Here is a 52,808-nt window from a genome sequence, read left to right as displayed (position 1 = left end):
TGATTTGAATGGACGAAGATTTACTCACACTCACTCATAAAAACTCACGACGGACAGATCCCAGAAAGAAGGGGCGATTTTGGGAGATAGATTTTGCTAGGGGGATTGCGCTGACGATGATGCTAATCTCTAATTTCGTTACTGATCTACAATTTTTCCTAGGATATTCCGAATACAAGACATTCTGGAAAGTATTTGCATATGCAACGGCTTCACTGTTTGTCTCCATCTCTGGGCTTTCCCTATGGATAAGCCACTCAAGAGGAAGAGAAATAAAAAGGGACATTATGAGGTTTGTAAAGCTCTTTGGTCTGGGAGTGCTGATAACGCTAACAACCCACATTGTACTTGACAAAGGGACAATCTACTTTGGAATCCTTCATTTCCTGGGAGTAGCATCAATCCTTGCAATCCCTTTCTATTCTCTGGGATGGAAGAATGTTTTTCCAGCTTTCTTCTTTCTTGCAGGAGCTAAGGTTGTGAAAAATTTCCATGCAGACACTCTCATCCTGCTTCCCCTGGGAATTACGCCAAGAAGTTTTTTCACTTTAGATTACTTTCCAATCTTTCCCTGGTTTGGAGTTTTCCTCTTGGGGACCACTATAGGATCTCTAATTTATCCAAGTGGGGAGAGAAAACTCAAACTAAAAAACCCTAACAATCCCATTGTTAACTTCATCTGCTTCCTGGGAAGAAACACGCTAAAAATATACCTCCTTCACCAGCCAATATTCGTGGGCCTGCTAATGCTTATTTATGGGGAGCTACCTAATATGAATCTGTGATAAGGAATGTCCTAAAACTGTTGGCTCTGCTCGCAGATGAGATTGTGATAGTAGCTCTAGTGATCATCTTCTTAAGAAGAGTCTCTGCAAGGTTAGCCGTAATAGTAGGTGGCGCGCTCATTTTATTCAACCTTTTCCTGGTTAAGTTACTCTGGGGAACTCTCAAAAAGAAAGCTGAAGTTGGCGCTGAGGCTCTAATTGGAGAAAAGGCCGTAGTTGTTGAGGATTTAAATCCAGTTGGACTTGTAAAGGTGAAAAATGAATTATGGACGGCCGAATGTATAAGTGGAACCGCCAGAAGGGGAGAAAAAGTTAGGATAGTTCAGGTTAAAGGAGCTAAGCTACTCGTGGAAAAGGACGACAATGCGGGAAAATTTTTATAAACCATTTTTAGAGCTCATGGTTGAGGGGAGTAAAGATGGTCAAGCTCAAGGCCATCATCGTAAAGGATAGGGACGGCGAGGAATTCCTAAGGTGCCCCAGGTGTGGAATGGTATTCAAGAGGAGGAAGGACTACACAAAGCACGTTAACAAGGCTCATGGCTGGCTCTTTGGAAGGGGTAAGCCAAAGGGCAAGAGACTCCAGAAGAAGTACCTCAAGGCCTCCCAATGAATTTTAATTTTTGATGATGAAACAGCCAGGACCCTGATGAGATGATGAATGGTGGGCTTAGCTGACGTAGCTGTTCTCTATTCTGGAGGAAAAGATTCCAATTATGCCCTTTATTGGGCCATAAAGAATAGATTTAGTGTTAAGTTTCTTGTAACGATGGTTAGTGAGAACGAGGAGAGCTACATGTACCACACGATCAATGCAAACCTAACTGACTTACAGGCAAGAGCCCTGGGAATTCCACTCGTGAAAGGGTTTACCCAGGGTGAGAAGGAGAAGGAGGTTGAAGACCTCAAGAGGGTTTTGAGTGGGCTTAAAATTCAAGGTATAGTAGCTGGAGCTTTGGCTAGCAAATACCAAAGAAAAAGGATAGAAAAAGTTGCCAAGGAACTTGGCTTAGAGGTTTACACTCCCGCGTGGGGAAGGGATGCTAAAGAATACATGAGAGAGCTCTTAAACCTGGGATTTAAAATTATGGTTGTTGGAGTTTCCGCCTATGGCCTGGATGAAAGCTGGCTTGGAAGAATACTCGACGAGAGTGCCCTCGAAGAGCTAATAACTTTAAACGAGAAATACAAGGTACACGTGGCTGGTGAGGGTGGAGAATTCGAGACCTTTGTTCTGGACATGCCCTTGTTTAAGTATAAGATCGTTGTTGACAAAGCAAAAAAAGTGTGGGAGCCCTGCACTTCTTCCGGAAAGCTAATAATTGAAGAGGCCCATCTTGAATCAAAATGAGGGGAATAATTGAAGATTTATCCCAGGATGGCCTTGGAGTTATTAATGGCATTGAAGTTCCCTTCTGCTACCCAGGGGATGAGGTAAGAATAACGAGAACTAGGGATAGATTTGGAAGAAAGATGGCCTCAGAATTTTCACTCATAACCCCTTCTCCCCTTAGACAAAGGCCGAGGTGCAGGCATTACGGAAAATGTGGTGGTTGCTTATGGCAGGGAATGAAATATGAGGAGCAACTAAAATTCAAGAAAGAGCTCTTTAGGAGAATTACTGGAATTGAAGCGGAAATACTTGGTTCGCCCAGGATTTGGGAGTTTAGGAATATAAGCAACTTCATAGTTTCGGTAAACGGGATAGGACTTAAAGAATTTGCGAGGCCAAAGACGGTTGTCGATTTAAAAGAGTGTCCAGTCTTCTCCAACAGGACTCCACTATATATAAGGGCAATGAAGGAATTTCTTAGGGAAAGCGGGCTAAAACCATGGAACTGGAAGGAGGGAGACGTTCACTATCTACAAGTTAGAGAGGGAAAGTTTACAGGTGAAGTTATGGTAAACATAATAGCCCATAGGCCCCCTGAAGAAACCATTCTAGAGTACTTCCCGTTTGCAGACTCAGTATACTGGAGCATAAAGAGGGATAAAAGAGATGACCCTTCAGGAGAGCCAATTCATCTTGGAGAGAAAGAATTTATATCCGAGAAAATTTTTGGAATTAAATATCTCCTTCGCCCTGGGATCTTCTTCCAGACAAACAGCTATGCCCTCCCTCTACTCTTAAAAGCAGTTGAAGGGTTCTTGGACGGATCTAAGGTGCTTGACCTCTACTCTGGAATCGGGACGTTCTCATTATACTTGACCAAGAAGGGATTCAACGTGGTGGGGGTAGAAATAAACAAGACTGCAGTTGAGGTTGCGAAGTTATCAGCTGAGCTAAACTCCCTCAACGTTGAATTCAAGGCCAAAAGGGCCGAAGAGGAAAATATTGAAGGGTACGACGCCTTGATTTTAGACCCTCCCAGGAAGGGGTTAGGAGAATTTGCGGGAGTTGTGGAGAAAAAAGGGCCTGAGAATGTAGTTTATGTATCATGCAATCCAAAGAGATTCATATTGGATTTCAAAAACTATCTATCAAGGTCTTACAAAGTGGAGGATGCAATTCTCATAGACATGTTTCCCCACACTCCCCATGTGGAAGCTGTGATTAAGCTAAGGAAATATTCATAAGTAGACCAACCCTCCTGTAAACCATGAAGGAGATCCTCCTTTTAGCTCTCATAAGCCTCGGCTGGATATTTAACTACTCTCACAGGATGGCCGTTCCAGCTTTGGCCCCCTTGATTAGGGAAGACCTAGGAATTGGAAATGCTGAGATAGGATTGTTAATGACTTCTCTTTTACTTCCCTACGCTCTAATTCAAGTTCCTGCTGGATATCTAGGGGACAGATTTGGAAGGAAGAAGATGGTCGTGCTCAGCATAATTGGGTATTCTTTATCCTCAGCTCTTATTTTCGTAGCTAGGGATTACTGGGAACTTGTTGGCATTAGAGCCCTCTATGGATTCTTTGCTGGCCTTTACTATGCTCCGGCCACAGCTTTGATTAGTGAGATATTCAAGAATAGAAAGGGTTCGGCCCTGGGGATATTCATGATAGGCCCCCCAATAGGTTCAGGAATAACTCCTCTAATAGTTGTTCCAATAGCTCTAACCTTTAGCTGGAGAACTAGCTTCCTCGTTCTTTCTTTGATGAGTACTATGGTAGGAATTCTTTTGCTCCTAACTATCAAAGAAGATTGGAAGAGCGTGGGAAGAGTAAGCTTTTCAATTCCCAGGGGAGTCATACTCCTCAGCATAGCTAATTTCCTGGGAATGTCAGCCTTCTTTGCAGTTCTAACTTTCCTAGTTTCATTCTTGGTTGACAAAGGAATGAGTGTAGAAAAAGCTGGATTGGCATTTTCTCTCCTCTCCACATTTGGAATTTTAGGCTCAATTCTTGGTGGATTTGTCTACGATAGAATTGGAAAAAGGAGCGTTTTACTCGCCTACCTTCTAAATTCCCTCTTTACATTTTTGATTTTAGTGAATCAGAACATCCTAATCCTAGTTCTCTTAGGTTTAGCAATTTACTCCGTCGGAGGAATAGTAACGGCCTATACAGCCGAAAAATCTAGAAAAGATAATTTAGGTGTAGTTATGGGTTTCGTGAATATGATGGGATTCTTTGGGGCTACAGTTGGGCCCTATGTTGTTGGGGTAATGATAGACAGCTTAGGCTATTCTAACGCCCTACTCTTCGTTCCGATCTCATATCTTTTAGCCGCAACTCTAATTTTCCTGGACGAAAAACTTCATTAACCCTACCTTTCAACGCTAAGATGGTGATCTCTATGGAAGATCCCTACATATGGATGGAAAACCTCGAGGATGAAAGGGTTCTGAAAATAATTGAAGAAGAAAACAAGAGGTTTAGGGAGTTTATTGGTGAGCTAAGCGACAAGCTGTTCCCCGAGGTATGGGAACAATTTTCCCAACCCACAATTGGAATGGCAAGGATAACCAAGAAAGGAATAATAGCTTCATACAGCGAGAAAGATAGAGTTGTGATAAAGTGGTTCAATGGTGATGTTATAGTTGATTCCAAGGAATTGGAAAGAGAAGTTGGAGATGAAGTTCTTCTCCAGGGATTCACAACGGATGAAGAGGGAGAAAAGCTCGCCTATAGCTTTTCCATTGGAGGGGCGGATGAGGGAATAACGAGGATAATAGACCTCAAAACTGGGGAAGTCATAGAGGAGATAAAGCCCTCCATATGGAACATAACCTTCCTAAAGGACGGCTACTACTTCACAAGGTTTTACAGAAAGGAGAAGACTCCCGATGGGGTTAATCCTCCAGCCGCAAGAATGTTCTGGAAGGACAGAGAAGGGGAGAGGATGGTCTTTGGAGAAGGGCTAACATCGGGATACTTCATGAGCATTAGAAAAAGTTCCGACGGAAAGTTTGCGATTGTGACCCTAACTTATGGATGGAATCAAGGCGAGGTATACATCGGACCAATTGACAACCCCCAGGAATGGAAGAAGGTGTACTCTGCAAGTGTTCCAGTGGAGGCGATAGATGTTGTCAATGGAAAGCTGTACATCCTCACCAAGGAAGGGAAAGGGCTAGGAAAAATAATTGCCATAAAAAATGGGAAAATAGATGAGGTTATACCAGAGGGGGAGTTTCCGCTAGAGTGGGCTGTGATAGTGAGGGATAAGATATTGGCTGGAAGGCTCGTCCACGCGAGCTATAAGCTTGAGGTATACACTTTAAACGGCGAAAAGATTAAAGAAATCACCTTCGACGTTCCAGGAAGCTTGTATCCCTTGGACAAGGATGAAGAGAGAGTTCTTCTTAGATACACAAGCTTTACCATCCCATATAGGCTCTACGAGTTCAAGGACGATTTAAGGCTGATTGAGGAGAGAAAAGTTGAGGGGGAGTTCAGAGTTGAGGAAGACTTTGCCACAAGCAAGGACGGGACAAAGGTTCACTACTTCATAGTGAAGGGAGAGAGGGATGAAAAGAGGGCCTGGGTATTTGGCTACGGTGGATTCAACATCGCTCTAACTCCAATGTTCTTCCCTCAAGTGATACCATTCCTCAAGAGAGGAGGAACATTCATCATGGCCAACTTAAGGGGAGGAAGCGAGTATGGTGAGGAGTGGCATAGGGCTGGAATGAGAGAGAACAAGCAGAATGTCTTCGATGACTTCATAGCAGTCCTTGAAAAGCTAAAGAAAGAAGGCTATAAGGTAGCTGCATGGGGAAGGAGCAACGGTGGCCTCTTGGTTTCAGCAACATTAACTCAAAGACCCGACGTTATGGATTCCGCATTGATAGGGTACCCAGTGATTGACATGTTGAGGTTCCACAAGCTCTATATTGGTAGCGTTTGGATTCCAGAATACGGAAATCCAGAAGATCCAAAAGATAGGGAGTTCCTCCTGAAGTACTCTCCCTATCACAACGTTGATCCTAAAAAGAAGTACCCACCAACGCTAATCTACACTGGCCTCCACGATGACAGGGTTCACCCGGCACATGCCCTCAAGTTCTTCATGAAGCTGAAGGAAATAGGTGCCCCGGTTTATCTAAGAGTTGAGACGAAGAGTGGTCATATGGGCGCTTCTCCAGAGACAAGAGCCAGGGAGCTCACAGATCTCCTGGCCTTTGTTCTCAAGACCCTTTCCTGATATCCTCTTCTATTATTCTTTTCATCCACGTACCCTTCATGAACCACATGAGCGCTATTGTTGCCGCTAAAAAGTTGCTCATGCCCATGCCAAAGAACACGCCCTTTGGAGTCATTCCAAAAAGCTCTGCAAGCGGTATCCAAACTCCTAATAGATTAATTCCCGGAACGTACCCGAAAATGTAGCTTAGAGGTATCCTAAAGCCCCAAAGACGGAGCATATCTAAAATCATTCTCTTCTTTGTGTGGCCCGCAGAGCTGAAAGTCATCGTTACAACGACAAATATTCCGTTGAAGAATGGAACTGAAGTCAGGAAGTATTTGAGCACGTATTCACTCTGGGCAATAACCTCTGGATCATCCAAGAATACCCTGAAAATCGGAACCCTAAAGATCCCAATTATGAGCACAGCTAGAGAGGCTATCATGAAGTTAGTTATCATTGCCCTCTCAGCTATCTTCTTTGCCCTCCCATATTTCTCTGCCCCTATATTCTGAGCCACCATGGTTCCCATTGCCATGCTTATTCCTCGAGCTATGCTCGTTAGAAAGTTCACAAGACGAGTGGTTATTGTGTAAGCAGCGTAAGCCACATCCCCATAACCATAAATAATTCTAGTGAGAAAAACAAAGCCAAAGCTATTCGCTGATTGCCCAACTGCTGCTGGTAGGCCAACGCGAAATATCCTCGAGTAGAAGTGGAAATCTGGCTTGAGGGTCTCTCTCGTTAGGTGAAGGCCAAGTTTTCCACGTGTCAAGAGCCAAGCTCCTATAAGAGCTCCAGTAGCATTTGAGAGAACTGTAGCTATCGCGGCCCCAGCAACCCCCCACTTTGGGAAGGGTCCAATGCCAAATATAAGGAGTGGATCAAGGATTATGTTCATGAAGACTGTAAGCATGCTTATCTTCACTGGGGTTTTTGTATCGCCAGCAGCTCTCATTAGAGCTGAAAAGGCTATGAAAGTGAAGGAAAACGGAACCCCAGCAAAAACAACTGTAGCGTAGGCCTTTGCATAGGGATAAACGTTTGGAGTGACTTTCATGAAGTGAAGAGCATATGGAAGAATAGCAAGACTTATAGCGGCAGTTAGGGTTGAAAAAAGAAGCATGAGAGAGTAAAGGGCTCCAGCGGAGCGGTTGGCCCTCTCGTACTCTCCAGCCCCTATATACTGCCCAATGAAGGCGAAGCCAGCTGTTGCAAACCCCATACCAAGAGCCATTAGTGTCCCGATTATTGGCCAACTTGTCCCAGGAGCAGCTAGAGCTTCTCTCCCAAGCTTTCCAAGCCAAAATGTGTCTGTTATGTTGTATAGAACCTGAACAAGGTTGCTAATGATTAAAGGATACGCTAACTTGATGAGAGTCTTTTCTATTGGACCATTAAGGATTTGCTCTCGCATCGCTTGAATCTTTCCGCGCTCCATTTTTACCACGTCAGTGGTGCTCCTCAATAACACCCCTTAACCAGCTTCCCTTGAGGAACCAAGCCAAGCCTATAAGAGCTCCTATAACGTTACTTAATCCCATTCCAAGCCACATTCCTGCAGTGTCTTTCATGGCAACTCCCAGCCAATAGCTCAACGGAATTCTGAGGATCCACAGCCTTATTATTCCAAGTACCATGCTCTTCTTCGTGTGTCCCGCACTATTAAAAACCTGATTTACAGCAGAGAATATACCGAAGAAGGGTAAGGAAGCTGAGAAGTACATGACAACTTTTTTGCTCTCAGCTATTACCATGGGATCATTGACGAAGAACTTGAAAATTGGAACCCTAAATATTGCAAACAAAAGCGTTCCAATGCTCAATATCGTGAAGTTTATGAGCATGGCTTTTTCAGCTATTTCCTTAGCCCTCTCGTACTTTCTGGCCCCAATATTTTGCCCAACCATAGTACCCATTGCCATGCTAATTCCATCTGAAAAGGCAAACATGAAGTTCGTTAACCTGTTAGTTATGCTATAGGTGGGAAAGGCAACGTCCTCATACCCCTTAATCCCATGGGCTTCACCATAAATTCTTCCAACCGTAAATATTACTCTAGTGAGTACTACGAATCCAAGGGCGGAGGTTGAGTCTCCAATGCTTGAAGGCAAGCCAACCCTAAATATTCTAGAGTAGAATTTTAGATCAGGCTTTAAGTTCTCCAGGGTTAAGTGTATCCCAACTTTTCCAGTAAAGAGGAGGTAACCCCCAATCAAGGAGCCAACGCTGTTCGAGAGCATCGTTGCAATGGCCGCTCCAGCAACTCCCAACCTGGGAAATGGTCCCCAGCCAAAGATAAAGAATGGATCTAAGATAATGTTTAGGATGATTGTACCTATGTTGATCTTAACGGGAGTTTTCGTATCTCCAATAGCTCTCAGGAGAAAGTTAAACGCGAAGAGCGTAAATGAGAAAGGTATTCCTGCAAAGATTATTCTTGTGTATGTTAGGGCATAGGGAAATATAGTTTCGCTAACCTTCATGAATCTCAAAAAGTAGGGAGCTAATACTATTCCAAATATACTCATCCCAGTGGCAAAAATTAAGAGGAGCGAATACAGAGCTCCAGCATAGCGGTTGGCCTTCTCATAATCTCCTGCCCCAATGTATTGACTCACAAAGGCGAAGCCGGCAACCACGAATCCACTACCTATGCTCATGAGAAACCAAACTAGGGGCCAGGCCGTCCCAGGGGCTGAAAGCTCAATTCTCCCCAATTTACCAAGCCAAAAAGTGTCGGTTAAATTGTAGAGAACGTGAACGAGTTGATTAATTATTATAGGATAAGCTAACACTAAGAGAGTAGGGACAATGGGACCGTTGAGTATCTTCTCCCTGTTGGCCTCTATTTTTTCTCTGCTCATCTCGATTAGATAGGAATCTAAGCGTTTTAAAAAATTTATTATGGATAAAAAAGCCCACTACTTCCTCTTCCTTAGCTCAGACAATAGATCTTTAACGGCGTTGACGAGTTCTTCAAGAGTAGCATTATCGTGATTTATTCCTATTGTAATCTTCATGTCAGTTGTCGCAAATGAGATATAAACGGTATTCCCCTTGCTATGTGCAAAAAACTGTTCCACAGTTTCCTCTCCTGCATCAACTTCCTCTTCTGCCCCAGCAGGTATCTCTGGACTATCCTCAAGTATCATGGGTCTTGGCTCCATCTCAGCATCACCTCCATCTCTTGACCGTTGGTTAAATTTAAAAATGCTTAGCTTTAGCCTAATCCGAGGTGGGAAGTAATGAAGCCAATGTACAGGTCAAGGTCATGGAGAAGGAAGTACGTTAGGACACCTGGGGGAAGAGTTGTAATCCACTTCGAGAGGAAGAAGCCAAAGATTGCTCACTGTGCAATGTGTGGCAGGCCACTGAACGGAATTCCCAGGGGTAGGCCTGTTGAAATGAGAAAGCTACCAAAGACAAAGAAGAGACCCGAGAGGCCAATGCCACACCTCTGCCCTAGGTGCATGCGTAAGGTAATGAAGGAGCAAATTAGAGCTCAACTCAGCTGAAGGGGTGCCCCATGCCCAAGGGGTGCCTCGTAATAACTGTTAGTGGTTTAGCTGGTTCGGGTACAACTACCCTATGTAGAAAGTTGGCCGAGCACTACGGCTTTAAGCACGTCTACGCAGGTTTAATATTCAGGCAGATGGCAAAGGAAAGAGGGATGACCTTAGAGGAGTTCCAGAAGTATGCAGAGCTTCATCCAGAGATAGATAGAGAGGTTGATAGGAGACAAATAGAGGCCGCTAAGGAATGCAATGTTGTAATTGAAGGGAGATTAGCTGGGTGGATGGTAAAGAATGCAGATTTGAAGATTTGGCTTGACGCCCCCATAAGGGTTAGGGCTGAAAGGGTTGCAAAGAGAGAGGGAATAAGTGTTGAAGAGGCCTTTATGAAGATAGCTGAAAGGGAAATGCAGAACAGGAAAAGGTATTTAAACCTATATGGTATCGACATAAACGACCTTTCCATATATGATTTGATAATTGACACATCTAAATGGTCGCCCGATGGGGTCTTCGCAATTGTGAAGGCTGCCATCGACCACCTGGACCCCGTCGGCGACGCGGGGTCGAAAAAAGAGAAGGAGGTGGGATGAATGCCTGCAATCGATGTTGGTAGAATAGCTGTAGTAATCGCTGGAAGAAGAGCTGGACAGAAGGTAGTTGTTGTTGATATCATAGACAAGAACTTCGTTCTAGTTACTGGGGCAGGGCTCAACAAGGTTAAGAGGAGAAGAATGAACATAAAGCACATTGAGCCCCTTCCACAGAAGATTGACATTCCCAGGGGAGCAAGCGACGAGGAAGTTAGAACTGCCCTTGAGAAGGCAGGAATAAGCCTTGCCTGATTTCTTATTCTTTTTAATAAAGTTTAAGTTTTCCTACTTGTAATATTCTCTCATGATTGGCTCAATATTTTATTCCAAGAAGTTTAACCTCCATAGACCTAGTGAGTATCATCCAGAGAATCCCAAGAGACTCGAAATCGTTCTTTCCAAGGTCAGAGAGCTTGGACTTGAAGAAAGAATAGAAGAACCAAACCCAGTTGAAGAGACTTTCGTTGAGAAAATTCACGACAGGGATTACATCAACTTCGTTAAAGAGGCCGTTGAAAAAGGAATTACGAGACTTGACCCAGATACCTACGTCTCCCCTGGGACTTGGAGTGCGGCATTGTTAGCTTTAGGAGCCGCAAGGAGTGCAGCTTTATCGGCCCTTCACTATGGAGGCCTCCACATGGCTTTAGTTAGGCCCCCTGGGCATCACGCAGGAAGAAGAGGTAAAGCAATGGGGGCTCCAACTTTAGGCTTCTGCATCTTCAACAACGCGGCCTCTGCAGTTGTCACCTTGAAAGAAGAGGGAGTTGGAAAAGTTGTTGTAATAGATTTTGACGCTCATCATGGAAACGGGACTCAGGAAATATTCTGGAACGATCCCGATGTGATTCACATAGATCTACACGAGAGAGACATCTACCCAGGGAGTGGGGATGTGAGTGAAGTTGGAGGGTCAAATGCTTATGGGAGCAAGATAAACCTCCCAATGCCCCACTATTCTGGGGATGGGGATTACATATATGTTTGGGACGAAATTGTGCTTCCAATAGTTGAAGAAGTTAAGCCAAAGGTCATCGTAATTTCCGCGGGCTTTGATGGATTTAAAGGGGATGGTCTAACAACATTAAGGCTCACAGAAAGTTTTTACTCTTATGCAGGGGCTACATTAAATAAATATCCCTTGGCATTTATATTGGAAGGCGGGTATGGAGTAGGGTTAGATAAAGGTTTTCCGGCCTTCATAATGGGCTACGAAGAGGGTAAAGCGAAAGCTCGAGAAGAGCCAAGATATGAGACCCTAAAGTTGGCGGAGGAGGTTAAGGACATCTTGAGTCCCTGGTGGTCGTTATAAGTTTTTAGAAGAATTATGGTGGGCCCGCGGGGCTTCGAACCCCGGACCTCCCGCTTATCAGGCGGGCGCTCTGACCAGGCTGAGCCACGGGCCCATTTGGTGCCCCGGCCGGGATTTGAACCCGGGTCGCGGGATCGAGAGTCCCGCATGATTGACCGGGCTACACCACCGGGGCGTGCCCAATAGTTTTCCCTAGCTATAAATTTAAAAAGTTTTCGATCCCCGCATTGATACTGTCAGGATAACTGGGGTATCACCTCCTGAAGCCATTCAGTCACATCACCAGGCGGTCCACCAAACCGAGAATGAATTCTAACAAAATTATACCAGAATGAAAACAGAAAAACAAACCTGTGAACCCTCCTCCAGTCTCTAGCCCTGAAGTTATTCCAGAAACGCTTTGTTCTCTCTTTAACAGTCCTAAACCAGCGCTCAACACAGTTCCTCGGCCCGAAAGTCACATGCAGATAATCCAGCCCGAGAGATTTAAACGCTGATTTATACCACGGCCCTTTGTCAACCAGGAAAATTGGCTGTCCCTCGCAGGATTTCAAAACAACTAGAATGAAGTCCCTGGCAATCCACCAGTTCCTAACGCTTGTAATCCATACTGCTAGGATTTCTTTGCTCTCAACGTCGATTGCAGCCCAGAGAAATCTCTTCTGGCCGTTGATCTTTATCACTGTCTCGTCAATTGCGATGAAGTTTCTCTGTTTTTTGACTGCGAGGATTTTCGGCTGGTAAACTGCTTTCGCGAATTTTTGGACTGTTTCCCAGACTGTTGTGTGGCTGATTTCGAGGATTGTTCCTACCTGTCTGTAACTTAGTCCGTGCAGGTACAGGTTTATTGCCCTGGTTTTCTTTTTTGCTGGGATTTTGTTCCGGCGAAAGGTTTTTAAGACTGAAACCAGTAAGTAAATAATGGTTTCAGTCCTCATTTCTCTCCCCTTTTCTGAAGAGGTATCAGAAACTTAAACCTAACGTCCCACTGCTTATCCTGACAGTGTCCCCGCATTGTTACTCTTACCTGAATTGTTCGAAGTTTTGGCTAGGAATATTATAAGCTAAAGTCTTAAATTATATTTTGGATAAATATAGTAATTGCCAGGAGGTGATAGTGTGGTGGCTCTTGACGAGCCTCTTCCTTATGTTGGAGTTACACCCATGCAAGTGTTAACTGCAATAGTAGTCTTAATAGTGGGGTATATTGTGGCAAAGGTAGTCGTTGCTTCCTTCAAGCGAGGGCTCAAGAAAACAAAACTTCCCGAGCTTGTCGTGGAATTCCTCGGAAGATTCCTCAGCGCACTCCTCTACGTGGCAGTAATACTACTCGCAGTTAGAGCCCTCGGTATCGAAGTTGGATCAGTAGTCCTGGGCCTGTCAGCAGTGATAGGTTTAATCTTGGGCTTTGGAATGCAGGACACACTCACCAACCTAGCAGCGGGCGTCTGGATAGCCGCCCTAAGACCCATTGACATTGGCGAAGTCGTTGAAGTTGCAGGAAAAGTTGGAAAAGTCAATGCCGTTGGCATAATGAGCACAGAACTGCTAACTGCAGACAATGTCCTCATAACAATCCCCAACAAACTCGTCTGGGGGAACGTTATAACCAACTACACGAGAATGCCAACGAGGAGGGTTGACGTAAATGTTGGAGTGGCCTATGGTACAGACCTCGACAAGGCCATTAAAGTGGCCATGGAGCTAATGCAGAACCATCCAAAGGTTCTCAAAGACCCCGCTCCAGCAGTTGTTGTAACAGAACTTGGTGACTCATCAATAAACCTCCAGCTTAGGGCATGGGCGAAGACCGAGGACTACTGGACCGTTAAGTTCGACCTAACCAAAGGCATATACGAGGCTTACAGAAGAGAAGGCATAGAAATACCATTCCCACAATTAGACGTACACATAAAAGAAATGCCAAAGTGAGGGGGTTTGTTCTTTACTTTTTTGTTTATTTTCAGTGACGGTCACTAACTTTACAGAGCTCTCCCGTTACTTACTATTCATAAGGAAGCTTTCATCATTCTTGACATGGACAGTCTTCACTCCCAAACCGATACCAGCAGAGAGTTTACCAATCTTGAGAGTTGCGCCTATAAAATAAGCACCATACAGCTGTACTTGAGATTCTCATAGGTAAGCTGAGGATCAAGACCAACGACGATGTACTCTAGTTCTCTCCATTTTTCTCTCGCTTCCCCACACTATTTCATCCCAAGTTTTAAGTCTTCAAATCAAACAACTTTAAATCATTGTAGAAGGAGTTTTCGGTTTTGCTCATTTTTACGTCAAATTCTCCTGTTGAAATTTCGTTGTTTTCTGAGATGCCTACGTTGCTGAAAATTGCCACGGCATTATACTTTTCCGCAAAAGTACTCCTTAAAGCTAAATGGGAGTACGATATAATAGACTGTCAGCAGTTCCTGTATTTCCCGTGTTTTTCATCTAAAGTGCACTTTGCTCTTAGGAAAATCCCCTAGTAATCACCTGGCATGAACTCTGGAAGGAGTATTGGAAAGATTACTTAGGAGCCATGGGCACTTTTGGTATCAAAATAGAAAAATCAATGAGCAAATTGACTTCCCACCATGTATCCGTCTCTCACCTCACCCAAAAGAGACTCCACTATATTGGTGTTGACAGTACTCTGATCCCAAATGGAATTGATTTTAGAAGACTACTCCCTGCTTGTTGGTTATGTAAAAGTCTGCTCTAATTGTGTCTCCTGGGGAATAAGTTTCGTTCAAGAAGATTTCAATTTCAATGTCTTCATCGTCAATTAGAAGCTTTTGGAGGTTTTCTGTTTCATTAGTTAAGACCTCTTTTTCCATTTCTTGAGTAGCTAAGGTTTCTGTTTCTTTTGGTGTCTCGGTTTTAGTTTGAGTCGTGGTTATCTCTGTCTTTGGTTTTTCAATAGCCTTAATCTCGCTAACTGTGAGATTATCTAAATAAATTATCCCGGTGCCGTTTATTATAATCACTAGAGAAGAGAATTTGGCTTCTTTGAAGGGTATGGCTATTATCTCTACATTTTTCCATCCAAAAGAGCCTTTTCCTATAAATGTAACGTTCCTGGCAAATATGAAAGTTTTATTTTCATCAAATAAAGCGAAGGTGAGCAGTAGAGGGAGGAGCAATAACGTGATTAATTTTTTCATTGGATTCACCTTGTTAAAGTCTTGCTTCCACGCATAAACTCCTTTATTGTTCCAATCTTTGTCGCTGTCTTTTTATATTTTGACTATGGGCTTTAAAATTTTCTTTTGTCTTTCCAAACTTTCTCATGTTTTTATGTCACTGCTTTAACAGAGAACCAGAGAAATTTAAATTCACTAAAAATCTTATAAATTTGACAGTATAAACTTTTTATGGTGATATTATTATGGGAATGGAAGTTAAGCGAATTGATAGTCAGGGTAGAATTGTTTTACCAAAAGAGTGGCGGAAAAGGTGGGGTAACGAGGTAATTCTAATCGAATTTGAAGACAGGATAGAGATTTTACCAAAGAGGAAGCCAAAACTTTCAGAGTTCTTTGATATAATCGAAGTGGAAGAGGTTGAGGAAGACGTTGAAAAAGAGCTTTTAAAAGAACTTGCAGGGGAGTATGAATGAGATTCATTGACAGCAATGTTTTTCTTTATGCGATGATAAAGCCAAAAGGGAACACAAGTAAGGAGATTCTCAAAAAGAAGGAAAAAGCCAAAAAGATTCTTCTAAGGGTCGAAAATGGAGAAGATGTTGTGACGACATTGATACACTTAAGCGAGATTGCAAACATCTTGGAGGCAAAGGTAAACCTCACAACTGCGGTAAGATTTTTAGAAAACCTGCTCCTCGCTGAAAATGTTAAAATTCTCCCAGTGTCTGTGGAGGAATATTTGAAAGCAGTACTTATTTCTAAAGAAAAAGGAATAAGTGTAAATGATGCCCTAGCTTATCTCAAAATGAAAGAACTCAACATTAAAGAGATATACACGTTTGACAGACATTTTCAGAACTTAGATGTTGAGGTGATCCAAGACTGACGACCTTTTCTACCTAAAAGCCTAGCCCTTTAGGTGGGGAGGAGATCAGCTTATCTCCCAATCTCAATGCCTCCTCATCTTGACTCTACTAATTATCCTTCTGAACTTCTCTTCCAATCTCTTAGATGCTCAAGACGAAGGTTGTCAGAGAGATTATTAATCCCCTCTCGAACCAGTCCTGAGGGGTGTATCTTAGGACTATTTCAAGATTTCCGGTTTGGTTGATCCAGAAGCCATTGATTACACCATACACTGGAACTGGAGAGACTTTTTCTACGAGTTTGCCATCGAAGCCTAGAATAAGTTACTCAAACACAGATACTTATCTTTACATAAACCTTGATTACCAGTATGCGATTTTCATGAATGCAGAGGCATTTAACACAACCCTAACAAAGCTCTTCATCAATGCAAGTGGGCCCTATGAGCTTGTTTATTCCGATGGAGGGCTGACAAAGATATTGAAGCTCAAACACCCCAACGTGAGAATTGAGAGGAGTGGAGATAAAATCATTTTCAGGTTTGATAACGCTACCGGGACAAAACTAAAGATATGGGGTTTTCTTGATAACGCCACTATGGTTTTTGATTTGAGCTCCCAAAAGATGTGGAGGGGGAGGTTATAATGTACACATATCTCAAGGACAAAGAGGTAATGGACAGGGGAATTTTCAGAAGGGATTAAATCTCCTTAACCTCCACGTTGAGTTTTAGGCTCTGTATTGTCCCGTTTATTGCCTGAATTATTCTCCAAGCCTCTGTATCAGCACAGTTCTCTCCTCTTAAGCAGCTCTCAGGTATTGGAGGTTCCTTATCCTTGAAGAGTAAAAACCAGAGTTGCCACCTTCCGGGCTTATCTATGCTGAATGTGTAGTTTTTCTCAAACTGCGGCGTCCAGTTGCCCTCGATGTTCACCGGAATAGGGGGCAGGGTCACGTTGAAGTAATCCATAAGGTACATCTCGTGGACTATAGTCTCATTCGTAGTGAAGTTAAAAGTTAAGTTCGCGAGCCATATCTCAACGAAGTACGTGACGTTCCTGTGCTCATGATTAACTATTCCAATTATCACAGTCCCATTTTGCCCAACGTAAAGCTTCGTCGGGTAATCACTCGCCTTCCCCCTGGGCCCAAGGATGTAGAACTCGGTAAAAGCTTCGCCAGGCTTTGGATGGGTTATCACATAAACCAAAGTGGCGATGGAGGATATTATCGCGATTATCAAAATGACTGTTAGGGCCTTGTCGAGCTTGCTAGCTTTATCCCACTCGAGCTCCTCTTTTATCTTCTCAATGCTCACCCTTGGGATCCATGGATCAACGGCGTTGGTCCTTCTATAAATAGCTGCAATAGCAAAGATGAGATTGAAGACGGTTAAGCTAACGAGAATCGGAACTAGCCTTATTCCCCAAGGAGTGTAGTTGAGGCCCAAACCTATGAGGGGCACAATGGCAATGCTCAAACCAATGCTTAAAGCTAAGCGCTCAAGATTGTCGAGTTCTTTTCTCTCGGGGAAAAGGGCCGTTATGAACACGTAACCCGGGAAGAATAGCACAAATGCTAGACCAAGGACCTTCCTAAGCAAACTGTCAGGATAAAAAGCTATAAGAAAGTCGAGAAGGAGTGAGAGCGCGATGATAGTTATTAAATCCCAGTAATCCTCAACCTTCATCCAATCACCAAGAGGAAAAATAGAAGGAGTCTTAAAATTCTTTTGTACTTCTTACTTTCATGAAAGTTCAGAATCTTCAGATGGTAAGGATGTAGAAAACTTGTACCACAATACAAGTTAACCACTTAGAACCTCGTAAACCTTCTTCACCACTATTACCGCGAAGACGAGAAGTAAAATCTCAATTAGAGGCTGAAGGTTTTCCTTCTGCTCCTTGCTTAGGAACAAGCCACCTACCTCTAGAGTTATTAGAAGGCCTATGAGGGTTAAGGTTAGGAACACGTCGACGCTCTTAACTGCTAAAGCCGAAGCTATTATCCAGAGTGAGAGGAAGAGGGTTATGTAATCCTCTACATCCACTCCCTAACACCCCCAAGTTTCCTCGCCTCGACCTTGACTCTTTCTCCCTCTATCGAGAAGTTCCCAGCCTCTATGATTTCACTGGTTGCCTTAGCTAAGCCTAAAAGTATTGAGGAACATATGGGACAGGCAACCTTGTTGCAATAACTAATATTCCTCCTGCAGAACCCAATATCTTCTGGGGTCACGTATATTGTAAATCCTTCCTCATCCTCCTTTATGTAAACTCCCCTTGCTAATCCTAGGGCCCTTAGAACAGATGAAGATGCACTCTCCACATCTCCAACACTTGTTATTTCTCCCTCTAGGTGCTCCTCAAACCTTCCAAGAAGTTCAAGTCCAGTGGGCCTCAATAGTAAACCCATCTGCTTTTCGCTACCTACATTGGTAAGAAAGGCCACGTCTTCTCCAAATCTCCCTGGATCTATGTCGAAGTCCTTGTGTAGGGGAATAAACGTCCAGCCCCTGGGAAGGTTCTCGTAAGGCGGGATGTAGAGGGAGTTCCCCTCTAGCTCCAGATCCTCCACTATTCCTCTTATAGATTCGTGATAAGACCTTAAAGTCAGTGAAAGGGTGTCTCTCTTCACGTACTCCTTCCCCTTTATTGTCAGAACTATGGCCCCGAGGAATATGCCAGCCAATCCTATATTAATCATTTCAGAGTTACCGCTAACAAGGGAGTACATTAATATTACAGCTCCAACTACAGCAAGTGAAACCCCAACCAAAAGTTCAATTCTAAGCTTCACGGCATTTCTATCGGCAATCCTTTTAAAAGGTTATCTAAAATAATGTTTGGTCAAGATGAAGAGGGTTTCATTGCTCTTAATATTCCTGCTGATCACTCCTGTATTAGCTGAACCAAGGCAGATTCCCCTCAAAGAGGTTAGAGAGAGTGATGAGGGTTACTACATATTCTTCTCCGCTTTGCTTGAGTTGTACTCCAAGTCGCTTGGCGATGTTCTCAACGAGAACTTAAATAGTACCTCCTATGAAAGGCTTACTTCCATTTTAAACTTTTTAATCGAGGAGCAAAATGAAAGGCTTAGGAATTTTTTACCACCTTTCCTTGAGTTCCATAGAGGAATTGGAAAGATAATTGAGGGGCAAAGAGCATTCTTCAAGGGGAAGATGCTCAGCGGAGTTGCAATGATGAAGGAGGGAATTTCCGAGAGCGAATTGGCCCTTAGCAACATAGAAAGCCTGGAGTTTAAAACTGAGGACGGAGAAAAGAGGTTAAATGTGGACAAGGTAAAGGATAAGCTTGAGAGAGTTAAGGAGCTAGTTTCAGCCTACGAGTTTTTGGCGAGGAAGAAGGTTAATGCACCGCTTGTCCTCTACGTATCAGATGAAAATCCTTTCATATATGAAAACGTAACCTTCTATGGAATAGCGAGAAACTTCTCTGAGGTTATACTTCACATAGGAAACGAGAGCTTCAAGGTTAAGGTAGTGGAAGGGGAATTTTCCCTGGACTACATATTTTACTCCCCAGGGGTGTACATTGCCTATGCTGAGGCAGGCAACGTTAAATCGAACGTTATAAGAATAAACGTCACTAAGATACCTACGAGGATAATAGCCCCTAAGGTTGTCGTCGGGAGAATCTTTCAGGATGTATACGTTAATGGTTCCCTCGTCGATTACATGGGGAATCCAATACAGGGGGAGCTAATGACTCCAATTGGAAATGTAAGCGTTAATGGAAGCTTTTCAATAAAGCTTAGATACGAGAGGTATGGGAACTACGCAGTCAACCTTTATTACCCAGGGAGTGATGTCTACGAAAGTAGCAAAGCAAACGTGAGGCTAGTTATTCTAAGACTACCCATTACAATAAGGATTTCCTCCGAGAGGGAGAAAGTTAGAGCTGGAAAGGAGTTCAGGGTTTACGGAAATGTTAGCGTTGATGTGCCCATTGAGCTCTGCGTTGACGACAATTGCTCTCCCATTGACGTCAAAAATGGGAGCTTTAACGCCACTCTAGCTCTTAAAGATGTTGGTATGCATAAGGTTTATGCCTACTTTAAGGGAAATGAACTGTACGAGCCGGCCAAATCCAACATTGTAATTGTTGAGGTCTATTCTTACCCAGTTAGAGAAATTGCTGTTGCGGTGTTTTTGCTTCTTATTATCTTCCTATTACTTAAACTTAAGCCTAGGAAAATGCAGGGAATTGAGATGAGTGAGGAAGAGATAAAGGAGCTCCTTAAAACGGAGGAGACGCCTGAGGAAACACCTACGGTTAGAGACTCATATAGGAACATTTACTTTACCCTAATAAGGAAGTTCAACCTCGGGAGGAGCACCACCCCCAGGGAACTACTGAACTTCCTCAGGGATAAACCCTTCTGGGATCACCTAGCTAAGGTCACGATGGGTCACGAGAAGGAAGTTTATGCCGGTAGAAAGTTAAGCCTTAGCGAGATCAAGGCCTTCTTTAGAGCGTTGGCGAACCTAATGTTAACCCTAATCCTGGGTGAGGAGCTATGAGAGTTATTTACGCAATAATGCTCATCTTCGGATTGGGCTTTCTTATATTGCCTATCTCAATCCCTGTTTTCCTTTCTAACGCCGAGTTCAGCATTTTGAATAATAAGTGGAACGGCCTCTCAAGCTTCGCAAAGCTGGTTTACGAAGAAAAAGGCATAGTAATTCCGATAACAGATAGCCTAAACAACTTCGACTTTAGGGAGGGCACGTTGATAATAGCTGGGCCTGATCTAAGTTATTCTGCATTGGAGGTTGAGAGGATCAAGGAGTTCCTCGAGAACGGGGGAACAGTGATAATCATGGACGACTTTGGAACTGGAAACCAGATACTTGAAAGGCTGAACTTAACGTTGAAGTTCTCTCGTAAGGTTCCAGTTGATCCCCTCTACTTCAAGGATTACAGGCTTCCAATAATAGTGAACATAGAGGATCAAGAGCTGGCAAAGAACGTCGAGGAGATAATTCTGAATTATCCATCGGTGATAACTGGCGGAGAGGGTGAAGCTTTTACTAGCAAGGTAACCTTACTTGGCAGCAACTTTGGACAGTACCCGGTTTTAGTTGAGCTCAGCTATGGAAAGGGGGGCTCGTCCTATTCTCAGATCCAAGCGTGTTCACCAACGACATGTTTTCCCTTGAACAGGGAGTTCATAGAGAACTTCGTCGAGAAGTACGTTAAACCTCCAGTTTACTTTGATGAGGCCCATCATTCAAACTTCAACCCCTACTACGTTGGGAGTATAGTAATTAGGAGGAGCTTGGACAAGGAGAAGGCCTTTTACGTTGTCTTGGCGATCAGTTTGATCGCTCTTACACTTGAGAGCGGCTTAGCTTATAGCGTTATAAACAAGGGTTTGGAGTTTGTGTTCAAGATTCTCGTCAAAGAGGAGAAGGTTAATGTGGAGGAGATAATTGAGAAGCTCGAGAAGGAAGGTTACGACAGGAGGATACTTGAGAAGATAGTTAAGGAGGTTGGTGGTTGAAATGGACGGGAAAAGATTCCTTGAGCTGCTCAAGGGTGAAGTCCACAAGGCCGTAGTTGGCAAGGACGAGGTTATAGAGCTCTTAGCTATAGCTTTACTATCTGAGGGTCACGTCATCTTGGAGGGAATCCCAGGGGTTGCCAAGACGACAATAGCAAAGAGCTTCGCTCAAGCCCTAGGCTTAAAGTTCTCGAGGATTCAGCTGACCCCAGATCTATTGCCGGCTGACATAACAGGAACGGTTTACTTTGACCAGAAAGACGGGCTCTGGAAGATAAAGAAGGGCCCAATCTTCGCTAACGTCGTGTTGGCTGATGAGATAAATAGAGCCCAACCAAAGACCCAGTCAGCCCTACTGGAGGCGATGCAGGAAAGGCAGGTCACCATAGAGGGGAGGACTTTTCCCTTAGAAAGGCCTTTCATAGTCATAGCGACAAAGAATCCCCTCGAGTTCGAAGGTGTGTACAATCTGCCAGAAGCTCAAGTCGACAGGTTCATGATCAGCATAAAGATAGGTTATCCTGACAAGGATGAGGAACTTGAGATGCTCAGGAAGAAGGACCGGAACGAGTTCAGGGAAGTTAGGAGCGTCTTCTCTAAAGATGTAATACTTAAGGCCATTAAGGAAGTTAGAAAGGTTAGAACTAGCGATGAGGTTCTCCACTATCTTTACGAGATAGTTAATGAGACGAGGAAGGACGAGAGGCTAATAATTGGGGCCTCACCAAGGGCCAGCGAGCACCTCCTTTATGCAGCTAAGGCGAAGGCCTTCCTGGAGGGTAGGGATTACGTGATTCCTGATGACGTTAAAGCTCTAGCTGTTCCAGTCCTGGCCCACAGGTTGCTGGTTAAGGCTGAGTACGAGGTTGAAGGTGTTAAGGGAGAGGACGTTGTCAGGGAGATCCTTGAGAGGGTAGAGGTGCCGGTATGAAGAGGGAAGATCTTCTTTGGACTTTGATAGGCTTGAGTCTACTATATAGTTATTTATCTAATAACTTGAGTGGTGTCCTATTTGGGGTCGTTCTGTTCTCTTACATAGTTCAGGCTAGGAGGGGCTTCAATCCAGACTTCGACGTTAAAGTTGATATCCCTGAGAGGTTTGAGGAAGGTATTACAGGAGAGGTTGTGGTTGGTGTTGTGAACAGGGGGAGCGAGGGCTTCCTGGAGGTTGAGGTTTCGGGAGAGGACGTTGAGGGGGATAAAAGGAGGGTATTTTTGAGGAAGGGAGAGAGCGTTGTGAAGGTCAAGGTTAAGCCCCTCGCAAAGGGTGAGATGGAGCTTAAGTTTAAGATCAGATTTGAGGATAGGGCCGGTTTGTATTACGAGGAAGAGGAGAGAAGCTTTAGAATTCAAGTTCTCCCCTCAGTGGATTCGATAAGGGAAGCTATGGAGGAGGAGAGGAGGGTTAGGCTAAAAGAAGCTTACAAGAAGGGAAGGATTGGGGTTGAGAGCTTGGAAATTTACGGGCTCAGGGAGTATTTGCCTGGAGATGACGTGAGGAGGATAGACTGGAAGGCAAGTGCTAGAATAGGCAAAATAATTGTTAAGGAGTTCTTGAGGGAGAGCGAAGGTGACGTTTACATAGTTTTAGATGCCTCAAGGGAGATGAGGAAAAGGGTTAGAAAAAGCAAGATAGACTACGCCTCAACTCTAGCTCTTTACTTGGCCACCCTCATAGTGAGGGAAGGGAGGAGGGTTGGGCTCATAATCTTCTGGGACGAGGACTTCAAGGTGGTAAAGCCCGGGAGGGAGCTGGAGAAGATAAGGGAGGCGATAAGGTTCAGGCCCGTGAGGGGATTGATGAGCTTCAAGGGCGAGATTAGTTTAAGGGTGAGGGGTTTCCTTAAGCTCTTCCCCAGGAAGAGGAGGAGTATTGCTGATGCCTTGCTAAGCCTAAGAGAGAGCTCCCATCTGATACTAATTTCCGATTTAATGAGCAACACACCGCTCCTCTACAGGGCCATAGCGATGGCCAAGAAGAAGCACAGGATAGTGATCTTGTCTCCTAATCCCGTCCTTTTCTATTCCGGGGAGCTAGATGAGGAAACGTTAAGGTTCCTGTACAGAAAGTACAAGGAGAGGGAGAAGGTGATTAGGAGGTTCAATTCCCTAGTTCCAACTCTCGACTTGGGACCCTCCGATTATAGGGAAGTGCTGGAGGTGTTGGGATGATCCTCTCGTTAGTACTTTTGGGTTTGTCCTACTTAGCGCTCAGGAAGAGTAGGGATGTGGGGTTGTTAGTTTACTTCTTCTACGGGATAGTTGTGGTTAGAGAGGTTGAAGTTGAGAGCTTAATATCCGTTAAGGGTTTGCTGGTGCTAGTATTGTTTGCCATTTCGGTGTTAGTACTGGGAAGGGAGCTTAAGCTTGAGTGGGTTGAGGTTGGCCTAGTTTCGTTGGTATTTGCACTCTCTCTCTTTGTACAGCATTTAACTCTGGTTGTTGTGGGTGTTATGCTTTTAAGCTCGCCTCTGCTCCTTAAACCCGTGAAGAGGAGGGATTTAGGATCGGTAAAATCGCCTGACTACTTTATCCAATCAAAAAAGCTTAAAAGTTGGACTAGTGGGAAATGAAAGTAGTATAAATTAAAACCCTAGTTCCCACCATCTGTGAAGTTGTATAATCTGTCCAGATTCACGGCCAGAATCGCCCCTAAAATCCTGACAACCAACCCCCTCAAACTAACACTCCTGCTCGGCCTCAGAAGAAACTCAGAAAACCTAAAAAATCTCAATCCTCCTGCGAAAGTCAGACAAGTACTTGTAAAACTTCTTCTCCTCCAGATTACTAATCTGATTCCCCCGCTTTACTGGCGTGTAAACAACGCCAAACCTCAGAAATTCCTCCTCGAGCCCCCTGCTAACATACCCCTTATCCAAAAACAGAAAACAGCCAGAAAACTCCTCAACAATCACCCAGAACTTTTCCCGGACAACACTCACATCATGCTTATTCGCCGGATCAACGGACAGCAAAGCCAACAGGTTCCCATCAGAGTAACAGGTCAGCTTGTACCCATAGTAAAACTTTTTTTAGAGGGAACAAACCCAACTGCGGGCTTTTCAGAGATGATTTCTGAAGAACCCTTCTTCTCCTTCCTGTTTTTTCTGGCCAACTCCTTGGTCTGAATGGGTTTTGAGTCCAGTATTCTAACGTATTCTCTGGCGTGTTTTTTGAATAATTCTTCCTGCGCTAGGAGCAGGAGTTTTTCGTGCCTGTTCAAGCGTTCTGTTAGTTTGTTGTACCTGATTTTGGGGAACAGCTTCATTTCTTCGATTAGGACTCTGTAAGCGTGCTTGTAAACTCCTCCGAAGTGCAGGTGGGCTAGTATTGCGAAGGTTATCAGGTCGTAGAGGCTGATTACTTCCCTGCGAGTGTTTTTCGGGTAGTGTTTGCTGACTATCGGATAGATTTCGGATTTTATGATCAGGATTTCCTGCTGAAAGTTCATAACAACCACCAACCAATCAAAAAACTTAAGTGCTTATAACTCTAACGATCTAATGGGAACTAGGGTGAAGAAAAAATATTTGCCGAAATGTTAATAAATTACGAGATTTGATTACATATTGGAAGATGAATAAAATAAAAAAGTTTGATCCCTCAGAGTTTATGATACTACTCCCAAAGAAAAACGAAAATGGGGATCCCAATGGATAACAGAACCCTAATAGTGATTCCCGCATACAATGAGGAACTAACTATTGGTTCGGTTGTAGCTTTAGCTAAAAAGTATGGTGATGTTCTGGTAGTTGATGATGGTTCTTTTGATAGAACTTCTGAAATAGCTAAGGAAGTGGGGGCTATTGTAATACGACACGAGAGAAACGTGGGCAAGGGGCAGGCTCTTAAGACGGGTTTTGAATATGCCCTTAGCAGGGGATACGATTTTGTAGTAACTTTAGATGCCGACGGCCAGCACAACCCTGATGAAATACCCCTTCTCCTCGAGCCTACAATTAAAGGCGAGGCAGACTTAGTTATAGGTTCGAGGTACTTAAACGAGAGTAAAAAGAAAATTCCAGTTTATAGAAGGTTTGGATTGTGGGTGTTGAATAAGGGCACTAAAGTTGTAGCAGGTGTTGACGTAGATTCTCAAAGCGGTTTCAGAGCTATAAACAGAAAAGCTTTGGAGAAGCTAAATTTAAATAGCATCGATTACTCGGTGGAGACTGATATGATAGTGAAGGCCCGAGAAGAAGGACTCAAAATTAAGGAGGTTCCAATAAGTGTTCGCTATGATGTGCCAAAGAAACACAAGAAAAACCCTGTTTCTCACGGCCTTAGTGTTTTAGCAAGCATTTTGAGCTTTATAGGCTATAAGAGACCTTTACTGTTGTTTGGAAGCTTGAGCATGATATCGTTTATTGTTGCCGGAATTTTAGGGTATTTAGCTTTGGAGCCGTATTACAGGGGAGAAAATGTTTATTTAACTCAAGCTATAGGCGCGGGGATTTTTGTGATTATTGGGATTCAGTTGTTCATTGCTGGGTTGATGCTAAACGTGTTGGCAAAGATGGTGAGGGAGTGATTAAAAAGGAGTTAAAAATGTGAAAGGGGGAAATAAAATGAAGATCTCAGTCCTTGGTCTCGGATACATAGGCTTGCCGACTGCGCTCCTGTTTGCGGCCAGTGGGCATGAAGTCGTTGGAGTGGATATTGACAAAAGAAAAGTTGAGCTACTAAACTCGGGAAAACTCCCGTTTCAGGAACCGGGTCTTGAAGAGCTCTTTGAAAAGGCCAAGAACAATTTTAGAGTGAGTACTGAAGTCGAGGAGTCAGACGTCTTTTTAATAGCAGTTCCCACTCCCCTCGACTTTCACACAAAAGCGGCTGACCTGAAATACGTTAAATCAGCGGCGGAAATGATATGGTCACATCTAAGAAAGGATAATTTAGTGATTCTGGAGTCAACGGTTCCACCCAAGACAACCGAACGGCTCCTAATTCCGATACTTGAGAAGAGTGGACTAAAAGCAGGGATAGACTTTTATCTCGTTCACTGCCCCGAACGTGCGATCCCCGGAAAAACAATCCACGAAATGGTTCATAACGACAGGATCATAGGGGGCATAACCCCCGAGTCAGCACAACGTGCCAAGGAACTATATTCTTCCTTCGTTAAGGGTGAGATATACCTAACGGATGCCACTACTGCAGAATTCGTAAAGCTCATCGAGAACACTTACCGTGACGTAAATATAGCACTTGCCAACGAACTTGCTAAGATCGCCGAGGAGTACGGCATCAACATCTGGGAAGCCATAGAATTGGCAAACAAGCACCCAAGGGTAAACTTCCACAAGCCTGGGCCTGGTGTGGGCGGGCACTGCATAGCTATTGACCCATGGTTCGTTATTCAAGACTCATCATACGGTAAAATAATAGCGCTTGCAAGACACGTAAATGACACTATGCCCAACTATACTCTCCGTAAGGTTAGAGAGATGTTAAACGGCATCAAGAACCCCACCATTACGGTCTTTGGTGTAGCATATAAGGGGGAACGTCGATGACGCCAGAGAAACGCCAGCTTTGAGATTCATTAAATTAGCAGAGAACGAAGGGTTTAATATCAAAGTCTATGACCCAATCGTGAAAGACTTTGAATATCCAATATTAAGTCTGGAAGATGCAGTAAAGAATAGTGATTGCATAGTCGTGATGACTGACCACGATGTCTTCAAGTTCCTTGACCCAAATGAAATCGGAAAGTTCATGAGGAATAGGTGCGTGTTTGATGCTAGGAACATACTCGATCACGAAAAATGGAAGAAGGCAGGATTTAGAGTTAGGGTGCTCGGAGATGGGAAAAATAATATATGACATATGGGCTGATGTTGCCAACACTCCTCAGGTCCATGTAATTGCCACAATAATCAGAGAGTTTGGAGAGTACTCCATATATGTTACTGGGTTCAATCGTGGTGAAACCGCCCAGTTAATCAAAATGTATGGGCTTGATGGTGAAGTTTTTGGATCTGACCAATACAACCCTGTTGCAAAGTCTTTTTCTTTTGCTTGGAGAACGGTTAGACTACTCTACAAGGCCCCGAAAGCGCGGTTGCTCTTAAGCTTCGAGAACGCCATGCCTCTTCCAGCAGGAAAGCTCAAAGGCACAAAAATAGCCCTCATGCTCGACAACGAGCTCAAGTTCATTGGAAAAAGGCCCCTCTTTCAAAGGATTGAGTCGACGCTAAAGAAGTTGGCGGACGTTGTTCTTGTCCCCGAAGTTGCAGAAGATACCTTCAGGAGTCATTTCGGAGATAAGGTTACCACTTATCCAGGGTATAAGGAGCATATATACACTGCAGACTTCAATCCTCGCCCCAGCTTTGTTGATGATAGTGGAATTCCCTTTGAGGAGTACATTGTTTTGAGGCCGGAATCATTAACGTCTCTGTACGTCCTGCACGAGAGATCTCTGGTGCCGGAACTCCTAAGGCTTTTTAGCAAGGAGGGCATAAATGTCGTCTACCTTCCAAGAAACGGAGAAGAGAGAGCGTTAGCAAACGGCTTCGACAACGTGTTCATTCCTCCCATGGCACTCAATGGACTGGAGCTTATATACCACTCGAAGGCTACCCTCACCGGCTCTGGAACGATGGCGAGGGAAGCCGCTGTCATGGGGGTGCCCGCAGTCTCATTTTTCCCCGGAGCGAGATTGCTCAGTGTAGACAGGGACTTAGTTGAGAGAGGGAAGGTACTCCATTCAAGAGACCCGGGAGAGATCCTCGAATATGTTATCGATAACTGGGGGAAAAGGCGGAAAGGAGAGCTCGAAAAAGCGAAGAAAGTTAAGAGACAAGTGGTTCAAATGATAAAAGCGATGGTAGAGGGTTGAGTCTATTCCAATTGATAACATCAGATAGATAAAGGGTGGAGGGAAGTTAAATGGTGTTGAAAGTCCTTGCGATTGCTCCATTTTATAAATTCTTTGTAAAAGATCTAACAGAAGTCATAGCCAGAGATGTCGATAACATAACCGTCTTCGTTCATCACAATTATTTGTCCGAAGTAGCACCTTACCTACCGCTTCCATACTTCAGGCATGTTGAAAAATTCTCAAAAAGAAATTTGGTTGATTTAAAAAACAAGCCAGAGAACGTAGATATTGACATTATATCTACGCTTTATTTCATTCCAGATGGTAGAAACTGGGGCTTGGGAGACAAACTTTTCGAGAAGTTTAGAGACCATATCAAAAAAGAGAAAATTGAGTTTGATTTAATTCACGCTCATTTCACTTGGCCGAGTGGATATGTTGGAGTTAAGCTTGCTAAAGAATTCAGTGTTCCAGCTGTAATTACAATTCACGAGAACAGAGACTGGTTTTTGAGAGAATATAACTCAAAAAATGATAGAATTTATTGGACTTGGAAAAACGCTGATGCTATTATAAGAGTCAATCAAATTGATGTTCCAATTCTTAGCGAGTTTAACCAAAAGGTTTATTCAATACCTAATGGTTTCAATCCCAATAAGTTTCCAGTTATGAATAAAAATAAAGCCAGAGGAGTCCTTGATTTACCTGAAGATAAAAAAATAATTTTTAGTCTAGGAAACTTGATTGAAAGAAAAGGTTTCCAATATTTAATAAGTGCAATGAAAGAAGTAGTGAAGGTTAGAAACGATGTTTTAAGCTTCATCGGTGGCAGCGGCCCATTAAAAGGAGAACTTGAAAAGCAAATAAAAGGTCTGGGGCTCCAAGAGCACGTTAAACTTCTCGGCTTCGTTTCTGATGAAGAGCTTGGCTATTGGATGAATGCTGCTGATTTGTTTGTTTTGCCGAGTTTGAGTGAGGGGAATCCTACGGTTATGTTTGAAGCTTTGGGTGTTGGTTTACCTTTTGTTGGGACTAGGGTTGGTGGTGTGCCAGAGATAATAATTTCTGAAGATTATGGGTTACTTTGTGAGCCAGCAAATCCAAAAGATTTGGCAGAGAAAATTTTAATTGCCTTGGAAAAAGAATGGGATAGAGAAAAGATAAGAAAGTATGCTGAGCAGTTCACATGGGAGAATATTGCAAAAAGAACGTTGGAAGTTTACAGGAGAGTGTTGAAATGAAGGGCTCAGATAACATAGCTGTAAAAAATAAAATTGGTATATTTTTCTTGCTATCTGCTATAATTTTCAGAATATTAACACTTCCAACATCTCCGGGAAATTTCTATGGACCAGCGCATTACTATAACCTATATCTTCCAGACTTTGGTCTTAATAGTGATATTGCTATCTTACCACATGCTTCAAAAACAGTTTTATCGATGTATCTCTTGAATAAAGTGACACTTGAGGTTTTAGGAGATATTCTCTTGCTCCATCAAGCAATATACGTTATGCAACCGCTACTTGTTTTTTGTTCGTATTACTTGTTTTTTACTTTTATTGGAGTTCGTGATTACAAAATATTCCTATCAGGGTTTCTTTCAATGATTTTAGGTTGGCCAGGGATCGTGTTAATCCTTGGTATGGTTGTTCTATATTCGTTTTTTAAAGTTGGGAGAGAATTTTTTGTGTTAGCTTTGATTTCTTTTTCAACTCTCACTTTATATTGGCATTCTAGTCACATGTTATTTTTTGTAATATTGCTGTCTATTTCTGGCTTTATTTTAGTTATCAAAATCATATTTAAAAATCAAGCCGGTAAAGTCAATCAATATATCCCAACTAGGATTGTTTTGGTGACATTACTCTCGACTTTTGTATGGGTATGGGGTAGAAAATTGTATGGATCTCAAAACTTGCTCTCCTCCTTTAGAGAGTATTTTTATCTTAAAAGATTGTTAGAAGGTTTGTTTTCGAAAGGCGCCTTTGTACCTCCGGAGTATCTTTATTATGACCCTCTATATGCGAGATTCGATCCGATTTTTGATGCTCTTAGATATGTTTTATATCTTGCAACCTTTATTATAACTTTATCAACTTCATTTAAAGCCCTTAAACTAAACAAGAGAGAAGAAATGCTTGGTTTGCCGTTAATTGTTGGTTCAGGTGCTTTTATGTTTCTGTACTATCTTGCAACCTACACTTTTGGCCCTGCACCAATATTGGTATTTTTAATTCCTTACTCTTTAAACATTTTGACAAAAAAAATGGTCAATAGAAAGAGCTTCGCATTAATTATGATTTTCTTTGTGGTTTTGTTGACAATAACAGGAATTTATGGCCAGTATAAAGGTATACGATCTTCCCCTGAATTTAATCAAGATTTCATAACTTTCTCCCCACCAATCCAATGGTTAACAGAACATAAAGCCGAAATAACCATAATCTCCGATGCAAACACGTTGGGATATATGACCATTTGGTATGGTAAAAATAGTCTCTATCACAAGTCTGAACTCCATTTTGTGTCTATAGGAAATTATTATTACCAAAAACTATATACAGGAAACTATGAGAGGAGAGGAGACATAATTTTTGTTTATAATTACGAATTATATAGAAAAAACTTAATGTTTGAATCTCTTCAAGCATGGAACAAATATAAGCCATTGGAACCATTGGTAGTTTTGAAAAATAGATTAAATGTAGTTTACTCTTCACAAAAAATTTGGATTACTACTTAGCAAAAATAAAGAGGAGGGATGAGAGAATGAAAATCCTTACCGTAGCACCAAAAGTATCTAAGCCATATGGGGGCCCGTCAACAGTAGCTTATAACACACTTAAAGGGTTCATAAAGATAAATAAAGAGTTGGAAAGAGAAGATATTGAAATCACCTTTCTTTCTATCAATGATAAAATCAAAAGCAAAAAATTAACGGACAACATAAAAATCATCGGAACAAAAAGGCTTCCACCTGTAACATTTACAGGAGAGATTCAGGCCTTATTTGCATCAAGAAAACTTGAAAAGCCAGACCTCGTGCACTCGCATGACTTGTATGAGATATTTCCATGGATTTTGAAAAAGATTCCTACTATTTTTACTCTTCACGGTATAGTTTGGAAAGAAAAGATGTTTACAAAGAGTTTATATGCAAAATTATGGTATTATCTTTATGAAAAAAGGCTAAGAGCGTACCATAAAAAGTTTACAAAATTCGTAGCAATATCTCCTTATGTTTTGGAAGAGCTAAAATCAAAAGGTTTTGATACGTCAAAAGCGGTAGTTATTGAAAATCCTGTTTCAGAGGAGTTTTTCAATGTTGAAAAGAGAGAAGAACCGGTGATTTTGTATCCTGCTACTTTAATACCACGTAAGAACCAATTGGGTTTTCTCAGAGCTGCATCTACAATTAAGGAAGAATTGAGGGATTATAAAATAATTTTTACTGCTTCGGGAGATAAAAGTTATGAAATGGAATTAAGGAAGCTTGCAGAGAAAAGCAATCTAAATGTTGAATTCACGGGTAAGGTATCTTATGAAAAAATGTTAGAACTTTATTCTAAAGCTTCAATTGTTGCTTTAACTTCATTTGAAGAAACCTTTGGAATGGTAATTGCAGAAGCAATGGCAACTGGAACTCCTGTAATTGCTTCAAGAGTTGGAGGGATTCCTTACATGATTGAAGATGGTGAAACTGGATTCTTAGTTGATCCAAATAATCCCAAAGATATAGCTGAAAAGCTTGTAACGCTACTTTCAGATAAACATTTAAGATCGAAGATGGGAAGAGAAGGTAAAAAGGTAGCTGAAGAAAGATGGAAAGATGAAGTGATAGCAAGAAAACTTTTGGAAATGTATTTTTCTGCAATAGAACAAGATAAAAATACTAAGAGGTGATTATATTGGATTTAGCAATACTATCTAGTTATGGCCTCAATTCCGATGGAGGAGGAGTAAAAGTCTACACTCAAAACCTTGTCAAAGCCCTCCAAAAGAGAGGTATCCGTTTATTTTTGCTAATTCGAAAAGGAGAGCCAACAGAAGTAGAAGAAAAACTGTCTAAAAATCAGGTATTCTACGTCATTAAAGCTACTAGGCGACTCAATAAATTAAAACCAAAATTTGTTTTATCGCAAGGAGGCTGGTTTACGGTAATTCCAACGATGATTTACAAAATGCTTCATCCAAAAGCGAAGATAATTCATCTTTATCATACCCACTGTGACCCACCAAAAAGTGTAAAACAGAAGATTGCTAGAAACCCTAGTTCCCACCACCTGTGAAGTTGTATAATCTGTCCAGATTCACGGCCAGAATCGCCCCTAAAATCCTGACAACCAACCCCCTCAAACTAACACTCCTGCTCGGCCTCAGAAGAAACTCAGAAAACTTCGAAAACAAAGTCTCAATCCTCCTGCGAAAGTCAGACAAGTACTTGTAAAACTTCTTCTCCTCCAGATTACTAATCTGATTCCCCCGCTTTACTGGCGTGTAAACAACGCCAAACCTCAGAAATTCCTCCTCGAGCCCCCTGCTAACATACCCCTTATCCAAAAACAGAAAACAGCCAGAAAACTCCTCAACAATCACCCAGAACTTTTCCCGGACAACACTCACATCATGCTTATTCGCCGGATCAACAGACAGTAAAGCCAGCAAATTTCCATCAGAGTAACAGGTCAGCTTGTACCCATAGTAAAACTTTTTTTAGAGGGAACAAACCCAACTGCGGGCTTTTCAGAGATGACTTCTGAAGAACCCTCCTTATCCTTCCTGTTTTTTCTGGCCAACTCCTTGGTCTGAATGGGCTTTGAGTCCAGTATTCTAACGTATTCTCTGGCGTGTTTTTTGAATAATTCTTCCTGCGCTAGGAGCAGGAGTTTTTCGTGCCTGTTCAAGCGTTCTGTTAGTTTGTTGTACCTGATTTTGGGGAACAGCTTCATTTCTTCGATTAGGACTCTGTAAGCGTGCTTGTAAACTCCGTTAAAGTGCAAGTGTGCTAGTATTGCGAAGGTTATCAGGTCGTAGAGGCTGATTATTTCCCTGCGAGTGTTTTTCGGGTAGTGTTTGCTGATTATCGGATAGATTTCGGATTTTATGATCAGGATTTTCCTTTGAAAGCTCAATACAACCACCAATCAACCAAAAGACTTAAGTGCTTATAACTCTAACGATCTAATGGGAACTAGGGTGAAGGAAAGAAAAATAGCTGGAATAAGTTGGAACGTCTTTCTTCTAGGGCTTGTAAGCTTTCTAAATGATATGAGTAGCGAGATGATAGCCCCGATAGTTCCAACATACCTTACAGACGTTCTTCACATAGGAAAGGCTCTAAGCGGATCCATTATGGGCTTGATTGAAAGTTTGAGTTCCTTGTTTAAGGTTCTCTTTGGCTACATAAGCGACAAGTTCAGGAGAAGAAAGGTCTTCGTAGCCCTTGGATATACACTCTCAGCCGCCTCCAAAGGAGGGTTAGCGTTTATAAACAATTGGTGGGAGTTTGTTGGCCTTAGAATTCTCGATAGGGTGGGCAAAGGAATAAGAACTGCTCCAAGGGATGCACTAATTGCCGAATCCTCCGAAGAGGGGAGGACTGGAAAGTCTTTTGGGTTCCACAGAATGATGGATACTTTAGGAGCCGTGGCTGGGCCCCTTGTCTCAATAGCTCTCCTCGTGCTACTCTCAAACCTTCCAGTAGTTAAAGCTTACAGGGCAATCTTCCTCCTCTCAGCTCTTCCTGGACTTGTTGGAGTGTTTCTCGTTTTATTGTTCGTGAAAGACAAGGGGAGAGAGGTAAAGAAAGTCATAAAAGGCATATCTACTCTAAGATCTAAAGAACTTCAACTCTTCCTCTTAGTTGTGGCCATCGGGGCGTTGGGGAGGTACAGCTATGCATTCACCCTTTGGAAAGCTGAAGAACTGGGCCTAAGTGTTGTTCAAGGGCTCAGCTTTTATGCGCTCTTCAACCTAATCTATGCCTTCTCCTCTTATCCACTGGGAATTTATTCCGACAAGATTGGGAAGAGAAAACTGATAACGCTGGGATTTGGAATAGCAGCTTTAGCTTCGCTGACATTTGCCTTTGCAAAAGATATTATCACCTTAGGCTTAGCATTCATTCTTTATGGAGTGTACATAGCAATAGAGGATACAATCCCAAGAGCTTACATGGCCGATCTGGCAAAGGAATTCGAAAAAGGGACGGTAATTGGGGCTTACCACACAGTATTTGGAATCCTCGTCTTTCCAGCTTCAGTTATCTCAGGCTTGCTATGGCAGAAGTATTCCCTTGAGTACGCGTTCATCTATGCAACGATAATGAACATGACGGCCTTGGTTCTAATGATCATTACAGATAGGAGAACTTTTATTAGCTCATAATTCCAAAAACCTCTCGGTGGTGAGCATGAAGTTCGAGGAGCTGAATGAAAAAATCAAGAAGGTATATGGAAAAGTGAGGACAATAGATGACTTCCACTGGCATATTAGCGATAATTTAATTCACGGAATACACAAGAAGAGCGGATTAAGGCTGGAGATAAGAATTGCCGAAAGTAAAGAAGCTGCAGACAAAATTGCCCAGAAAAAGGAGCCTGGCAACCTTATGGTAATTGTAGTCCCTGGGAAGGAGACATTCTACGTTAACAATGGAGCCTTTGTCCTGGCATTGAAATTTCTAAGATCTACGATCCAAGACATCTCTGACCACATAGTGTGGGCGGGCTTTAAGGTTGTTGAGAGAGATGGAGCTTTAGAGCAGGAGGACATCTACGAGTACTTAGGGGGAAGGTTGATAGAGCATATAAAGTCTGGAATGGTCAATGGAAAGGACTACATATTCTGGCAGTTCTACAAATGTGAACACTGCGGAAAGTATGTCGACATTGAGAACTTGGTAAGGCATATGAAGACTCATGGAGAAGACGTAAAAGAGTGGAGTGAAGAGAAATATGAAGTTTTGGAGCTCAGCTTTGAGGACAAGAAGGTCTACAACAAATTTGGCAAAGAGGTTCCTCTAGAAGAGTTCGTTGAAGAAACTCAGGACTTCATTAAGGAAGTATTTGAGAGCTAGGGGATGGTTATGTTTTTCCTAAAGACTAAGATTATCGAGGGAAGGGGAAGTTTGGAGTATCTTCAAAAGGAAGCTATTGGGTTCGAGAGGGCTTTAATCTTAGCGTCAAGCTCTATGAAAAGGTTAGGGTTTCTGAAGGAAGCTGAAGACTATCTAAGGGAAGGTGGAGTTGAGGTAATTTCAATAGCAGGCCTTCCTCCTGAGCCCACGAAAGACGTTGTCGACGAGTTCCTCCCAAAAGTTAGGGAGTTTTCTCCAGAGATCCTCATTGCAATTGGTGGAGGAAGTGTTATCGATATGGCCAAAGCTCTAAAGGTATTTTACGATGTCCCAGGAATTTCATTTGAGGAAGTTGCAATCAAGAGTAGATTTTCGAAGCCGAGACCCGTTCCAAAGCTGAAAACTCCCCTTATAGCTATTCCCTCAACGAGCGGTGCTGGAAGTGAGGTTTCAGCAGCGAGCGTGATTAAGGTAGGGGACGTTAAGTACACGATTGTAACTCCCGAGATAGCTCCTGAAGTGGCTATACTTGACCCTAGATTACCCGAAGGAATGCCCCCAGAAGTTGCCAGGAATTCTGGAATGGATGTTTTAGTTCATGCGATAGAGGCTTATGTTTCAAAGGCTTCCTCACCCTTTACAGATGCAATGGCAGTTAAAGCGGCAAAAGCTGTGTTGGAGCATTTAGAGGAGAGCATTAGAGGAGACAAAAATGCCAGAGAGAAAATCCACTATGCAGCTACAATGGCTGGCATAGCTTTCTTAAACGCAAGGCTTGGACTCGTTCATGCGATGAGTCATAAGGCCGCATGGATAGGACCGCATGGTCTCGTAAATGCCATTCTACTTCCCTATGTGATGGAGTATAACATGGCACGCAGGAGAGAGAAATATGATGCATTGGCGAGGGAATTGGGATTTGACAATGCTGAAGAGCTCCTTGAAGAGATAAAAGCTCTGAACGAAAGGCTTGGAATAGGACCCATCTCAAGTTACGTCAGCGAGGAGGAGTTCTTAGCGAAGCTTGATGAAATGGTAGAGAGAGCCTATGAAGATCCCCTCGTTAACTTCAACCCAGTTGAGCCGAGAAAAGAGGACATTAGAAGAATTTATGAGAGGGCCTTCTATGGAGATTGACAAAGGACTTGCAAAGTTCGGAGATTCGCTGATAAACTTTCTTTACTCTTTAGCACTAACTGAATTCCTGGGAAAGCCCACTGGAGATAGAGTTCCAAATGCATCTCTAGCGATAGCTCTAGACCTAACTGGATTGTCAAAGAATCTTAGGAGAGTAGATAAGCACGCAAAGGGAGATTATGCTGAAGCATTAATAGCCAAGGCCTGGCTAATGGGGTTAATCTCGGAGAGAGAAGCAGTTGAAATAATCAAGAAAAATCTAACTCCAGAAGTCCTTGACTTTTCTAAGAAGAAGGAAGCAATAGGAAGGGCCCTAGCTCCCCTTTTGGTGATTATAAGCGAGAGACTCACTTCCTCTCAAGTTTGAACCTGGGCTCTTCTATCCACTCACTCTTACACTTAGGACACCTGCTGGGGATGTTTATCTCGGCCTTAAATACAAAGCCACACTTGCGACATTGGGCAGGTTTAATAAGCAACACCATTCCTTCCCTTTTGGCGATCTTTGAAATTACCTTTAGATCTTCCAAGATGACCTTCTTTGACCCCTTTCCCCTCATATCTAAAATCCTCGCTAGCTCACTTGGACTGTAATCCCCCTCCAACAGCAACTCAATTATCTTTTCTCTCCTTGTAGCCATGTGCACACTTTATCTCCAAACAATTTTAAACGTTTGGGAATAAGGTAATATGATGAGAAGTGGCGTTGCAGAGCTCCCACTCCATACAGGAAAGGTTCCACCTTGGTTGGCCAATAGAATGAGGAAGCTCTCGAAGTTAGTGCTAAAAATACTCGTCGAGGAATATGGAACCAAGGGTCTACTTGAAAGGTTAGCTGATCCCGTTTGGTTCCAAGCCTTTAATAATCTTATAGGCATGGACTGGGATTCTTCAGGAAGCACAACTGTGACGACTGGAATAATAAAGGAGGCTCTTGCCGAGTTAGACTTGGGCGTTATGGTGGCTGGAGGGAAGGGAAAGAGCAGCAGAAATACCCCAAACGAATTGGAAAAGATAGCCTCTAAATTTGAACTTGATCCCGAACCTTATGTAAAAACCTCGAGGTTAGTTGCGAAAGTTGATTCGGTGGCCCTCCAAACTGGATATCAGCTCTATCACCATGCATTCTTCTTAGATGAAGAAGGAAATTGGGCCGTTGTTCAGCAGGGGATGAACACGGAGCTAAGGCTTGCGAGGAGATATCACTGGTTTAATGAAAAGCCCGATGTAGAGGAACTTTTAAACCCTCACAAAGGAGTTGCAGGAGTTAAGAGGGAATTCGCCTTAAATACAGTTGATAAGGACTCCAAAGAAGTACAAAAAGCAATAATTGAAATTGCCCAGGAGGGGAGGAGGGTAGTTAGGGATTTGGAAACTATAAAAGCCCTCTCGAAGGGTTATGCTGTATTTTACAAGCCAAGAGATGTGGATGTGAGAGAGGTTGTAAAAAGGTATGAAAGCTTGGGAAAGATAGAGCTTAACTTAAAGGCTCTGGAGTTTGCCAAGGAATTGGCAATCGAGAATTACAAAGAATTTCTACTAATAAAAGGTCTCGGGCCTGGGACTCTAAGAGCTTTGGCATTAGTGGGAGAGCTCATATATGATGTAAAACCAAGCTGGAGGGATCCAGTAACTCATCCAATTGATCCATTTAAGTTTGCATATGCCGTGGGGGGAAAGGATAGGGTTCCCTTCAGGATTGAGAAGGGAACATATGACGAGCTCATAAGATTTCTGGAAAGGTTGACTGAGACTGGAAACAGAGAAATATTAAAGAGGGTTAAGAAGATAAGCGAAAAGTGGAAGTTTCCAGAAGAGGAAAAGATCCCTACCTTTTGAACAATGCTGAGAGCATTCCGTAGTAGGTGGGGCAGGCGTAGGAGATGTGCACTACTTTTGAAAACTTGACTTCTTGCATCACACCATGAGCTATTAAAAGAGACCAGTAGCTATCTGGCTTTGCTTTCTCTATGAAGTCATTTTCAAGCTCTAAAAGTCTCGAGAAGTCCATATTCTGCATCAATCTGTATATTAGACTATCATATTCTTTAGATTCCTTAGCGTAGCCATAGGGACCCTTTGGATCGTGCGCATGTCCATGGTCAGCACTAACTATCAAGGCAACTTCCTTCTCACTTCCCTCAAGTACTCTACCTAAATGCTTTCCGAATTCAACTAGAACCTCTCTCTTAACTTCCCTGGGAGGAGAAATTAAAACTAAAGGCTTTTTTCTGAGAAAGTGGAGGGGAATCATTTCTCCCCAAGTAAGGGGAAACCTTGAGTACCTCCCTCTGGCTGAAGCGAAATTAACGTCAACAACTGGGAACTTATCTTTTGAACTTAGGTATATCTCCCTAGCCAATTCAACATCTGTCTTGTATTCGCTCTCTACCGGTATTGGAACATCGTTAAAAAGTAGCCAAGGGATTAAGTTCTCTGCAATGACAATTGCTATAGCCTCACTACTTCTTACGTTGTGCGGTGTTATGAGGACGTAACTTTCCACATCCTTCAGCTCTTCCCCAATTTTCTTCAAGTTAGCATTCAAAATTTTGCTGTCCTCATCTATAGGATAAACAGCCTCATTTCCATGGGGCATTATGGCCATATATCTGAGCATATTCCTCACCAAGATATCTTTCTTAGCGTTACTATTAACGTTTTCCTTAACATTTCTCCAAAATATTTCGGATTTGTTTAATATTTAACTGAGATTTAATTTACAAATACGACAATATAATCTCACAAAGATAAAAGTTTTATAGAAAATTTTCTTCATCATTCTGGGTGATAAATGTTTATCAAAGTAAAGTTTATTAGGAAAAATGTTAACATAAGTTTGTAAAATTCTGGAGGTGAAAAAATGGCAGTAGGAGAGAAGATAACAATAAGCGTGATAAAAGCAGACGTCGGAGGGTGGCCTGGCCATTCAAGAGTTCACCCAGCACTTATAGAGAGGGCAAAAGAAGTACTAAGCGAAGCTCAAAAAGAAGGAACCCTCATAGACTTCTATGTAACCTACGCTGGAGATGACCTCCAGCTTATAATGACTCACAAGAAGGGAGTTGACAGCCCAGAGATCCACGGGCTCGCTTGGGAAGCATTCAAAAAGGCCACAGAAGTGGCGAAGGAACTAGGCCTATATGGAGCTGGACAGGACCTTCTAAAGGATGCATTTAGTGGTAATGTTAGAGGTCTAGGTCCAAGCGTTGCAGAGATGGAAATAACACTAAGAAAGAGCGAACCAATAGTTACATTCCACTTAGATAAGACTGAACCAGGAGCATTCAATCTCCCAATATTTAGAATGTTTGCCGATCCCTTCAACACAGCGGGGCTCGTAATAGATCCAAAGATGCACATGGGATTCAGGTTCGAGATATGGGACATTCTCGAGCACAAGAGAGTTATCATGAACTCTCCAGAGGAAATGTACGATATTCTAGCCCTAATAGGAGCAAAGAGTAGGTACGTCATTAAGAGGGTGTATCCGAAGGAAGGGCACCCAATTCCAAAAGATGAACCCGTTGCTGTTGTATCAACTGAAAAGCTCTACGAAGTGGCAGGAGAGTATGTAGGAAAGGATGATCCAGTGGCCATAGTAAGAGCACAAAGTGGTCTTCCAGCCCTGGGAGAAGTTCTAGAACCATTTGCATTCCCACACTTGGTCAGCGGGTGGATGAGAGGTAGCCACAATGGTCCACTAATGCCAGTTCCACTTAAATATGCAACACCAACAAGATTCGACGGACCACCAAGGGCTGTAGCTTTAGGATGGCAGATAAGCCCAGAAGGAAAGCTCATTGGTCCAGTTGACTTGTTTGATGACCCAGCATTCGACTGGGCAAGACAAAAGGCCTTGGAGATAACTGATTACATGAGGAGGCATGGACCATTTGAGCCTCACAGACTACCACTGGAGGAGATGGAATACACAACTCTCCCAGGAGTCCTAGAGAAGTTAAAGGACAGATTTGAACCTATAGAGTGATCTCTTTTCTCCTATATTTTTATAGTATTGTTCTCCATTTTCTTGAGGGATAGTGTGATTAAGCTCATAACAAGAGAAGAAGCTTTTAAAAGAGCAGAGAAGATAAAGAGGGAAAACGAGATCATTTATGGAGTACCTTTTGAACTAGAACATACATTCCTCCCCATTGATGTTTTGATTCCCACTCAGTGGGAACTTAGCGAAAAGAAACTACTTATAGTTCTAGAAGAAATGGCCCACGGATATGATGCGCCCATCATAGTTTTAGAGTATAAAGGGAAATTTTACATATTAGACGGCCATCACAGAGCATATGCCAGAAAAAAGCTGGGTTTTTCCAACATTGAGGCGATAGTCCTTAAGCCTCTAAAAGAAATCCAAACTAAAATCGAAGAATCAGTGAGAAAGGTTGGGCTGAAGACAATAGATGATGTAAAAATAGTCAGAGATTGAACAATGCAGTTTTAAAAGGTCTAGAAGTAAGGGGATAGTGGGGAAGAATAATGCACGAATGGGCGTTGGCAGATGCAATAGTAAGGACTGTTTTAGATTACGCTCAAAAGGAGGGTGCAAGTAGGGTAAAGGCCGTCAAGGTAGTCCTCGGAGAACTCCAAGATGTTGGGGAGGATATAGTAAAGTTTGCCATGGAAGAGCTCTTCAGGGGAACAATAGCGGAAGGGGCAGAGATAATATTCGAAGAGGAAGAGGCCGTCTTTAAGTGCCGCAACTGCGGGCATGTATGGAAGCTTAAGGAAGTCAAAGATAAGTTGGATGAGAGGATAAGAGAGGACATCCACTTTATTCCAGAGGTCGTTCATGCATTTCTATCCTGTCCAAAATGTGGAAGCCATGATTTTGAAGTGGTGAAGGGAAGGGGAGTTTACATTTCTGGAATAATGATCGAGAAGGAGGGAGAAGAATGATAGATCCCAGAGAACTCGCAATTTCAGCGAAGCTTGAGGGAGTAAAAAGAATAATCCCAGTTGTAAGTGGGAAGGGAGGAGTAGGAAAATCCCTAATCTCCACAACTCTTGCCCTAGTTCTATCAGAACAAAAATACAAAGTTGGACTTCTCGACTTGGATTTCCATGGAGCAAGTGACCACGTCATCCTGGGATTTGAACCCAAAGAACTTCCCGAGGAAGACAAAGGAGTTATTCCCCCAACGGTTCACGGAATAAAGTTCATGACAATAGCGTATTACACCGAGGACAGGCCAACTCCTTTAAGAGGAAAGGAGATTAGCGACGCCCTAATAGAGCTACTAACAATAACCAGGTGGGATGAGCTCGACTTTTTAGTTGTTGACATGCCCCCTGGGATGGGAGATCAGTTCTTAGACGTTTTAAAGTACTTCAAGAGGGGAGAATTCTTGATAGTCGCAACTCCGTCAAAGCTCTCTCTTAATGTTGTTAGGAAGCTTATAGAGTTGCTAAAAGAAGAGAAGCATCAGATACTTGGAATAGTTGAGAATATGAAGCTGGATGAAGAGGAAGATGTTATGAGAATTGCCCAGGAATATGGGATTAGGTATCTTGGAGGAATACCTCTGTACAGGGATCTAGAGAGTAAAGTTGGAAATGTTAATGAACTTTTAGCCACAGAGTTTGCCGAGAAAATTAGAGGAATAGCTAAAAAGATTTGACTGGTGCAAGCTATGGAAGAGCTGAGAGAAGCTCTAAAAAATGCTAAGAGAATTGTAATATGTGGAATAGGGAATGACATCAGGGGAGACGACAGCTTCGGGGTTTATATTGCAGAAAAATTAAAGAGAGTTATAAAGAAGGCAAACATTCTAGTCCTCAACTGTGGAGAGGTTCCAGAGAACTACACAGGGAAGATACTAAACTTTCACCCTGATTTAATCATTTTTATAGACGCAGTAAACTTCGGAGGAAAGCCTGGAGAAATAATAATTACAGATCCAGAAAATACTGAAGGGGCCGGAGTTTCCACCCACAGTCTTCCCCTCAAGTTTTTGGCCACTTATCTCAAAGCTAATACAAATGCCAAGACAATCTTAATAGGATGCCAGCCAAAGAACATTGGGCTTTTTGAAGATATGAGCGAAGAAGTAAAAGCCGTTGCGGAAGTCTTATTAAAATTCCTTTATGAAAGTCTTGAGCTTTCTTAGGTCCTCTTTCTTATTTATATTGAAGAACGCCCATTTCCACCTTTCTGGCAAAGATTCCACTGGAATGTAGCAAGGATTTGAGCTTTCAATAACATTGCCAACTTTATATTCTCCTCTTTCAATATATCCTTCAATTATTTCTCTAAGTGAGCGAGAGTACACTGCATGGAGGGGCTCAAGGTATCCATTTGGCCACCTGGGAACACAGGCCAATTTTTTAGCCTCTTCAAACTTAGCCACAAGATAATCTATAAACTCCGGAACTAAAAGTGGCATATCCCCTCCCACGACAAAGGAATCTCCTAGGCTTAGAGCAAGGTATATTCCCCCAAGTGGGCCAACCATTAGGTCATCTACAATAACCTCCAACCCCAACTCTCTGAATTTTTGCCAATTAAATGGAGATGCAATGACGACAATTTTCTCTATCTTGCTAGCTGATTCAAGGGCCTCTATGGTGTAAAGTATTAGTGGTTTTCCCCCAACCCTATAAGTTAGCTTATCCTCACCAAATCTTTTGCTGATTCCTCCAGCTAACACCGCACCTATTACCATAGGGCTAGCCCATGCTCAGTTGGTTTTCTTTCCAGAGTTTCCCCCTCAAGCTCTTGAACAAAGACCTCAGCAACGAAGACTTCTCCTCTAACTAAATGCCCTCCGAAAGCCCTTCCTTCAGAATCTCCAAGAACTACGTGGGCATGAACAAAGGGCTTTCCGTCCTTTAAGCTTATGTTTCCAGAGAGGGAAAGCAGTTCATAGGTTCCGGTTAAAGATATCTCCTTGTACTTCTTTTCTTCTTCCATAAAATATCCTATAACTGGATTCCTCAACGTTCCAATGGCGCTTATTATTCCCACCTTGATGTTTTCTTTCTCTGCAAACTCCCTCAAAAACTCAATTATTTCCTTCCCTTCTGGAATTCTGAAAAGATAAACTCTTCCAGGAACGAGCATTTAAACCACCATAAAAAGCTATAAAAGTTGGCCTTTAAAATTTCCTATTGATAGCGATGCCCAGGTGGGGAAGAGGTAGAAGAAGAAAGATGAGAATGATAGAATTCATACCCTATGCAAGGCACTTTTACCCAGCACTTCCTAGGTTTGGCCCTCCAAAACCCCCTATAATAATGACGTATGAAGAGTTCGAGGCATTGAGGTTGGTGGACTATGAAGGACTAACCCAGGAAGAGGCAGGTAAAAGAATGGGAGTTTCAAGAGGAACGATATGGAGGGCGTTAACATCTGCAAGAAAGAAGGTTGCCCAAATGCTAGTGGAGGGCAGAGAGCTCATAATCTTACCCCAAGGAAATGAAGTTATAAAGAGTGATGAAGAATGAAGAAGGCAATAATTTTGCTTTTACTCCTCTTATTACCAGTAGTCTCAGCTCAAAAGGTTAAAGTTGTTGTATACGATGACGGATATTGTTTAGTTAAGATAGTGATGAATGTAACTCCTGGGAGATTTGTAATTCCCCTTCCAGTGTATGAATTCTCAGAATTAAGTGTCAAGCTTAATGGAAAAGAAGTGCCACTTTTTTTAGAGGATGGTGAGTTCGTTGTTTACCCAACCACCAATGGAACTCTCGAGGTGGAGTTTTTAACTCCGGAACTAACGTCAAAAGAGGGTAGAGTCTGGACTGTGCACCTTCCATTCAATTATTCTGCAGAGGTAATACTTCCAGAAGATTCAGTGATAGTCGGGTTGTCTGGAATACCACTCAGCATAAGCGAGAATTCCATAAAGATGCCCCCTGGAGAACAGTATATAAACTACGTATTTCCTCACAAAGAGGAAGTCATTACGATAACTGAAACTAACACCCAGGTTGTGACGGAAACAAATTGGGGAAGTGTCTTGTTGGCCTTTGTAGGTGGAGTTGCAATAGGAGCATCACCAATTTTATTTAGTAAGAAAAAGCGCGTAAAGACCATAGCCACAGGCGAGATATCTATTGAGGAACTTTCCGAGAAATTCAATCTTAATGAGGATGAGAAGAGCGTAATTCTATACCTCTCCGACAGAGGAGGAAGGGCAAAACAGGCCGAAATAAGGAATGATTTAGGGTTGCCAAGGACTACAGCTTGGAGGCTGCTAAAAAGACTAGAGAAGATGGGAATTGTGACGCTCGAAAAAGTAAATAATGAAACGTGGGCAAAGCTAAATTATAAAATAAAAGAAGAGTAGTTACTTCTTCTTTGTATGTGTAGTGTCCTTTCTGCTCTTTCCAAATATCAGTCCAAGTATGGCGACGATCCAGAGGAGGAAGTACCCAATATCTGGCTGCACCGAGAAGGGAGTATCATAGAATGCTCGTAAAATCAGTAGAAATGACAGTAGACCCCCAATTATCATTCCAAATCCTGCCCTGGAAAAGAACGCCACTATTGTCCCCCAGGGAATTAGGAAGAATGACCCTATGAGTAGGAGGAGAAAGTATGCTAAGAGGTTTACCGAAACTGGTAGGTTTTTTGCTTCTTCTGCGTCTCTGAGCTCTGAATAGAGGTCTCCTATGTCATATGAAGTAATTTGATCCCCAAAAACCACAAAAACTCCAATAGTATTTATTATAGAGTACGTTGTTGTTACTGTCTCATCATAGTATTCACTTGAGACCCTAACAAATGGAGCAACTAGAACTATCAAAATTGAAAGAACTGCAAATGCTATTCTTTCTGCGGCTCCCATTGTATCACCACGCTATGGAAAAATGTTCTCTTTTAAATAGTTTTATCTTTATTTTAAAACGAATTTCATATATCCTTATATTGGAAAATTAACTACTTTTGACTATGATCTTAGTTAGATGACAGATACTGTTAGGATAAGCGGTAGGGCGTTAGGTTTAAGTTTCTGATAATTTTTCAGAAAAAGAAGGGAGAGAAATGAAGGCTGAGAGCATTCTATACTCACTGATTTCAGTCTTAAAACCTTTTCGCCGCAACAAAATCCCACCAGAAAAGAAAATCAGAGCAGTAGAACTATACCTGCGAGGCCTCAGCTACAGACAAGTCGGAAAAATCCTCAAAATCAGCCACACAACAGTCTGGGAGGCAGTTCAAAAACTAGCAGAAGCAGTTTACCAGCCAACACTCCTCGCAGTAAGAAAACAGAGGAATTTTATCGCAGTTGATGAGACTGTCGTAAAAATCAACGGGGAGAAGAGATTTCTCTGGGCTGCACTTGACGTTGAGAGCAGGGAAGTTCTCGCAGTCTGGATTACAACAACCAGAAACTGGTGGATTGCTAGAGACTTCATTCTGGTTGTTTTGAAATCCTGCAAAGGACAGCCTGTTTTTCTGGTTGATGGTGGGAAGTGGTACAAGTCTGCTTTTAAATCCCTTGGACTGGATTTTGTTCACGTAACCTTCGGGCCGAGGAACTGTATTGAACGCTGGTTCAGGACTTTAAAAGAAAGAACAAAGCGTTTCTGGAATAATTTCAGGGCTAGAGACTGGAGGAGGGTTCACAGGTTTGTTTTTCTGTTTGCGTTCTGGTATAATTTTGTTAGGTTTCATTCTCGGTTTGGTTGTCCGCCTGGTGATGTGACTGAGTGGCTTCAAGAGGTGATGCCCCAGTTATCCTGACAGTATCAGATGACAAAACAAAAAGCTCAAAAAGCTTTTTAGGCGTTTTTACTTTCCTTATAACCTTGTAATTGGATTTTAGCAGATATATTTTCTTGTAGTCGAACTATGTTGAGACTCAGATTTTTTACTATAGGAAATTGTTTATATTTAAATACAACAAAATTTTACATTTTGTAATTTAACAAATAAAAATTTTATTAAACATATTAGAATAAAAAATGCAAAATTATATCAATAAAATTGCAAATAGAATTACAAATGGTAAAAAATCGAAGATTATTACCTTCATAGTGTGTAATCAAGTACTTTCTCTGCTTCTTCAATATGCTCTGGATAAACGTTCCTAACCTCTGGATGGAGAGCCTTTATTACCCTTCCAATAAGCACGAAAAGTGTTCCAGTAATTATTGGAAGCTCGTTTATAACCTCTTCCTCCAGAGGTTTATCTGCTGGAATCTTTCTGAGCACATAATCCAGAATTGGTTCTATCTTAATGTTCTCGTCCTCTATTACGGCTCTAAAGAGATTCATGCTACTCCTAAATCCCTTTGTTATTGGAATATGTCTCATCTTTATTGTTTATGAGTTCTCTGCTGTAGCATTCTCATATGCAACCTCAAAAAGATCTGCAAGCTTCCTCTCTACAATCTCCATCATCCTTTCGGCCATTGGCTTTGTTACTGCTAGTTCACATGTTTTTTCCAGTATCCTTTGGAGGTGAGGATATGGAATAACCATCTCTGCCATTTCTCCTCACCTCCCAGATATTTTTAGTAACAAAAAGTATATAAAATTTTCGATGTTCAAGGTTTCGTATTTAGGCATAATTATTAATGACTATGTATAATATCAATCTATTATTTAAGATTTGGCCAAAATAACAGCTCTCGTGTTTTTTATTTCCTAACTAACTAAAAAACTTTAAATATGTCATAAAAGCATATAAAAAGAAGAGGGGAATAAAATGGGTAAGACTGGAATCGAATACTTTGACAATTTCATTCTTAAAGATGGTTTTCCCGATGGATCACTAATTTTAGTTGCAGGAGAGCCGGGAGCTGGGAAGACTATATTTTCTGCAACATACCTATATAATGGCGCAAAGAAGTTTGGAGAAAAAGGGGTATACATTTCACTGGCAGAAACAAAGAGAGAATTCTATGAGGCAATGAAACAACTGGGAATGGATTTTGAGGAGCTTGAAAAGAAAGGACTTTTCAGATTCATTGATCTTGTAACTGTAAGTAGGGGAGCAATAGAAAAAGAAATACAATTTTTGATGAGCGAAATTTCAAGCTTCCAACCTAAAAGGGTTGTAATTGACTCCATAAGCGTCTTTGCACAAATTTTGGGACTTGAAAAGACAAGAGTGTTTCTCCACACAATGCTTGGAAGATTTATAAAAGCTTACAATGCCACAGCACTCCTAATTGCTGAAAAGCCTATGGGAAGCAAAACAATAGGGCATGGAGTGGAAGAATTCGTTGTTGATGGGGTAATAATTCTCAAGTATAAATCACTTGGAGAGATTACAAGAAGGGTAATGGAAATCCCAAAGATGAGAAGAAGAAGTGTTGAGAGAGCAGAATATGAGTATGTGATAACTAAGAATGGGATTGAGTTCCTGGAACTTCCAGATCTCGTAAGAGATAAGGGGGAATACACACTCGAAAAGATAACAACGGGAATAGAAAAGCTCGATAAAATGCTAGATGGGGGATATACAAGGGATCAAATGTTCTAATTGTCGGCATGACTGGAACTGGAAAAACTACGTTTGCCCTACACTTTGCCATAGCAAATGCACTTCAGGGAAGGAAGGTAGTTTACATAACTTTTGAAGAGCCAATTGGTCAGATAGTAAGATCAGCTAGAAATTACAACATACCTATAGATGAAGTTTTGGGGAAAGATTTAGAGATTTTCTCTTGGGTACCAGAAAGTAAAACACCAGTGCACACCTATATAAAAATTAAGGAGATAGTGGAAGAATTCCAACCTGAAGCCCTAATAATAGATAGTCTAACTGCCTTAAAACAGCACACAGACGAAAAGGAATTAGCAAAAATGCTAAGGTACCTGCAACTTCTCACCAAAGAAAGGAGATAACAACATACTTCACACTGAACGAGGAAACAAAATTTGATGTAGTTCCATTTACAAAAGCTAGCACCCTTGTTGATGTGATAATAGGACTAAGATATGAGATAGAAAACGGGAAGATAGAGAAAAGGCTTGCAATCATAAAGGCGAGAGGCTCAAATCATTCAAGAAAAATCTACAGGTATGAAATAACAAGTAAGGGGGTTGAGATTTATGAGTAATGGGAAAGATATATTGACGAAAACAATTATTTCCGCCCTTAAAGAAGTTGCTCCTGGGCTGGAAGCTGTTTTGGAGGCCCATTTAAATGCTACCCTTAATAAAGGAATTGAAGTAGCATATGAAGACCCTCAAAAATTCAAAGAAGCAGTTTCAAAGCTCTTTGGAGAGTACAGCGCAAGATTACTGGAAATGGTTATCATAAGCAAGCTTCAAAGTTATCTTGGAAAGCAGGTAGAAGTTAACTCTTTAGAGGAACTCGTGGAAGAGATAAAGAAAATTTATGGGTGAATAGCATGAATCCATTGGACATAATAATAGAATCGTCTAAGGTAGTTACTCCAACGATTTTTAACCATGAAATAGGAAGTGAATTTGAAAGCGTGCTTTATCACGTGGTAAAACGGCTGAAAAGTGAGTATAAAGGGTTCATAGTAATCTCATTTACCGACGCATATGCTTCAATACTGAAATATCTAGAGTCAATATACAAGGACGCAAGAGATGTTTTTTAAAGATGCTAAGGTATTTTCTGTTCTCTCCTACTTTGAGGATGTGCTAGGCCAAGAAGTTCTTATTAAAACAAAGGATCCAGAGATCATTATTGGAAAGATTAAGTCTAACTTGGGAGTAAAAGATAACACATTATTCCTCGTTTTAGGGCTTGACATTTTTGGAGTGAAATATCCAAAAGAGCTCATAACAGTTCTCCCAGCCCTTATTAGAATTTTGGGAAGAGGAGAGAAAAACAACATACTCATAACTTTCAACTTCAAGGCATTCCCAGAAAACGTTACGGAAATAGTCAACAGCTTTGCCCTCAATCTATTTAACTTCGGAATAGAAGTCGGAAAAAATGAGATTAAGAGAAAGCTTACCGTTATTAGGAGCATATTTCTTGAGTACAACCTAAAGTCTTGGTACTACACCGTTTATCCTGAACTTAGATTTTTGCCTGCAGTCTAATCAAAATCCCATATTGTCCTGCCCTTATAGAACAGCATAATGTATCCACAATTTTCGCAGATCACTATTTTGACATTGTGAGCCGTAAAGCCCCATTTGCTGTCTAGTTTTCCCTCCTCCACTCTAAAGCTCGTCCCTCCACAAAGCGGACACTTAAGATGCCTTTTTTCTTCCACGTAAATCACCAAATAAAATGACGCTAAAACCGTTTAAGCTTTTACTCTCAAAAGCCAATAGTTCCCCACAAACACGTTCTTAAGCCCGTTTTTCCTAGCCACCTCAACGAGCCTATTCATCTGTTCCCAGGAGGTAGTGGGAATATCGCTCATTAGATGATGTGGATGAAAGGCCAAGAGAACGTAGGGTATCTCATCGCTTATTGAAGCCAGAAATTTTGTTATCCCATTAACTTCCCTCTCATCGATGTAGTGAGGGACTACAAGAGTGCTAACAACAAGCATTGCCCCCTCTTCAATGACAACTCTTATGTTTTCTTTTATTCTTTCCACGGCCTTTTTACCGTTTATCCCCGTGAGAGCTTCGTAAACCTCTGGAGAATAAGCTTTCCAATCTATCTTCACTATCCCTCCACTCTCCTCTGAAAGCCTTGCTATTCTCCTCATAATCCTGGGATTCTCGAGTCCATTTGTTTCCCAGCAAATTCTTATCTTCTTTTTCTTCAAGATTTCTTGGGCAACTCTTATTGCATAAGGAGAGAAAGGAGCTGGGTCACCACCAAAGTAACAAATACAAGTGACCTTTGGATTTAAAACCGCTCTAACGAGCTCCTCAATACCAATTTCCCAACCTTTGATGGTTTTATGTTCAATGTTTTGGCAGAAGAGACAGTCTAGGTTGCACCCATGGAAGAAGACAGCGAGGTTATAGTGGCCTATGTTCGTTCTTTCAGGACAAACAGGTTCAGCGACGCAGTTTGTGGGATGGGGATCATAGTAGTATGTAACACCAATTTTAGGGACCAACTTTCCGTTGTCGTTCACAATAACGCCACAGTAACCTTTGTCAATAACTTCGCACTCGTTTACGCACAGCTTACATTTAACTCCTCCCCTGGGAACTTCCATAGGAAGGCCAAGTTTTTTCCTCCATTCTCTGTGGGTATTCAAAGCTATCTCTGTACGTCCCCTCCTGAGACAATTCACACAAACTCCTATAGATGCGGAAATTTCTTCACTCTCATATCCACAGATTTTGCACTTCACAAGCTAATATAGTGTGATTGAGTATTTATACGTTGCCAATTGCTCATAAAACGTCTAAATCTTCCAAATCCCAGATTAGGAAACCCCTTTCCCAGAGATTCTCTTTCTTTTGAACTTTCTTTGCAATTACTCCATAAATTTTGTCCCATCCTTCTAGCTCTAAATCATTTAAAATCCCCTTTATTTCTCTCTCCTTTAATTCCTTCCACTTGATTTCTATAAGGAGGGATTTCTTTTCCTTTTCATTCAAAGCTACGATATCAATTTCCTCTTCCTTGTGCCACCATCTTCCAATTTTAGTAAATCGGAAGGGTAAATTCCCTTTTCTGTTTAGTTCAATGAGAAATTCTCTCGAGACTTGCTCAAAGCGAAAGGAGAAGATCCTCTGGAGGATCTCTTTAACATCATCAATTGTCATAGCTCCTATCTCTATCTCCGTTCTCTTGGGGTAGACCAACGAGAACCAACTCATGAGCATTGGGTCAGAAATTATGTAAAGCCATCGTTTTTCCTTTCTTGCAACTAGAAGATCCCTCTCCACAAATCCGAGCCGTATTAGCGTTTCAATGTAGGAGTGTATTTTCCTTCCCTCTAGATCAACTTCGTTTGCCATCTCTGAAGGTTTTCTCTTTCCAGCAGCTATTGCCGAGAGGATTGAAAAGTATGTTTTTAATTCCCTAAGCTCGGAGAGAACTATGTAAGGCTCATCATAAAAATTATCCTTCAGTTCTCGGGAACTCTTCCTCAACGAATTCTTCAACAGTTTTATAACGAGATGCAAGAGCGAGATAGGCAGGAATCCCACCCAAGAGGGTATAAAACGCTAAGTTATATAGAAGCCTTCAAGTTCTCCGCGAATTTTCTAGCATTTTCTAAGTCTTTTTCGTTAGGATGCCCCTTGTTTAATCCGCCTATCTCTGCTAACCAACCGTTCGTATCCCAACCTCTGCAAGAAAATTCTCCTACTATTTCAAATCCTTTCTCCCTTAAAACTTTTCTGAGCTTCCTGTGATTGATGAAAGGTATATTTAGCCCCGCGGTTGAAAATATAAATGCCTTTTTTCCTTCTACTTTCGGAAGTTTGTTGATAAGCTCAAAGAGGGCTCTATGATGTTTCCAATAGTAAATTCCAGAACCAAAGCCTATTAAATCATATTTTAGGAGTTCTTCTGGTTTTATTTCCCAAGGTTTAACTAGTCTTGCATTTAGAACCTCTGCAATAACCTTAGCTACCTTTTCTGTGTTTTTGTGGTGGATGGAAACATAAACGATTATGCTATCCATTCTGGTTCCCCACAAAATCTTTTAGATCCCAGGCTAAAAAACCTTTTTCCCTCAACTTCTCTTTTTCTATGATGCTTTTTGCTATTATTCCATATCTCTTGTTCCAATCATGCAATCCAGTGAGTTCTGCTTTTCTTTTTAAGTCTTTTAATATTCTATAGGCCTCTTTTCTCTCAAGATTTTTCCACTTTACTTCTATAAAGAGGGCTTTCTTCTCTTCTTCCTTCAAAGCAACTAAGTCGATCTCTTCTCTCTTGTACCACCACTTACCAATCTTAGTAAACCTAAATGGGAGCTTTTTTCTTTTGTTCATTTCTATAAGAAACTGACGGGATATCTCTTCAAACACAGGGCCAAGATAGTCGTTGAATTCCCTCTTTATCTCCTCAATAACATCAAGCCCCATTTCTATCTCACTTCTCCTGGGAAAGACGAAGCGGAACCAGAAATTGAAAAAGTAGTCATTTATCCTATACAATGTTTTACCTCTTCCAACAATTGGTTTCTCCTCCCTTACGTATCCCATTTCCTCCAAAACATTGAGGTATTTTCCGAGACTTTTTGTTTCGATCCTTGCTGCGTCTGCTATCTGACCAAAACGTGAGTAGCCAAGTGCTATTGCCCTTAATATTGAGAAGTACCTTGAGACATCTCTTAGCTCTTCTTTAAGGAGATACTTAGGTTCATCATAGTATTTCGCACCTTTGGATAGGACTAGATCCTTTACATTTTCCCAGAAATCTTTCCCGGGATCATAGTCTGCCCAATACTGTGGAACCCCACCAAAAACACTGTATATTCTTATAGCTGTCTCTATATCAATTGGATGAAACTTTAGCACGTCAAAAAATGACATTTCTTCTACCTTCCAAGTTCCCGTTCTTCTTCCGTATATTGGGGATTTTCCGGAAAGAATGCCCTCCATAAAGGAAACAAGTGAA

At 42.0% G+C, this 52,808-nt stretch carries 67 protein-coding genes, 2 tRNA genes and 2 pseudogenes (1 of these 71 running past the window's edge); 48 read left to right on the top strand and 23 right to left on the bottom strand.

Going from position 1 to position 52,808, the window contains the following annotated elements; all coding sequences use genetic code 11:
* The first annotated feature begins 8 nt into the window (after positions 1–8).
* Genes ACMFNG_RS06775 through ACMFNG_RS06745 form a run of 7 tightly spaced genes read left to right on the top strand, consistent with a single transcriptional unit; the run spans position 9 to position 6,375 of the window.
* Complete coding sequence (locus tag ACMFNG_RS06775; protein WP_011011960.1) at positions 9–785, top strand: heparan-alpha-glucosaminide N-acetyltransferase; 777 nt, start codon at positions 9–11, stop codon at positions 783–785.
* On the top strand, positions 782–1,168 hold the full coding sequence (locus tag ACMFNG_RS06770) for an NfeD family protein (RefSeq protein WP_011011959.1): 387 nt from the start codon (positions 782–784) through the stop codon (positions 1,166–1,168). Before ACMFNG_RS06775 ends, ACMFNG_RS06770 begins: the two co-directional genes overlap by 4 nt.
* Before the next feature lie 35 nt (positions 1,169–1,203).
* A complete protein-coding gene (locus tag ACMFNG_RS06765; RefSeq protein WP_014835246.1) occupies positions 1,204–1,398 on the top strand; it encodes a C2H2-type zinc finger protein in 195 nt (64 codons plus the stop codon).
* 48 nt (positions 1,399–1,446) lie between these two features.
* Complete coding sequence (locus tag ACMFNG_RS06760) at positions 1,447–2,136, top strand: diphthine--ammonia ligase (RefSeq protein ID WP_011011957.1); 690 nt, start codon at positions 1,447–1,449, stop codon at positions 2,134–2,136.
* Positions 2,133–3,362 carry a 23S rRNA (uracil(1939)-C(5))-methyltransferase RlmD gene (rlmD, locus tag ACMFNG_RS06755; protein ID WP_011011956.1) on the top strand — a complete coding sequence of 410 codons (1,230 nt, stop codon included), beginning with the start codon at positions 2,133–2,135 and terminating at the stop codon, positions 3,360–3,362. The genes ACMFNG_RS06760 and rlmD overlap by 4 nt, the downstream gene beginning before the upstream one ends.
* A gap of 23 nt (positions 3,363–3,385) precedes the next feature.
* The gene (locus ACMFNG_RS06750; RefSeq protein WP_011011955.1) at positions 3,386–4,492 is read left to right on the top strand and encodes an MFS transporter; all 1,107 of its coding nucleotides are present in this window, start codon (positions 3,386–3,388) and stop codon (positions 4,490–4,492) included.
* Positions 4,493–4,524: 32 nt separating this feature from the next.
* Positions 4,525–6,375, top strand: coding sequence for a prolyl oligopeptidase family serine peptidase (locus ACMFNG_RS06745; protein WP_011011954.1), 1,851 nt, complete (start codon positions 4,525–4,527; stop codon positions 6,373–6,375).
* On the opposite strand, the gene ACMFNG_RS06740 is transcribed toward ACMFNG_RS06745, so the two are convergent.
* Genes ACMFNG_RS06740 through ACMFNG_RS06730 form a run of 3 tightly spaced genes read right to left on the bottom strand, consistent with a single transcriptional unit; the run spans position 6,359 to position 9,527 of the window.
* Positions 6,359–7,798, bottom strand: coding sequence for an MATE family efflux transporter (locus ACMFNG_RS06740; protein WP_014835245.1), 1,440 nt, complete (start codon positions 7,796–7,798; stop codon positions 6,359–6,361). The genes ACMFNG_RS06745 and ACMFNG_RS06740 overlap by 17 nt on opposite strands.
* 10 nt (positions 7,799–7,808) lie before the next feature.
* Positions 7,809–9,224, bottom strand: a complete 1,416-nt coding sequence (locus tag ACMFNG_RS06735) for an MATE family efflux transporter (RefSeq protein ID WP_011011952.1) — start codon at positions 9,222–9,224, stop codon at positions 7,809–7,811.
* Positions 9,225–9,281: 57 nt separating this feature from the next.
* Positions 9,282–9,527 carry a hypothetical protein gene (locus tag ACMFNG_RS06730; protein WP_011011951.1) on the bottom strand — a complete coding sequence of 82 codons (246 nt, stop codon included), beginning with the start codon at positions 9,525–9,527 and terminating at the stop codon, positions 9,282–9,284.
* 78 nt (positions 9,528–9,605) lie between these two features.
* Between ACMFNG_RS06730 and ACMFNG_RS06725 the strand changes: the two genes are divergently transcribed.
* The 4 genes from ACMFNG_RS06725 to ACMFNG_RS06710 are packed head-to-tail and all read left to right on the top strand — an operon-like array spanning position 9,606 to position 11,777.
* Positions 9,606–9,875, top strand: coding sequence for a 50S ribosomal protein L34e (locus tag ACMFNG_RS06725; protein ID WP_011011950.1), 270 nt, complete (start codon positions 9,606–9,608; stop codon positions 9,873–9,875).
* A gap of 11 nt (positions 9,876–9,886) precedes the next feature.
* On the top strand, positions 9,887–10,465 hold the full coding sequence (gene cmk / locus ACMFNG_RS06720) for a (d)CMP kinase (RefSeq protein WP_430515126.1): 579 nt from the start codon (positions 9,887–9,889) through the stop codon (positions 10,463–10,465).
* Entirely contained in the window at positions 10,466–10,717 is a 252-nt protein-coding gene (locus ACMFNG_RS06715) for a 50S ribosomal protein L14e (RefSeq protein WP_288073403.1), read from the top strand.
* Positions 10,718–10,769: 52 nt separating this feature from the next.
* Entirely contained in the window at positions 10,770–11,777 is a 1,008-nt protein-coding gene (locus tag ACMFNG_RS06710) for a histone deacetylase family protein (protein WP_430515125.1), read from the top strand.
* Positions 11,778–11,793: 16 nt separating this feature from the next.
* On the opposite strand, the gene ACMFNG_RS06705 is transcribed toward ACMFNG_RS06710, so the two are convergent.
* The 3 genes from ACMFNG_RS06705 to ACMFNG_RS06695 form a co-directional block, all read right to left on the bottom strand.
* A tRNA-Ile gene (locus ACMFNG_RS06705) sits at positions 11,794–11,871 on the bottom strand.
* 3 nt (positions 11,872–11,874) lie between these two features.
* Positions 11,875–11,952: transfer RNA gene (locus tag ACMFNG_RS06700), tRNA-Glu, on the bottom strand.
* Between the two features lie 61 nt (positions 11,953–12,013).
* A complete protein-coding gene (locus ACMFNG_RS06695) occupies positions 12,014–12,715 on the bottom strand; it encodes an IS6-like element ISPfu5 family transposase (RefSeq protein WP_011011653.1) in 702 nt (233 codons plus the stop codon).
* A gap of 181 nt (positions 12,716–12,896) precedes the next feature.
* Here ACMFNG_RS06695 and ACMFNG_RS06690 point away from each other — a divergent pair, with 181 nt between their 5' ends.
* Together ACMFNG_RS06690 and ACMFNG_RS06685 are read left to right on the top strand one after the other, a co-directional pair.
* Positions 12,897–13,709: a mechanosensitive ion channel family protein gene (locus ACMFNG_RS06690; RefSeq protein WP_011011946.1), complete on the top strand. Its 813-nt coding sequence runs from the start codon at positions 12,897–12,899 to the stop codon at positions 13,707–13,709.
* Between the two features lie 607 nt (positions 13,710–14,316).
* Positions 14,317–14,499, top strand: a complete 183-nt coding sequence (locus tag ACMFNG_RS06685) for a glycosyltransferase family 4 protein (RefSeq protein ID WP_237718487.1) — start codon at positions 14,317–14,319, stop codon at positions 14,497–14,499.
* Here ACMFNG_RS06685 and ACMFNG_RS06680 read toward each other — a convergent pair.
* A complete protein-coding gene (locus tag ACMFNG_RS06680) occupies positions 14,453–14,941 on the bottom strand; it encodes a hypothetical protein (RefSeq protein ID WP_011011944.1) in 489 nt (162 codons plus the stop codon). The two genes, ACMFNG_RS06685 and ACMFNG_RS06680, sit on opposite strands and share 47 nt — an antisense overlap.
* Before the next feature lie 224 nt (positions 14,942–15,165).
* Between ACMFNG_RS06680 and ACMFNG_RS06675 the strand changes: the two genes are divergently transcribed.
* The 3 genes from ACMFNG_RS06675 to ACMFNG_RS06665 all read left to right on the top strand — a co-directional run bounded on the left by ACMFNG_RS06675 (position 15,166) and on the right by ACMFNG_RS06665 (position 16,435).
* On the top strand, positions 15,166–15,396 hold the full coding sequence (locus ACMFNG_RS06675) for an AbrB/MazE/SpoVT family DNA-binding domain-containing protein (RefSeq protein WP_011011943.1): 231 nt from the start codon (positions 15,166–15,168) through the stop codon (positions 15,394–15,396).
* A complete protein-coding gene (locus tag ACMFNG_RS06670) occupies positions 15,393–15,809 on the top strand; it encodes a type II toxin-antitoxin system VapC family toxin (protein ID WP_011011942.1) in 417 nt (138 codons plus the stop codon). Before ACMFNG_RS06675 ends, ACMFNG_RS06670 begins: the two co-directional genes overlap by 4 nt.
* A 185-nt stretch (positions 15,810–15,994) precedes the next feature.
* The gene (locus ACMFNG_RS06665) at positions 15,995–16,435 is read left to right on the top strand and encodes a hypothetical protein (protein WP_011011941.1); all 441 of its coding nucleotides are present in this window, start codon (positions 15,995–15,997) and stop codon (positions 16,433–16,435) included.
* A 55-nt stretch (positions 16,436–16,490) separates the two neighbouring features.
* On the opposite strand, the gene ACMFNG_RS06660 is transcribed toward ACMFNG_RS06665, so the two are convergent.
* From ACMFNG_RS06660 to ACMFNG_RS06650, 3 genes are all read right to left on the bottom strand, one after another.
* On the bottom strand, positions 16,491–17,480 hold the full coding sequence (locus ACMFNG_RS06660) for a DUF1616 domain-containing protein (protein WP_011011940.1): 990 nt from the start codon (positions 17,478–17,480) through the stop codon (positions 16,491–16,493).
* Positions 17,481–17,597: 117 nt separating this feature from the next.
* A complete protein-coding gene (locus ACMFNG_RS06655) occupies positions 17,598–17,840 on the bottom strand; it encodes a hypothetical protein (RefSeq protein ID WP_011011939.1) in 243 nt (80 codons plus the stop codon).
* Positions 17,831–18,589, bottom strand: coding sequence for a hypothetical protein (locus ACMFNG_RS06650; RefSeq protein ID WP_011011938.1), 759 nt, complete (start codon positions 18,587–18,589; stop codon positions 17,831–17,833). Before ACMFNG_RS06650 ends, ACMFNG_RS06655 begins: the two co-directional genes overlap by 10 nt.
* Positions 18,590–18,644: 55 nt before the next feature.
* On the opposite strand from ACMFNG_RS06650, the gene ACMFNG_RS06645 reads away from it, so the two are divergent.
* From ACMFNG_RS06645 to ACMFNG_RS06625, 5 genes are read left to right on the top strand one after another with little or no spacing between them, the layout of a single operon-like run.
* The gene (locus ACMFNG_RS06645; RefSeq protein ID WP_011011937.1) at positions 18,645–20,333 is read left to right on the top strand and encodes a hypothetical protein; all 1,689 of its coding nucleotides are present in this window, start codon (positions 18,645–18,647) and stop codon (positions 20,331–20,333) included.
* Positions 20,330–21,316 (top strand): DUF4350 domain-containing protein, encoded by a 987-nt coding sequence (locus ACMFNG_RS06640; RefSeq protein ID WP_430515124.1) that lies wholly within the window; start codon positions 20,330–20,332, stop codon positions 21,314–21,316. The genes ACMFNG_RS06645 and ACMFNG_RS06640 overlap by 4 nt, the downstream gene beginning before the upstream one ends.
* Before the next feature lies 1 nt (position 21,317).
* Positions 21,318–22,247, top strand: a complete 930-nt coding sequence (locus ACMFNG_RS06635) for an AAA family ATPase (RefSeq protein WP_011011934.1) — start codon at positions 21,318–21,320, stop codon at positions 22,245–22,247.
* Positions 22,244–23,488 (top strand): DUF58 domain-containing protein, encoded by a 1,245-nt coding sequence (locus ACMFNG_RS06630; RefSeq protein WP_011011933.1) that lies wholly within the window; start codon positions 22,244–22,246, stop codon positions 23,486–23,488. Before ACMFNG_RS06635 ends, ACMFNG_RS06630 begins: the two co-directional genes overlap by 4 nt.
* Entirely contained in the window at positions 23,485–23,889 is a 405-nt protein-coding gene (locus ACMFNG_RS06625) for a hypothetical protein (RefSeq protein WP_011011932.1), read from the top strand. The genes ACMFNG_RS06630 and ACMFNG_RS06625 overlap by 4 nt, the downstream gene beginning before the upstream one ends.
* 20 nt (positions 23,890–23,909) lie before the next feature.
* Here ACMFNG_RS06625 and ACMFNG_RS06620 read toward each other — a convergent pair.
* Positions 23,910–24,776 (bottom strand): annotated as a pseudogene (locus tag ACMFNG_RS06620) (IS982 family transposase).
* Positions 24,777–24,956: 180 nt separating this feature from the next.
* Between ACMFNG_RS06620 and ACMFNG_RS06615 the strand changes: the two are divergent.
* From ACMFNG_RS06615 to ACMFNG_RS06580, 8 genes are read left to right on the top strand one after another with little or no spacing between them, the layout of a single operon-like run.
* Positions 24,957–25,847 carry a glycosyltransferase family 2 protein gene (locus ACMFNG_RS06615; RefSeq protein ID WP_430515123.1) on the top strand — a complete coding sequence of 297 codons (891 nt, stop codon included), beginning with the start codon at positions 24,957–24,959 and terminating at the stop codon, positions 25,845–25,847.
* A 37-nt stretch (positions 25,848–25,884) separates the two neighbouring features.
* Positions 25,885–26,832: a nucleotide sugar dehydrogenase gene (locus ACMFNG_RS06610; RefSeq protein ID WP_430515122.1), complete on the top strand. Its 948-nt coding sequence runs from the start codon at positions 25,885–25,887 to the stop codon at positions 26,830–26,832.
* 19 nt (positions 26,833–26,851) lie between these two features.
* The gene (locus tag ACMFNG_RS06605) at positions 26,852–27,142 is read left to right on the top strand and encodes a UDP binding domain-containing protein (RefSeq protein ID WP_430515121.1); all 291 of its coding nucleotides are present in this window, start codon (positions 26,852–26,854) and stop codon (positions 27,140–27,142) included.
* Positions 27,123–28,160, top strand: a complete 1,038-nt coding sequence (locus tag ACMFNG_RS06600) for a DUF354 domain-containing protein (RefSeq protein WP_430515120.1) — start codon at positions 27,123–27,125, stop codon at positions 28,158–28,160. Before ACMFNG_RS06605 ends, ACMFNG_RS06600 begins: the two co-directional genes overlap by 20 nt.
* Before the next feature lie 50 nt (positions 28,161–28,210).
* Positions 28,211–29,383, top strand: a complete 1,173-nt coding sequence (locus ACMFNG_RS06595; protein WP_430515119.1) for a glycosyltransferase — start codon at positions 28,211–28,213, stop codon at positions 29,381–29,383.
* Positions 29,329–30,888 carry a hypothetical protein gene (locus ACMFNG_RS06590; RefSeq protein WP_430515118.1) on the top strand — a complete coding sequence of 520 codons (1,560 nt, stop codon included), beginning with the start codon at positions 29,329–29,331 and terminating at the stop codon, positions 30,886–30,888. The genes ACMFNG_RS06595 and ACMFNG_RS06590 overlap by 55 nt, the downstream gene beginning before the upstream one ends.
* Positions 30,873–32,048 (top strand): glycosyltransferase family 4 protein, encoded by a 1,176-nt coding sequence (locus ACMFNG_RS06585; protein ID WP_430515117.1) that lies wholly within the window; start codon positions 30,873–30,875, stop codon positions 32,046–32,048. The genes ACMFNG_RS06590 and ACMFNG_RS06585 overlap by 16 nt, the downstream gene beginning before the upstream one ends.
* The gene (locus ACMFNG_RS06580; RefSeq protein WP_011011917.1) at positions 32,045–32,434 is read left to right on the top strand and encodes a glycosyltransferase family 4 protein; all 390 of its coding nucleotides are present in this window, start codon (positions 32,045–32,047) and stop codon (positions 32,432–32,434) included. Before ACMFNG_RS06585 ends, ACMFNG_RS06580 begins: the two co-directional genes overlap by 4 nt.
* Here ACMFNG_RS06580 and ACMFNG_RS06575 read toward each other — a convergent pair.
* Positions 32,415–33,286, bottom strand: a protein-coding gene (locus tag ACMFNG_RS06575) for an IS982 family transposase (RefSeq protein ID WP_430515116.1) whose coding sequence is annotated in 2 segments (ribosomal slippage) — positions 32,415–32,858 and positions 32,861–33,286 — 870 coding nt in all. Because the reading frame shifts where the segments join, the coding sequence is not laid out codon by codon here. The two genes, ACMFNG_RS06580 and ACMFNG_RS06575, sit on opposite strands and share 20 nt — an antisense overlap.
* A gap of 43 nt (positions 33,287–33,329) precedes the next feature.
* On the opposite strand from ACMFNG_RS06575, the gene ACMFNG_RS06570 reads away from it, so the two are divergent.
* From ACMFNG_RS06570 to ACMFNG_RS06555, 4 genes are read left to right on the top strand one after another with little or no spacing between them, the layout of a single operon-like run.
* A complete protein-coding gene (locus tag ACMFNG_RS06570) occupies positions 33,330–34,532 on the top strand; it encodes an MFS transporter (RefSeq protein ID WP_011011726.1) in 1,203 nt (400 codons plus the stop codon).
* Between the two features lie 25 nt (positions 34,533–34,557).
* Positions 34,558–35,223, top strand: a complete 666-nt coding sequence (locus ACMFNG_RS06565; protein WP_011011727.1) for a hypothetical protein — start codon at positions 34,558–34,560, stop codon at positions 35,221–35,223.
* A gap of 9 nt (positions 35,224–35,232) precedes the next feature.
* Positions 35,233–36,360 carry an iron-containing alcohol dehydrogenase gene (locus ACMFNG_RS06560; RefSeq protein ID WP_011011728.1) on the top strand — a complete coding sequence of 376 codons (1,128 nt, stop codon included), beginning with the start codon at positions 35,233–35,235 and terminating at the stop codon, positions 36,358–36,360.
* Entirely contained in the window at positions 36,350–36,727 is a 378-nt protein-coding gene (locus ACMFNG_RS06555; protein WP_011011729.1) for a ribonuclease III family protein, read from the top strand. Before ACMFNG_RS06560 ends, ACMFNG_RS06555 begins: the two co-directional genes overlap by 11 nt.
* Here the strand turns inward: ACMFNG_RS06555 and ACMFNG_RS06550 are convergent.
* Positions 36,708–37,001, bottom strand: coding sequence for a transcriptional regulator (locus ACMFNG_RS06550; protein WP_011011730.1), 294 nt, complete (start codon positions 36,999–37,001; stop codon positions 36,708–36,710). The two genes, ACMFNG_RS06555 and ACMFNG_RS06550, sit on opposite strands and share 20 nt — an antisense overlap.
* Before the next feature lie 49 nt (positions 37,002–37,050).
* Between ACMFNG_RS06550 and ACMFNG_RS06545 the strand changes: the two genes are divergently transcribed.
* The gene (locus ACMFNG_RS06545) at positions 37,051–38,199 is read left to right on the top strand and encodes a DUF763 domain-containing protein (protein WP_011011731.1); all 1,149 of its coding nucleotides are present in this window, start codon (positions 37,051–37,053) and stop codon (positions 38,197–38,199) included.
* Here the strand turns inward: ACMFNG_RS06545 and ACMFNG_RS06540 are convergent.
* Positions 38,189–38,980 (bottom strand): extradiol dioxygenase, encoded by a 792-nt coding sequence (locus tag ACMFNG_RS06540; protein WP_014835182.1) that lies wholly within the window; start codon positions 38,978–38,980, stop codon positions 38,189–38,191. The two genes, ACMFNG_RS06545 and ACMFNG_RS06540, sit on opposite strands and share 11 nt — an antisense overlap.
* Positions 38,981–39,223: 243 nt before the next feature.
* Here ACMFNG_RS06540 and fbp point away from each other — a divergent pair, with 243 nt between their 5' ends.
* Genes fbp through hycI form a run of 5 tightly spaced genes read left to right on the top strand, consistent with a single transcriptional unit; the run spans position 39,224 to position 42,485 of the window.
* Positions 39,224–40,351: a fructose-1,6-bisphosphate aldolase/phosphatase gene (fbp, locus tag ACMFNG_RS06535; RefSeq protein ID WP_011011733.1), complete on the top strand. Its 1,128-nt coding sequence runs from the start codon at positions 39,224–39,226 to the stop codon at positions 40,349–40,351.
* Between the two features lie 54 nt (positions 40,352–40,405).
* Positions 40,406–40,804 carry a ParB/RepB/Spo0J family partition protein gene (locus ACMFNG_RS06530; protein ID WP_011011734.1) on the top strand — a complete coding sequence of 133 codons (399 nt, stop codon included), beginning with the start codon at positions 40,406–40,408 and terminating at the stop codon, positions 40,802–40,804.
* 50 nt (positions 40,805–40,854) lie between these two features.
* Positions 40,855–41,274 (top strand): hydrogenase nickel incorporation protein HypA, encoded by a 420-nt coding sequence (gene hypA, locus ACMFNG_RS06525; protein WP_011011735.1) that lies wholly within the window; start codon positions 40,855–40,857, stop codon positions 41,272–41,274.
* Positions 41,271–41,996, top strand: a complete 726-nt coding sequence (locus ACMFNG_RS06520; protein WP_011011736.1) for an Mrp/NBP35 family ATP-binding protein — start codon at positions 41,271–41,273, stop codon at positions 41,994–41,996. The genes hypA and ACMFNG_RS06520 overlap by 4 nt, the downstream gene beginning before the upstream one ends.
* Positions 41,997–42,008: 12 nt before the next feature.
* The gene (gene hycI, locus ACMFNG_RS06515; RefSeq protein ID WP_011011737.1) at positions 42,009–42,485 is read left to right on the top strand and encodes a hydrogenase maturation peptidase HycI; all 477 of its coding nucleotides are present in this window, start codon (positions 42,009–42,011) and stop codon (positions 42,483–42,485) included.
* Here hycI and mobA read toward each other — a convergent pair.
* Complete coding sequence (mobA, locus tag ACMFNG_RS06510) at positions 42,450–43,040, bottom strand: molybdenum cofactor guanylyltransferase MobA (RefSeq protein ID WP_288072832.1); 591 nt, start codon at positions 43,038–43,040, stop codon at positions 42,450–42,452. The two genes, hycI and mobA, sit on opposite strands and share 36 nt — an antisense overlap.
* Complete coding sequence (locus ACMFNG_RS06505; RefSeq protein WP_011011739.1) at positions 43,034–43,438, bottom strand: PPC domain-containing DNA-binding protein; 405 nt, start codon at positions 43,436–43,438, stop codon at positions 43,034–43,036. Before ACMFNG_RS06505 ends, mobA begins: the two co-directional genes overlap by 7 nt.
* 56 nt (positions 43,439–43,494) lie before the next feature.
* Here ACMFNG_RS06505 and ACMFNG_RS06500 point away from each other — a divergent pair, with 56 nt between their 5' ends.
* Both ACMFNG_RS06500 and ACMFNG_RS06495 read left to right on the top strand, forming a co-directional pair.
* Positions 43,495–43,821, top strand: coding sequence for a DUF134 domain-containing protein (locus ACMFNG_RS06500; RefSeq protein WP_011011740.1), 327 nt, complete (start codon positions 43,495–43,497; stop codon positions 43,819–43,821).
* Positions 43,818–44,669: a helix-turn-helix transcriptional regulator gene (locus ACMFNG_RS06495; RefSeq protein ID WP_288072828.1), complete on the top strand. Its 852-nt coding sequence runs from the start codon at positions 43,818–43,820 to the stop codon at positions 44,667–44,669. The genes ACMFNG_RS06500 and ACMFNG_RS06495 overlap by 4 nt, the downstream gene beginning before the upstream one ends.
* Here ACMFNG_RS06495 and ACMFNG_RS06490 read toward each other — a convergent pair whose 3' ends face one another.
* The gene (locus tag ACMFNG_RS06490) at positions 44,670–45,170 is read right to left on the bottom strand and encodes a hypothetical protein (RefSeq protein WP_011011743.1); all 501 of its coding nucleotides are present in this window, start codon (positions 45,168–45,170) and stop codon (positions 44,670–44,672) included.
* A 197-nt stretch (positions 45,171–45,367) separates the two neighbouring features.
* On the opposite strand from ACMFNG_RS06490, the gene ACMFNG_RS06485 reads away from it, so the two are divergent.
* Complete coding sequence (locus ACMFNG_RS06485; RefSeq protein WP_011011181.1) at positions 45,368–46,069, top strand: IS6-like element ISPfu2 family transposase; 702 nt, start codon at positions 45,368–45,370, stop codon at positions 46,067–46,069.
* 288 nt (positions 46,070–46,357) lie between these two features.
* Here the strand turns inward: ACMFNG_RS06485 and ACMFNG_RS06480 are convergent.
* A pseudogene (locus ACMFNG_RS06480) lies at positions 46,358–46,819 on the bottom strand (DUF1931 family protein).
* A 217-nt stretch (positions 46,820–47,036) separates the two neighbouring features.
* On the opposite strand from ACMFNG_RS06480, the gene ACMFNG_RS06475 reads away from it, so the two are divergent.
* Genes ACMFNG_RS06475 through ACMFNG_RS06450 form a run of 6 tightly spaced genes read left to right on the top strand, consistent with a single transcriptional unit; the run spans position 47,037 to position 49,360 of the window.
* Complete coding sequence (locus ACMFNG_RS06475) at positions 47,037–47,816, top strand: ATPase domain-containing protein (protein WP_011011745.1); 780 nt, start codon at positions 47,037–47,039, stop codon at positions 47,814–47,816.
* A gap of 8 nt (positions 47,817–47,824) precedes the next feature.
* Positions 47,825–48,181 (top strand): RAD55 family ATPase, encoded by a 357-nt coding sequence (locus tag ACMFNG_RS06470; protein WP_011011746.1) that lies wholly within the window; start codon positions 47,825–47,827, stop codon positions 48,179–48,181.
* Positions 48,130–48,396 (top strand): RAD55 family ATPase, encoded by a 267-nt coding sequence (locus tag ACMFNG_RS06465; protein WP_353851435.1) that lies wholly within the window; start codon positions 48,130–48,132, stop codon positions 48,394–48,396. Before ACMFNG_RS06470 ends, ACMFNG_RS06465 begins: the two co-directional genes overlap by 52 nt.
* Positions 48,389–48,685, top strand: coding sequence for a DUF3227 domain-containing protein (locus tag ACMFNG_RS06460; RefSeq protein WP_011011748.1), 297 nt, complete (start codon positions 48,389–48,391; stop codon positions 48,683–48,685). Before ACMFNG_RS06465 ends, ACMFNG_RS06460 begins: the two co-directional genes overlap by 8 nt.
* A gap of 5 nt (positions 48,686–48,690) precedes the next feature.
* Positions 48,691–48,909, top strand: coding sequence for a hypothetical protein (locus ACMFNG_RS06455; RefSeq protein ID WP_430515115.1), 219 nt, complete (start codon positions 48,691–48,693; stop codon positions 48,907–48,909).
* Entirely contained in the window at positions 48,899–49,360 is a 462-nt protein-coding gene (locus ACMFNG_RS06450) for a hypothetical protein (protein WP_430515114.1), read from the top strand. The genes ACMFNG_RS06455 and ACMFNG_RS06450 overlap by 11 nt, the downstream gene beginning before the upstream one ends.
* On the opposite strand, the gene ACMFNG_RS06445 is transcribed toward ACMFNG_RS06450, so the two are convergent.
* The 5 genes from ACMFNG_RS06445 to ACMFNG_RS06425 all read right to left on the bottom strand — a co-directional run.
* A complete protein-coding gene (locus tag ACMFNG_RS06445; protein ID WP_014835185.1) occupies positions 49,357–49,536 on the bottom strand; it encodes a hypothetical protein in 180 nt (59 codons plus the stop codon). The two genes, ACMFNG_RS06450 and ACMFNG_RS06445, sit on opposite strands and share 4 nt — an antisense overlap.
* Before the next feature lie 33 nt (positions 49,537–49,569).
* Positions 49,570–50,583, bottom strand: coding sequence for a radical SAM protein (locus ACMFNG_RS06440; protein ID WP_011011751.1), 1,014 nt, complete (start codon positions 50,581–50,583; stop codon positions 49,570–49,572).
* Positions 50,584–50,626: 43 nt separating this feature from the next.
* Positions 50,627–51,331, bottom strand: coding sequence for an ATP-binding protein (locus ACMFNG_RS06435; protein WP_223209004.1), 705 nt, complete (start codon positions 51,329–51,331; stop codon positions 50,627–50,629).
* Positions 51,332–51,411: 80 nt separating this feature from the next.
* Positions 51,412–51,867: a flavodoxin family protein gene (locus ACMFNG_RS06430; protein ID WP_014835188.1), complete on the bottom strand. Its 456-nt coding sequence runs from the start codon at positions 51,865–51,867 to the stop codon at positions 51,412–51,414.
* Positions 51,860–52,808: the 3' portion of an ATP-binding protein gene (locus ACMFNG_RS06425; protein ID WP_011011754.1), read on the bottom strand. It continues 428 nt past the right edge of the window; the window shows 949 of its 1,377 coding nt (coding positions 429–1,377); its start codon lies beyond the right edge, outside the window; the stop codon is at positions 51,860–51,862. The genes ACMFNG_RS06430 and ACMFNG_RS06425 overlap by 8 nt, the downstream gene beginning before the upstream one ends.

It is taken from the genome of Pyrococcus woesei (assembly GCF_050496105.1).
Lineage (GTDB): Archaea > Methanobacteriota_B > Thermococci > Thermococcales > Thermococcaceae > Pyrococcus > Pyrococcus furiosus.
This window is presented reverse-complemented; position numbering and strand designations above follow the sequence as displayed.

Excerpts from the sequence above, each read along its gene's own strand:
- ACMFNG_RS06775 (WP_011011960.1), top strand. The coding sequence starts at position 9 with ATGGACGAAGATTTACTCACACTCACTCATAAAAACTCACGACGGACA.
- ACMFNG_RS06765 (WP_014835246.1), top strand. The coding sequence starts at position 1,204 with ATGGTCAAGCTCAAGGCCATCATCGTAAAGGATAGGGACGGCGAGGAA.
- ACMFNG_RS06760 (WP_011011957.1), top strand. The coding sequence starts at position 1,447 with ATGGTGGGCTTAGCTGACGTAGCTGTTCTCTATTCTGGAGGAAAAGAT.
- rlmD (WP_011011956.1), top strand. The coding sequence starts at position 2,133 with ATGAGGGGAATAATTGAAGATTTATCCCAGGATGGCCTTGGAGTTATT.
- ACMFNG_RS06750 (WP_011011955.1), top strand. The coding sequence starts at position 3,386 with ATGAAGGAGATCCTCCTTTTAGCTCTCATAAGCCTCGGCTGGATATTT.
- ACMFNG_RS06745 (WP_011011954.1), top strand. The coding sequence starts at position 4,525 with ATGGAAGATCCCTACATATGGATGGAAAACCTCGAGGATGAAAGGGTT.
- ACMFNG_RS06740 (WP_014835245.1), bottom strand. The coding sequence starts at position 7,798 with ATGGAGCGCGGAAAGATTCAAGCGATGCGAGAGCAAATCCTTAATGGT.
- ACMFNG_RS06735 (WP_011011952.1), bottom strand. The coding sequence starts at position 9,224 with ATGAGCAGAGAAAAAATAGAGGCCAACAGGGAGAAGATACTCAACGGT.
- ACMFNG_RS06730 (WP_011011951.1), bottom strand. The coding sequence starts at position 9,527 with ATGGAGCCAAGACCCATGATACTTGAGGATAGTCCAGAGATACCTGCT.
- ACMFNG_RS06725 (WP_011011950.1), top strand. The coding sequence starts at position 9,606 with ATGAAGCCAATGTACAGGTCAAGGTCATGGAGAAGGAAGTACGTTAGG.
- cmk (WP_430515126.1), top strand. The coding sequence starts at position 9,887 with ATGCCCAAGGGGTGCCTCGTAATAACTGTTAGTGGTTTAGCTGGTTCG.
- ACMFNG_RS06715 (WP_288073403.1), top strand. The coding sequence starts at position 10,466 with ATGCCTGCAATCGATGTTGGTAGAATAGCTGTAGTAATCGCTGGAAGA.
- ACMFNG_RS06710 (WP_430515125.1), top strand. The coding sequence starts at position 10,770 with ATGATTGGCTCAATATTTTATTCCAAGAAGTTTAACCTCCATAGACCT.
- ACMFNG_RS06695 (WP_011011653.1), bottom strand. The coding sequence starts at position 12,715 with ATGAGGACTGAAACCATTATTTACTTACTGGTTTCAGTCTTAAAAACC.
- ACMFNG_RS06685 (WP_237718487.1), top strand. The coding sequence starts at position 14,317 with ATGGGCACTTTTGGTATCAAAATAGAAAAATCAATGAGCAAATTGACT.
- ACMFNG_RS06680 (WP_011011944.1), bottom strand. The coding sequence starts at position 14,941 with ATGAAAAAATTAATCACGTTATTGCTCCTCCCTCTACTGCTCACCTTC.
- ACMFNG_RS06675 (WP_011011943.1), top strand. The coding sequence starts at position 15,166 with ATGGGAATGGAAGTTAAGCGAATTGATAGTCAGGGTAGAATTGTTTTA.
- ACMFNG_RS06670 (WP_011011942.1), top strand. The coding sequence starts at position 15,393 with ATGAGATTCATTGACAGCAATGTTTTTCTTTATGCGATGATAAAGCCA.
- ACMFNG_RS06660 (WP_011011940.1), bottom strand. The coding sequence starts at position 17,480 with ATGAAGGTTGAGGATTACTGGGATTTAATAACTATCATCGCGCTCTCA.
- ACMFNG_RS06645 (WP_011011937.1), top strand. The coding sequence starts at position 18,645 with ATGAAGAGGGTTTCATTGCTCTTAATATTCCTGCTGATCACTCCTGTA.
- ACMFNG_RS06640 (WP_430515124.1), top strand. The coding sequence starts at position 20,330 with ATGAGAGTTATTTACGCAATAATGCTCATCTTCGGATTGGGCTTTCTT.
- ACMFNG_RS06635 (WP_011011934.1), top strand. The coding sequence starts at position 21,318 with ATGGACGGGAAAAGATTCCTTGAGCTGCTCAAGGGTGAAGTCCACAAG.
- ACMFNG_RS06630 (WP_011011933.1), top strand. The coding sequence starts at position 22,244 with ATGAAGAGGGAAGATCTTCTTTGGACTTTGATAGGCTTGAGTCTACTA.
- ACMFNG_RS06625 (WP_011011932.1), top strand. The coding sequence starts at position 23,485 with ATGATCCTCTCGTTAGTACTTTTGGGTTTGTCCTACTTAGCGCTCAGG.
- ACMFNG_RS06615 (WP_430515123.1), top strand. The coding sequence starts at position 24,957 with ATGGGGATCCCAATGGATAACAGAACCCTAATAGTGATTCCCGCATAC.
- ACMFNG_RS06610 (WP_430515122.1), top strand. The coding sequence starts at position 25,885 with ATGAAGATCTCAGTCCTTGGTCTCGGATACATAGGCTTGCCGACTGCG.
- ACMFNG_RS06600 (WP_430515120.1), top strand. The coding sequence starts at position 27,123 with ATGGGAAAAATAATATATGACATATGGGCTGATGTTGCCAACACTCCT.
- ACMFNG_RS06595 (WP_430515119.1), top strand. The coding sequence starts at position 28,211 with ATGGTGTTGAAAGTCCTTGCGATTGCTCCATTTTATAAATTCTTTGTA.
- ACMFNG_RS06590 (WP_430515118.1), top strand. The coding sequence starts at position 29,329 with ATGGGAGAATATTGCAAAAAGAACGTTGGAAGTTTACAGGAGAGTGTT.
- ACMFNG_RS06570 (WP_011011726.1), top strand. The coding sequence starts at position 33,330 with ATGGGAACTAGGGTGAAGGAAAGAAAAATAGCTGGAATAAGTTGGAAC.
- ACMFNG_RS06565 (WP_011011727.1), top strand. The coding sequence starts at position 34,558 with ATGAAGTTCGAGGAGCTGAATGAAAAAATCAAGAAGGTATATGGAAAA.
- ACMFNG_RS06560 (WP_011011728.1), top strand. The coding sequence starts at position 35,233 with ATGTTTTTCCTAAAGACTAAGATTATCGAGGGAAGGGGAAGTTTGGAG.
- ACMFNG_RS06555 (WP_011011729.1), top strand. The coding sequence starts at position 36,350 with ATGGAGATTGACAAAGGACTTGCAAAGTTCGGAGATTCGCTGATAAAC.
- ACMFNG_RS06550 (WP_011011730.1), bottom strand. The coding sequence starts at position 37,001 with ATGGCTACAAGGAGAGAAAAGATAATTGAGTTGCTGTTGGAGGGGGAT.
- ACMFNG_RS06545 (WP_011011731.1), top strand. The coding sequence starts at position 37,051 with ATGATGAGAAGTGGCGTTGCAGAGCTCCCACTCCATACAGGAAAGGTT.
- ACMFNG_RS06540 (WP_014835182.1), bottom strand. The coding sequence starts at position 38,980 with ATGCTCAGATATATGGCCATAATGCCCCATGGAAATGAGGCTGTTTAT.
- fbp (WP_011011733.1), top strand. The coding sequence starts at position 39,224 with ATGGCAGTAGGAGAGAAGATAACAATAAGCGTGATAAAAGCAGACGTC.
- hypA (WP_011011735.1), top strand. The coding sequence starts at position 40,855 with ATGCACGAATGGGCGTTGGCAGATGCAATAGTAAGGACTGTTTTAGAT.
- ACMFNG_RS06520 (WP_011011736.1), top strand. The coding sequence starts at position 41,271 with ATGATAGATCCCAGAGAACTCGCAATTTCAGCGAAGCTTGAGGGAGTA.
- hycI (WP_011011737.1), top strand. The coding sequence starts at position 42,009 with ATGGAAGAGCTGAGAGAAGCTCTAAAAAATGCTAAGAGAATTGTAATA.
- mobA (WP_288072832.1), bottom strand. The coding sequence starts at position 43,040 with ATGGTAATAGGTGCGGTGTTAGCTGGAGGAATCAGCAAAAGATTTGGT.
- ACMFNG_RS06505 (WP_011011739.1), bottom strand. The coding sequence starts at position 43,438 with ATGCTCGTTCCTGGAAGAGTTTATCTTTTCAGAATTCCAGAAGGGAAG.
- ACMFNG_RS06500 (WP_011011740.1), top strand. The coding sequence starts at position 43,495 with ATGCCCAGGTGGGGAAGAGGTAGAAGAAGAAAGATGAGAATGATAGAA.
- ACMFNG_RS06495 (WP_288072828.1), top strand. The coding sequence starts at position 43,818 with ATGAAGAAGGCAATAATTTTGCTTTTACTCCTCTTATTACCAGTAGTC.
- ACMFNG_RS06490 (WP_011011743.1), bottom strand. The coding sequence starts at position 45,170 with ATGGGAGCCGCAGAAAGAATAGCATTTGCAGTTCTTTCAATTTTGATA.
- ACMFNG_RS06485 (WP_011011181.1), top strand. The coding sequence starts at position 45,368 with ATGAAGGCTGAGAGCATTCTATACTCACTGATTTCAGTCTTAAAACCT.
- ACMFNG_RS06475 (WP_011011745.1), top strand. The coding sequence starts at position 47,037 with ATGGGTAAGACTGGAATCGAATACTTTGACAATTTCATTCTTAAAGAT.
- ACMFNG_RS06470 (WP_011011746.1), top strand. The coding sequence starts at position 47,825 with ATGACTGGAACTGGAAAAACTACGTTTGCCCTACACTTTGCCATAGCA.
- ACMFNG_RS06460 (WP_011011748.1), top strand. The coding sequence starts at position 48,389 with ATGAGTAATGGGAAAGATATATTGACGAAAACAATTATTTCCGCCCTT.
- ACMFNG_RS06455 (WP_430515115.1), top strand. The coding sequence starts at position 48,691 with ATGAATCCATTGGACATAATAATAGAATCGTCTAAGGTAGTTACTCCA.
- ACMFNG_RS06450 (WP_430515114.1), top strand. The coding sequence starts at position 48,899 with ATGTTTTTTAAAGATGCTAAGGTATTTTCTGTTCTCTCCTACTTTGAG.
- ACMFNG_RS06430 (WP_014835188.1), bottom strand. The coding sequence starts at position 51,867 with ATGGATAGCATAATCGTTTATGTTTCCATCCACCACAAAAACACAGAA.